General features: G+C 44.9%; 50 protein-coding genes, 1 tRNA gene and 1 other annotated feature (1 of these 52 running past the window's edge). Of the genes, 14 read left to right on the top strand and 37 right to left on the bottom strand.

The annotated features are described in order from the left end of the window. The 8 genes from AAV90_RS07085 to tyrS form a co-directional block, all read right to left on the bottom strand. Positions 1-500: the beginning of a class II glutamine amidotransferase gene (locus AAV90_RS07085; protein WP_076982620.1), read on the bottom strand. The gene continues 622 nt to the left of window position 1, outside the view; the window shows 500 of its 1,122 coding nt (coding positions 1-500); its start codon is at positions 498-500; its stop codon lies beyond the left edge, outside the window. Between the two features lie 34 nt (positions 501-534). After that, positions 535-1,875, bottom strand: coding sequence for a type I glutamate--ammonia ligase (glnA, locus tag AAV90_RS07080; protein ID WP_046497074.1), 1,341 nt, complete (start codon positions 1,873-1,875; stop codon positions 535-537). Between the two features lie 24 nt (positions 1,876-1,899). Then, entirely contained in the window at positions 1,900-2,475 is a 576-nt protein-coding gene (locus AAV90_RS07075) for an ANTAR domain-containing response regulator (RefSeq protein ID WP_052729652.1), read from the bottom strand. Positions 2,476-2,742: 267 nt separating this feature from the next. After that, positions 2,743-4,587, bottom strand: coding sequence for an asparagine synthase (glutamine-hydrolyzing) (asnB, locus tag AAV90_RS07070; RefSeq protein WP_046497069.1), 1,845 nt, complete (start codon positions 4,585-4,587; stop codon positions 2,743-2,745). Positions 4,588-4,716: 129 nt separating this feature from the next. Beyond that, on the bottom strand, positions 4,717-6,072 hold the full coding sequence (locus AAV90_RS07065) for an ammonium transporter (RefSeq protein WP_046497067.1): 1,356 nt from the start codon (positions 6,070-6,072) through the stop codon (positions 4,717-4,719). Between the two features lie 287 nt (positions 6,073-6,359). Further along, on the bottom strand, positions 6,360-6,698 hold the full coding sequence (locus AAV90_RS07060) for a P-II family nitrogen regulator (RefSeq protein WP_046497065.1): 339 nt from the start codon (positions 6,696-6,698) through the stop codon (positions 6,360-6,362). Positions 6,699-6,852: 154 nt separating this feature from the next. Beyond that, complete coding sequence (gene carA, locus AAV90_RS07055; protein WP_046497062.1) at positions 6,853-7,935, bottom strand: glutamine-hydrolyzing carbamoyl-phosphate synthase small subunit; 1,083 nt, start codon at positions 7,933-7,935, stop codon at positions 6,853-6,855. A gap of 221 nt (positions 7,936-8,156) precedes the next feature. After that, on the bottom strand, positions 8,157-9,407 hold the full coding sequence (gene tyrS / locus AAV90_RS07050; protein WP_046497060.1) for a tyrosine--tRNA ligase: 1,251 nt from the start codon (positions 9,405-9,407) through the stop codon (positions 8,157-8,159). 328 nt (positions 9,408-9,735) lie between these two features. Here tyrS and AAV90_RS07045 point away from each other — a divergent pair, with 328 nt between their 5' ends. Further along, complete coding sequence (locus AAV90_RS07045) at positions 9,736-12,153, top strand: transglycosylase domain-containing protein (protein ID WP_046497058.1); 2,418 nt, start codon at positions 9,736-9,738, stop codon at positions 12,151-12,153. Between the two features lie 272 nt (positions 12,154-12,425). Here the strand turns inward: AAV90_RS07045 and cysK are convergent, their stop codons facing one another. Then, positions 12,426-13,382, bottom strand: coding sequence for a cysteine synthase A (gene cysK, locus AAV90_RS07040; RefSeq protein WP_046497056.1), 957 nt, complete (start codon positions 13,380-13,382; stop codon positions 12,426-12,428). Between the two features lie 287 nt (positions 13,383-13,669). Here cysK and AAV90_RS07035 point away from each other — a divergent pair, with 287 nt between their 5' ends. From AAV90_RS07035 to metA, 6 genes are all read left to right on the top strand, one after another. After that, positions 13,670-14,158, top strand: a complete 489-nt coding sequence (locus AAV90_RS07035; protein WP_046497054.1) for an MOSC domain-containing protein — start codon at positions 13,670-13,672, stop codon at positions 14,156-14,158. Beyond that, complete coding sequence (gene nadA / locus AAV90_RS07030) at positions 14,134-15,054, top strand: quinolinate synthase NadA (protein WP_046497051.1); 921 nt, start codon at positions 14,134-14,136, stop codon at positions 15,052-15,054. The genes AAV90_RS07035 and nadA overlap by 25 nt, the downstream gene beginning before the upstream one ends. 86 nt (positions 15,055-15,140) lie before the next feature. Beyond that, positions 15,141-16,298, top strand: coding sequence for a cysteine desulfurase NifS (nifS, locus tag AAV90_RS07025; protein ID WP_046497049.1), 1,158 nt, complete (start codon positions 15,141-15,143; stop codon positions 16,296-16,298). Positions 16,299-16,311: 13 nt separating this feature from the next. Beyond that, positions 16,312-16,698, top strand: a complete 387-nt coding sequence (nifU, locus tag AAV90_RS07020) for a Fe-S cluster assembly scaffold protein NifU (protein WP_046497048.1) — start codon at positions 16,312-16,314, stop codon at positions 16,696-16,698. A 93-nt stretch (positions 16,699-16,791) separates the two neighbouring features. Further along, positions 16,792-18,084 (top strand): homocysteine synthase, encoded by a 1,293-nt coding sequence (locus AAV90_RS07015; RefSeq protein WP_046497045.1) that lies wholly within the window; start codon positions 16,792-16,794, stop codon positions 18,082-18,084. A gap of 141 nt (positions 18,085-18,225) precedes the next feature. Then, entirely contained in the window at positions 18,226-19,143 is a 918-nt protein-coding gene (gene metA / locus AAV90_RS07010; protein ID WP_046497043.1) for a homoserine O-acetyltransferase MetA, read from the top strand. A gap of 86 nt (positions 19,144-19,229) precedes the next feature. Here the strand turns inward: metA and AAV90_RS07005 are convergent, their stop codons facing one another. From AAV90_RS07005 to AAV90_RS06940, 13 genes are all read right to left on the bottom strand, one after another. Beyond that, positions 19,230-21,563 (bottom strand): endonuclease MutS2, encoded by a 2,334-nt coding sequence (locus AAV90_RS07005; protein ID WP_046497041.1) that lies wholly within the window; start codon positions 21,561-21,563, stop codon positions 19,230-19,232. A 2-nt stretch (positions 21,564-21,565) separates the two neighbouring features. Continuing rightward, on the bottom strand, positions 21,566-24,061 hold the full coding sequence (locus AAV90_RS07000) for a U32 family peptidase (RefSeq protein ID WP_046497038.1): 2,496 nt from the start codon (positions 24,059-24,061) through the stop codon (positions 21,566-21,568). A 172-nt stretch (positions 24,062-24,233) separates the two neighbouring features. Beyond that, positions 24,234-25,202, bottom strand: a complete 969-nt coding sequence (locus AAV90_RS06995; protein ID WP_046497035.1) for a Nif3-like dinuclear metal center hexameric protein — start codon at positions 25,200-25,202, stop codon at positions 24,234-24,236. A 46-nt stretch (positions 25,203-25,248) separates the two neighbouring features. Continuing rightward, on the bottom strand, positions 25,249-25,920 hold the full coding sequence (locus AAV90_RS06990) for a DUF421 domain-containing protein (RefSeq protein WP_046497033.1): 672 nt from the start codon (positions 25,918-25,920) through the stop codon (positions 25,249-25,251). A gap of 256 nt (positions 25,921-26,176) precedes the next feature. Further along, positions 26,177-27,826, bottom strand: a complete 1,650-nt coding sequence (gene polX / locus AAV90_RS06985; protein WP_046497030.1) for a DNA polymerase/3'-5' exonuclease PolX — start codon at positions 27,824-27,826, stop codon at positions 26,177-26,179. A gap of 12 nt (positions 27,827-27,838) precedes the next feature. After that, the gene (locus AAV90_RS06980; RefSeq protein WP_046497027.1) at positions 27,839-28,108 is read right to left on the bottom strand and encodes a cell division protein ZapA; all 270 of its coding nucleotides are present in this window, start codon (positions 28,106-28,108) and stop codon (positions 27,839-27,841) included. A 123-nt stretch (positions 28,109-28,231) separates the two neighbouring features. Continuing rightward, positions 28,232-28,903: a phosphate signaling complex protein PhoU gene (gene phoU, locus AAV90_RS06975; RefSeq protein ID WP_046497025.1), complete on the bottom strand. Its 672-nt coding sequence runs from the start codon at positions 28,901-28,903 to the stop codon at positions 28,232-28,234. Between the two features lie 17 nt (positions 28,904-28,920). Next, the gene (pstB, locus tag AAV90_RS06970) at positions 28,921-29,682 is read right to left on the bottom strand and encodes a phosphate ABC transporter ATP-binding protein PstB (protein ID WP_198142828.1); all 762 of its coding nucleotides are present in this window, start codon (positions 29,680-29,682) and stop codon (positions 28,921-28,923) included. A 142-nt stretch (positions 29,683-29,824) separates the two neighbouring features. Beyond that, entirely contained in the window at positions 29,825-30,655 is an 831-nt protein-coding gene (pstA, locus tag AAV90_RS06965; RefSeq protein WP_046497019.1) for a phosphate ABC transporter permease PstA, read from the bottom strand. Next, a complete protein-coding gene (pstC, locus tag AAV90_RS06960) occupies positions 30,639-31,580 on the bottom strand; it encodes a phosphate ABC transporter permease subunit PstC (RefSeq protein WP_084691502.1) in 942 nt (313 codons plus the stop codon). Before pstC ends, pstA begins: the two co-directional genes overlap by 17 nt. A 278-nt stretch (positions 31,581-31,858) precedes the next feature. Beyond that, on the bottom strand, positions 31,859-32,719 hold the full coding sequence (locus AAV90_RS06950; RefSeq protein ID WP_046497014.1) for a phosphate ABC transporter substrate-binding protein: 861 nt from the start codon (positions 32,717-32,719) through the stop codon (positions 31,859-31,861). A 209-nt stretch (positions 32,720-32,928) separates the two neighbouring features. Continuing rightward, positions 32,929-34,674 carry a two-component system histidine kinase PnpS gene (pnpS, locus tag AAV90_RS06945; RefSeq protein WP_046497011.1) on the bottom strand — a complete coding sequence of 582 codons (1,746 nt, stop codon included), beginning with the start codon at positions 34,672-34,674 and terminating at the stop codon, positions 32,929-32,931. Then, on the bottom strand, positions 34,667-35,371 hold the full coding sequence (locus AAV90_RS06940) for a response regulator transcription factor (RefSeq protein ID WP_046497008.1): 705 nt from the start codon (positions 35,369-35,371) through the stop codon (positions 34,667-34,669). The genes pnpS and AAV90_RS06940 overlap by 8 nt, the downstream gene beginning before the upstream one ends. Before the next feature lie 219 nt (positions 35,372-35,590). On the opposite strand from AAV90_RS06940, the gene pflB reads away from it, so the two are divergent. From pflB to cls, 3 genes are all read left to right on the top strand, one after another. Further along, positions 35,591-37,825: a formate C-acetyltransferase gene (pflB, locus tag AAV90_RS06935; RefSeq protein ID WP_046497005.1), complete on the top strand. Its 2,235-nt coding sequence runs from the start codon at positions 35,591-35,593 to the stop codon at positions 37,823-37,825. Positions 37,826-37,851: 26 nt separating this feature from the next. After that, positions 37,852-38,589, top strand: coding sequence for a pyruvate formate-lyase-activating protein (pflA, locus tag AAV90_RS06930; RefSeq protein ID WP_046497004.1), 738 nt, complete (start codon positions 37,852-37,854; stop codon positions 38,587-38,589). A 207-nt stretch (positions 38,590-38,796) separates the two neighbouring features. After that, entirely contained in the window at positions 38,797-40,341 is a 1,545-nt protein-coding gene (gene cls, locus AAV90_RS06925) for a cardiolipin synthase (RefSeq protein ID WP_046497001.1), read from the top strand. A 134-nt stretch (positions 40,342-40,475) separates the two neighbouring features. Here the strand turns inward: cls and AAV90_RS06920 are convergent, their stop codons facing one another. The 11 genes from AAV90_RS06920 to AAV90_RS06870 all read right to left on the bottom strand — a co-directional run bounded on the left by AAV90_RS06920 (position 40,476) and on the right by AAV90_RS06870 (position 52,379). Next, positions 40,476-42,149 carry a nucleoside kinase gene (locus AAV90_RS06920; protein WP_052729650.1) on the bottom strand — a complete coding sequence of 558 codons (1,674 nt, stop codon included), beginning with the start codon at positions 42,147-42,149 and terminating at the stop codon, positions 40,476-40,478. A 115-nt stretch (positions 42,150-42,264) separates the two neighbouring features. Then, positions 42,265-44,316, bottom strand: a complete 2,052-nt coding sequence (gene pheT / locus AAV90_RS06915) for a phenylalanine--tRNA ligase subunit beta (protein ID WP_046496997.1) — start codon at positions 44,314-44,316, stop codon at positions 42,265-42,267. A 14-nt stretch (positions 44,317-44,330) separates the two neighbouring features. Continuing rightward, positions 44,331-45,353, bottom strand: a complete 1,023-nt coding sequence (pheS, locus tag AAV90_RS06910) for a phenylalanine--tRNA ligase subunit alpha (protein ID WP_046497211.1) — start codon at positions 45,351-45,353, stop codon at positions 44,331-44,333. An 83-nt stretch (positions 45,354-45,436) separates the two neighbouring features. Continuing rightward, positions 45,437-45,684 (bottom strand) — a binding site (T-box leader). Between the two features lie 173 nt (positions 45,685-45,857). After that, entirely contained in the window at positions 45,858-46,625 is a 768-nt protein-coding gene (locus AAV90_RS06905) for a TrmH family RNA methyltransferase (RefSeq protein ID WP_046496994.1), read from the bottom strand. 257 nt (positions 46,626-46,882) lie between these two features. After that, entirely contained in the window at positions 46,883-47,233 is a 351-nt protein-coding gene (gene rplT, locus AAV90_RS06900) for a 50S ribosomal protein L20 (RefSeq protein ID WP_046496991.1), read from the bottom strand. Positions 47,234-47,252: 19 nt separating this feature from the next. Continuing rightward, positions 47,253-47,450 (bottom strand): 50S ribosomal protein L35, encoded by a 198-nt coding sequence (gene rpmI / locus AAV90_RS06895; RefSeq protein WP_046496989.1) that lies wholly within the window; start codon positions 47,448-47,450, stop codon positions 47,253-47,255. 16 nt (positions 47,451-47,466) lie between these two features. Continuing rightward, positions 47,467-48,033 carry a translation initiation factor IF-3 gene (infC, locus tag AAV90_RS06890; protein WP_046496986.1) on the bottom strand — a complete coding sequence of 189 codons (567 nt, stop codon included), beginning with the start codon at positions 48,031-48,033 and terminating at the stop codon, positions 47,467-47,469. A gap of 346 nt (positions 48,034-48,379) precedes the next feature. Next, a complete protein-coding gene (gene thrS, locus AAV90_RS06885; RefSeq protein ID WP_046496983.1) occupies positions 48,380-50,290 on the bottom strand; it encodes a threonine--tRNA ligase in 1,911 nt (636 codons plus the stop codon). A 24-nt stretch (positions 50,291-50,314) separates the two neighbouring features. Next, positions 50,315-50,926, bottom strand: a complete 612-nt coding sequence (locus AAV90_RS06880; protein ID WP_207642051.1) for a DUF445 domain-containing protein — start codon at positions 50,924-50,926, stop codon at positions 50,315-50,317. Between the two features lie 142 nt (positions 50,927-51,068). Beyond that, a complete protein-coding gene (gene ytxC, locus AAV90_RS06875) occupies positions 51,069-51,992 on the bottom strand; it encodes a putative sporulation protein YtxC (protein WP_046496976.1) in 924 nt (307 codons plus the stop codon). 312 nt (positions 51,993-52,304) lie between these two features. Further along, positions 52,305-52,379: transfer RNA gene (locus tag AAV90_RS06870), tRNA-Val, on the bottom strand. A 158-nt stretch (positions 52,380-52,537) separates the two neighbouring features. Here AAV90_RS06870 and AAV90_RS06865 point away from each other — a divergent pair. The 3 genes from AAV90_RS06865 (at position 52,538) to AAV90_RS06855 (ending at position 54,591) form a co-directional block, all read left to right on the top strand. After that, positions 52,538-53,278 carry a polysaccharide deacetylase family protein gene (locus tag AAV90_RS06865; RefSeq protein WP_052729649.1) on the top strand — a complete coding sequence of 247 codons (741 nt, stop codon included), beginning with the start codon at positions 52,538-52,540 and terminating at the stop codon, positions 53,276-53,278. 52 nt (positions 53,279-53,330) lie between these two features. Beyond that, the gene (gene pdaB / locus AAV90_RS06860) at positions 53,331-54,059 is read left to right on the top strand and encodes a polysaccharide deacetylase family sporulation protein PdaB (protein WP_046496973.1); all 729 of its coding nucleotides are present in this window, start codon (positions 53,331-53,333) and stop codon (positions 54,057-54,059) included. A 334-nt stretch (positions 54,060-54,393) separates the two neighbouring features. After that, the gene (locus tag AAV90_RS06855; protein WP_046496969.1) at positions 54,394-54,591 is read left to right on the top strand and encodes a YgaP-like transmembrane domain; all 198 of its coding nucleotides are present in this window, start codon (positions 54,394-54,396) and stop codon (positions 54,589-54,591) included. Between the two features lie 24 nt (positions 54,592-54,615). Here AAV90_RS06855 and AAV90_RS06850 read toward each other — a convergent pair whose 3' ends face one another. The 3 genes from AAV90_RS06850 to AAV90_RS06840 all read right to left on the bottom strand — a co-directional run bounded on the left by AAV90_RS06850 (position 54,616) and on the right by AAV90_RS06840 (position 56,462). Next, on the bottom strand, positions 54,616-55,056 hold the full coding sequence (locus AAV90_RS06850; RefSeq protein ID WP_046496964.1) for a hypothetical protein: 441 nt from the start codon (positions 55,054-55,056) through the stop codon (positions 54,616-54,618). An 18-nt stretch (positions 55,057-55,074) separates the two neighbouring features. Next, the gene (locus tag AAV90_RS06845) at positions 55,075-55,992 is read right to left on the bottom strand and encodes an MBL fold metallo-hydrolase (protein WP_046496961.1); all 918 of its coding nucleotides are present in this window, start codon (positions 55,990-55,992) and stop codon (positions 55,075-55,077) included. 68 nt (positions 55,993-56,060) lie between these two features. Continuing rightward, positions 56,061-56,462 carry a hypothetical protein gene (locus tag AAV90_RS06840; protein WP_046496955.1) on the bottom strand — a complete coding sequence of 134 codons (402 nt, stop codon included), beginning with the start codon at positions 56,460-56,462 and terminating at the stop codon, positions 56,061-56,063. Between the two features lie 523 nt (positions 56,463-56,985). Between AAV90_RS06840 and AAV90_RS06830 the strand changes: the two genes are divergently transcribed. Beyond that, entirely contained in the window at positions 56,986-57,180 is a 195-nt protein-coding gene (locus tag AAV90_RS06830) for a hypothetical protein (RefSeq protein WP_046496950.1), read from the top strand. Positions 57,181-57,231: 51 nt separating this feature from the next. Here the strand turns inward: AAV90_RS06830 and AAV90_RS06825 are convergent, their stop codons facing one another. Further along, entirely contained in the window at positions 57,232-57,549 is a 318-nt protein-coding gene (locus AAV90_RS06825; protein WP_046496947.1) for a hypothetical protein, read from the bottom strand. Positions 57,550-57,671 lie beyond the last annotated feature (122 nt).

Raw genomic sequence — 57,671 nt, 5'->3', positions numbered from 1 at the left:
CCGATATCTTCGGGATAACCAACCCCTTTAAAGGCACCCATATTATGTCCGCTGGAAGCCACAAAGGCTCCGGGGATGGCAGCATTGATATGCATTACGGCCCGGGCTGTGAATTCATGTTCATCCAATTGAGTGTATGCCAGGCATTCTTCTTTAGGCTGTGCGAAATACCGCCATATAATAGGTGCGTTGTTCACCCGGGCCTGTTTCCTGACCGGAACCGGCTCCTGCAGGCGAATATTAAAATTTTTGGTTAAATATCTTTCACAATCATTGCGCGATTCTTTGCAGTCAAAATAGATATGCAGGGCATAGTATTCTGCAAATCCAGGGTATATTCCATATGCCGCGAACCCGCCTCCCAGACCGTTGGAACGTTGGTGCATATTCGCAATGCAATCAATTATTTTTCCGCCTCCGAAACCCTGTCCTTGCCGGTTAATAATACCGGCTATAGCGCAACCGCTAGGTATTCTTACCTGCCCCTCATTGAGCAACATCCGCACTTCCCTCCTTCTGTAAATTTATCCCAGGCTAGAATAACCGTAAGTATTCATTGATTTCCCAGGGGTGCACTTCCAGCCGGTAGCGTTCCCATTCAGCTTTCTTGGTGGCTAAAAAGTGACTGAGGATGTGTTCGCCCAGGGCATCCTTAATAACCTCATCTTTTTCCAGCTCAGCCAGGGCTTCCAGAAGGGAGCCAGGTAGGCTGGCAATACCTGCCCGGTCGCGTTCCTGCTGGGTCATGTGATATATATTGGCATCTACCGGAGCCGGTGGCTCAATCTGGTTTTTTACCCCGTCAAGTCCGGCGGCAAGCATAACGGCCATCGCCAGGTAAGGATTGCAGGTGGGGTCGGGATGACGAACCTCTATACGGGTGGATAAGCCGCGTTTGGCCGGAACCCGGATCAAACAGCTGCGATTTTTTTCCGACCAGGCAATGTATACCGGTGCCTCATAACCGGGCACCAGACGTTTGTAAGAATTGATGGTCGGATTAGTGATGGCCGTTAACGCCCGGGCATGCTTCATGATTCCGCCCATATACCAGCGGGCTAAATCGCTAAGTTGGTATGGTTTATCGGGTGCATAGAAAACATTTTCCCCCTGCAGGTTAAAAAGGGACTGATGGGTATGCATCCCGGAACCGTTAATACCGGCAATTGGTTTAGCCATAAAGGTAGCATGCAGCCCGTGACGCTCGGCTATGGAACGTACAACCAGTTTGTAGGTCTGGATATCATCGGCAATCTTGTCCACCGGCCCGTATTTGAAATCGATTTCATGCTGTCCGGGTGCTACTTCATGATGAGAGGCTTCAATCTCAAAGCCCATGTCTTCAAGTGTACATACCATATCCCGACGAGCGTCTTCACCTAAATCAACCGGGGCCAGATCAAAATAACCGGCCATATCCTGGGTATTTAAAGCTGGATGCCCTTGTTCATCGACCAGGAAGAGAAAAAACTCACCCTCAGGCCCGGCATTCATAACAAATCCCATATCGGCTGCTTCCTTGATAATCCTCTTAAGATTAGTGCGTGGATCACCAATAAAAGGGGCATGGTTGGGATGCGGGGTATAGACATCGCATATCAGGCGAGCTACGGCACCATTGCTGGGACGCCATGGGAAAATCGTGAATGTATCGGGATCAGGAACCAGGTACATATCGGACTCTTCAATCTCGGTAAATCCGGATATGGAAGATCCGTCAAACATCAATTCTCCGTCCAGGGCCTTATCCAATTGGCTTACCGGAATAGCTACATTTTTCAAAATCCCGCCTATATCTGTAAATTGAAGTCTAATAAAGCGAACCCCATTGTCTCTAACCTTTTCCATAACTTCAAGTTTTTTGTCTTTAATCATATGATATTCTCCTCCCCAAATTTATTAATTAGAATCGATTGGCTTTATTTTCTGCTCCTGGTTAATAATCTCGGTCGCAATCTGTCTTAGGGTAGAGCCTGAGTTCATGGCTTCCCTTTGGATAAAATGATGGGCTTCGTTTTCACTGAGTTTTAGCTTGTCGATTAAGATTCCTTTGGCTCTATCCAAGAGTTTGCGAGTTTTGAGCTTTTCTTCCAGGGTTCTAATCTGCTCCTGCATCGCCAGTTCTCTTTGCCAGTGCCAGAGAGCAGCTTCAACCGCAGGTATCAAGGTATTGTAATATATAGGCCGTATAAGATAATGGAAGCTTTTGGTTGCGGGAAACATCTCACCGTCAACCAATAATAATACCGCGGCTAAATGATCCTCACTGATAATAGATGCTGTTTTTAAGCCCTTGCCGCCGTCCAGATTGTTATCCACAATAACCAGGTCGCAGTCAAGTGAGCGGGTTCGCCTGAACGCATGACTCATGTTGTTGCTTTCGGCTATTACGTGGTGACCGGCCCGAACTAAAGAATCGTTGAGAAATTTTTTTTCCGGAACCGAAGCACTGGCTATAATAATCTTCCCACCCAAAAGCATCACCTCCTTGTTGCTATACTGCCCGCCAATAACAGTCCGTGTTTCGGCTCCTGGTTTTAGGCACAAAAAAGCGCCTTAAGATAAAGTTCATCCGGATCAGTGCCGCAACTTCAACCTAAGGACGCCTATGTCCCGTTTCCCAATATCGAATTTTAAAACACAGCTTACGTTGGCTACGAGTTCATTCTACCGCCCTTCTTTTCGCTTAACAAGTAGTTGCGCTCAGGAATATTGTATACCTGAAAAAATACTAAGATTACCTCACTTAATCTGCACCCGATATTTATCCAGCCAGCTGTTTAACAGGATCAAATAAGCTAAATACTGGGCTTCGCCCATTAATTGCCCAAACCAGGGCTGGGGCATGATTGGTCGTGAAGAGGTTAATCTCTCCTTTACTGCGGCAGGATGAATAAGGTTTAAGAGCGGAGCGGAGGGTTTATTTAATATATCGTTAACGAATTCCCGCATAAGCATCAGATAATCGGGATTATGGGTTTTGGGATAAGGGCTTTTCGGACGTGCCAGAACTTTTTCAGGCAGCAAACCTATCACGGCTTGCCGAAACAAGCCCTTGGGCATATTGTTGCAGGTTTTTATTTCCCAGGGAACATTCCACACATACTCCAAAAGCCGATGATCACTAAAGGGTACCCTTACTTCAAGTCCGCAGGCCATACTCATACGATCCTTGCGCTCCAGCAGGGTAGGCATGAAGCGAGTAATATTAAGATAAAACATCCGCCGTATTCGTGCGGCTGCTTTATCTTCTCCAACCAGACCAGGCATTTCCGCAACCGCTTCCCGATAGCGATCAGCCAGGTACTCACGCGGCTTAATCAAAGCTATAATCTCTGGAGACAGCATTTGGATTCTCTCCTCCATCATCCGTATCCAAGGAAAGCTGTCCTGGGACAACGTCTGCTGATTAAAAAACCAGGGGTAACCGCCGAAGATTTCATCAGCACATTCCCCTGATAGAGCAACTGTAACTTGTTTTTTTATCTGGACACAAAACAGGTAGAGAGAAGCATCAATATCTGCCATACCCGGCAGATCATTGGCATACAGGGCATTTTCCAATGCCCTGGCAAGTTCAAGGTTGTCAATTTTAATATTATTATGTTTAGTTTGAAGATAGTCGGCAACGGTTCCTACCCAGGCGGCGTCAGCATCGGGTTGAAACGCATTAGGGCGAAAGTGATCCTCATTACCCAGATAATCAACCGAAAAAGTATTAAGAACCCGGCCGGTCTGCCGAAATTCCTGGGCGGCCACCGCTGTAATCGCGCTGGAGTCCAGCCCCCCGGATAAGAGCGTACCAACCGGAACGTCGGCAACCAATTGCCGCCTAACGCTGTCTATAAATAATTCTCGGACGGTGGCAACCGTTTTAGCCAAATCGTCTTCATGGGGGTGACTGTCTAATTCCCAATAGCGTTGTATCCGCAAACCAGAGCGGTTAAAAAACAGGCAATGACCCGGTTTTAACTCCTTAATACCGCAAAATATTCCTTGACCGGGTGTCCGGGAAGGCCCCATAACCAGCAGTTCAGCCAACCCTTCACTATCAATATAAGGATGAACCGCTGGATGAACCAGCAAAGCTTTTAATTCGGAAGCAAAAAGCAGGCCCTGACCGGACTGGGTATAAAACAGAGGTTTTACCCCCAAGCGGTCACGTGCCATAAACAGACTTTGCGACTCTTCATCCCAGATAGCAAAGGCAAAAATTCCATTTAATTTATCCACACATGCCGGGCCCCAATACATGTATGCCAGTAACAAAATTTCCGTATCAGAATTATTACTTTGAAAGGTACATCCATAGGCATTTAGTTCCCGGCGCAGGTCGGCTGTGTTGTATAACTCTCCGTTATAGACGATTGTATATACGTTTCCGGCTCGCTCCCGGCTCATGGGCTGCCGTCCGCCTGCCGGGTCTACAACGATCAGGCGACGATGCCCTAAAGCGGCATGAGGGAAGATCTTTAATTCTTCTGCATCTGGCCCCCGATGTGCCAGGCTGCGGGTCATGGCCTGCACTATTTGTACCTCTCCGGTCAAATTCTTTTCCCAGTCTATCCAGCCGCTGATTCCGCACATATATTACCACTCTCCTCAAAAAATAAGCACCGGGGGACTTAAGCCCCGGCGCCATTGCCTACCAAATAATATGATAAAATAATATAATTGTTACTGGTAATTTTATGTCTGAATCAGTGCCGAAACTGTTTACACAGCCCCTAGACTTAATGTATTCTGCCCTTCCTCGGAATAACCATAGGCGCTTTCGCCATGTAATGAAACATCCAAACCGGTTTCTTCTTCTTCGGCAGTAACCCGCAGATCTGTAAACAGACCGATAGCCTTAAGGATGAGGTAGGTCATTAAACCGGCAAAGACATACGTAGCCAGGACTGCCACCGCTTGAACCTGGATCAGATGTGTATTGCCATAAATCAAGCCGTTTACACCGGCCGGATTTAAGGCCTGACTGGCAAAAACACCTGTAGCCAGGGCGCCAAAAGTGCCGCCCACGCCATGAATACCAAAGACATCTAAAGAATCATCATAGCCCAGCTTTTCTTTTACCCGACTGACGGCCAGATAGCATAAAGGTCCTACCAAAAGGCCCATAATAACTGATGAGAGCGGGCTGACAAAACCGGCCGCCGGAGTTATGGCGACCAATCCCGCCACCGCACCACTGACAGCACCAAAGACTGTAGGCTTGCCGTGGTCAATCCACTCGGCAGCTACCCAGGAAAGCGCGCCTGCAGCCGCACAGGTGTTGGTGACTAAGAAAGCCAAGCCGGCCAAACCGTTGGCTCCTAAAGCACTGCCGGCATTGAATCCGAACCAGCCGAACCAGAGTAATGCTGCTCCCAGTACGGTCAGAGGGAGGCTATGCGGCAATATGGCTTCGCGTTCCCTACCATGTCGCCTGCCTAGAACCAGAGCCGCTACCAGCCCCGACACACCGGAACTAATATGCACTACCGTACCACCTGCAAAGTCCAAAGCTCCCAGTTTGGTCAGCCAGCCGCCTCCCCATACCCAGTGGGCCAGGGGATCGTAAACCAATGTCGTCCATAACAGGACAAATACTACAAAAACTGAAAATTTCATGCGTTCGGCAAAGGCACCGCTGATTAAGCTGGCCGTAATAATAGCAAACATTAACTGAAAGGCCACAAAAACTTGATGGGGTATGGTAGTACCAAAATCAGCGCTGGGGGTTAATCCGATGCCTTGCAATCCCAAAAATTCCAGCCCTCCTATCAAACTGGCCTGGTCAGAACCAAATGACAGGGTATACCCCAGCAAGACCCATTGGACTGACACCAGAGCCATTACAGCGATGCACTGCATCATTATGCTTAAAACATTCTTTTTTCTGACCATACCGCCATAAAAAAGGGCCAGGCCAGGAGTCATTAACAGAACCAGAGCAGCACATATTATAATAAAAGCGGTATCGCCCGTGTCGGCCGCAGCTTTTTCGGCTGCTTGCACCGGTATCCCCGGCATGGTTATAATTGCCCAGGTAAGTCCACTCAGCACCAGGCTTTTTAATGCGGTTTTCATAATAATTCCTCCTCACAGATTATCAAGCTACCGATTATCGCATAAAATTACTGTCTTTAGTTAGTTGGAAAAGCAAAAAAGGCGTCACGGAAATCCCAGATTCTCCGTGAGCGCCTTTGCTCTTTAATTATGGGGCTTGGTACTGTTGATTTAACTTCCCTTGAAAGGGTCAGGATAATAGTATAAACCTTGCGCCCTGATTCTTAAACCTTTACAAACGCCCCGCCATTATTTATAAAGCAGATTATAAAAACCCCTCTACCTACTTCACCTCGCTTAGATCATCTTTACAGAGCATCATCGCCTCGTTCGCCGCTGCTGATACGAATAATATCTTCCAGCGGATAGATAAAGATCTTTCCATCACCAATCTGTCCGCTGGAACAAACCTTAAGGATAACTTCAATAATCCTTTCCACCCAGTGGTCGCGGCAAATAATCTCGACCTTGACTTTCGGAAACAGATCCAAAGACACCTCCTGGCCACGATAGTATTGCTTGATGTCTTTCTGCAAGCCCCGGCCCATAACGTTATAGACAGTCATTCCCCGCACTTCCAGATCACTTAGTTCCTTTTTCAATTCCTCCAGCTTGGCAGGACGGATAATGGCTTCTATTTTCTTCATTACCAACACCTCCTTACTCGCTAAATAACACCCCATATATAAAACAAAAGGCACTTTATCTTCCGGCAGCGGCGGAATATAAAGCACCTTTGCTCTATCAATAAATATTGGATTATATTTTTTTTATACCATTGATGTTTCGGCCTACCTTATTTTAGGCGATCATAGCCATAAAATCGTCAAAAAGATAAGCGGTATCTTCCGGGCCGGGCGCTGCTTCAGGATGGAACTGCACCGACATCAAAGCCAGTTCTTTATGAATAATTCCCTCTACACTACGGTCGTTCAGATTGATAAAACTTAGCTTAAGGCCCGGAATACACAGGGATTTTTCATCAACTGCATAGCCATGGTTTTGCGAGGTAATAAAAACACGCCCGGTTTGCATATCTTTGACGGGATGATTGCCTCCCCGGTGACCAAAAGGCATCTTATAGGTTTTTCCCCCTAAAGCCAACGTCAGCAGCTGATGTCCCAGGCATATTCCAAAAATCGGCATACGACCGATCAATTCAGCAATAGTCTGAATGGCGTAAGGACAATCAAGCGGGTCACCGGGCCCGTTGGAAAGCACTACCCCATCCGGATTAAAAGCCAGGATCTCCCGGGCACTCACAGATGCCGGAACGATGAATATCTCACAACCTTGTTTAAGCAAGGCTGTAACAATACTCTTTTTAACTCCGAAGTCGATCAGGACAAGGCGTTTGCCTCCAGCTCCTAACCGCGTTACAGCTTTGCGGCTCACCTGCATGACGTATCCCTGTGGTGGAGGCTGCAGGGCTAAACGTGCCGCCTGCAAAAGTTCTTCTTTATTATCAAGGGAATCAACTAAGATCCCCCCCATAGTACCGCGGGTTCTTATCATTTTGGTCAAAGCCCGGGTATCAACCCCGGTCAAGCAAGGGATATGATGATAATGCAGATATTCTTCCAGGGTGATCTCCTGCTGATAATGACCGTAGTCGGCACCCGGGCAAATTTCCCGGGTAATCAGGGCTCTTAAGCAAGGGTGGTCTGATTCTAGATTATTGGCGTTAATTCCATAATTTCCTATAAGCGGAAAGGTCATCACCACAATCTGACCCGCATAGGACGGATCACTAATAACCTGGTCATACCCTACCATACTGGTATTAAAAACAACCTCTCCTCGAGTTTGATAAGTATTGTCCAGCAAAATCCCGCCAAACACTGCTTCGTTCTCCAAAACCAGGTATCCCCTCTGCTTTGCCATCCTTATACCTCCCCTAAGTCGTCTACTGCATAAAAAAACGTTCTCGCCCGCATATGAATCAATATGCGCCGAGAACGCCTTTGTCCTCAAATAATATCATCATTAAATCTTTAATGATTATAGCATGACAGAACCAAAATACAATAGGCTGCCTAAGTTTATACAGTATACCTGTTCCAGGGGACATTTAATATGTACACCGTTTGTTTATCCTGATAAAGTTACAGCAAGACTTTAATAAACCTGCGTTTACCCACCTGCAGAACCATACCATCTTCCAGTACGATGTTTTCAGCGCTGACTTTTTCGCCGTTTATTTTAACTCCGCCCTGCTTGATCATACGTTTGCCATCACTGGTGGAATCAACCAACCTGTTTTCGCTTAAGAATTTGGGCAACCATACTTCCCTTTCATTTACCTTTAATTCGGGGATATCATCCGGGATATCACGGTTGGAAAAGACCAGTTGAAATTTATCCCGGGCGGCGACTGCTTCTGCCTCACTATGGTACATAGTGATTAATTCCATAGCTAATCTGATCTTCGCATCACGGGGATTTAAGCTGCCACCTTCCATTTCGGTTTGCATGGTCTTGATTTCATCCATAGACACGCGGGTAAGCAGTTCGAAATAACGCACGATCATTTCATCAGGAATGGACATGGTCTTGCCAAACATTTCATAGGGTTCGTCACTAACCCCGATATAATTACCCAGACTCTTGCTCATTTTCTGAACACCGTCAGTGCCTTCCAGGATAGGCATCGTCAAGGCAATCTGCGGCTCCTGTCCGTATTCTTTTAAGAGTTGGCGTCCTACCAGAAGGTTAAACTTCTGATCAGTTCCTCCCATTTCCACATCAGCTTCTAATACTACCGAATCATATCCCTGCATTAATGGGTACATAAACTCATGTATTCCAATCGGCAGCCCTTCCTTGTAACGTTTTTCGAAATCATCGCGTTCCATCATCCGAGCAACCGTATGTTTAGCCGCCAGGGTCAAAACATCGGCAAGCTGCATGGGCATAAGCCATTTACTGTTAAAATGAATGACGGTCTTTTCCCGATCGAGAACCTTATAGATCTGTTCCTGATATGTGCGGGCGTTAAACATAACTTCTTCTTCAGTAAGCTGTTTGCGGGTTTCAGATTTTCCGCTGGGGTCACCGATTCTGCCGGTAAAATCACCGATTATCAGGTGTACCTCATGGCCCAGATCCTGAAACTGGCGCAATTTATTCAAAACAACGGTATGCCCCAGATGAATATCAGGTGCGGTTGGGTCTAGTCCCAGCTTTATACGTAAAGGCTTGTCCGTTGATATTGATTTGCCTAACTTTTGTATCAGTTCTTCGCGAGGAATAATTTCCGCCACACCCCGCTCAATTAATTCCATTTGTCTCATGACCTGTGTTTTAATACTATTATCCAAAACGATAACCTCCTTACCATTACAGCATAATAGCATATTCAGTCATTCTATTGCAATCTTATCCAAGTCTTAAGACCTGACAATAATTACTGGATAGACGTATTAATTTTTACCGGCAGCAAAATTGTCATTTTTTTGGTTTTTTGTAATAGAATATCAATAGCGGTACTGGTTGATTTTAAAAAAGACTAAAAAACCAGGTTTTTCTGTTCGCGGGCAATTTTAGATTATATTTATATTTATTGAAATACTAAACTATGTAATAATTAGGGTTAGCAAACTGTGTAAACCTGCGCATATAGCAATTATTGAACCAATATTTATTGTACAAGTACAATTAATTATTTACGGAAGGATTATTATTATGGAGAGAGAACAAAAACCGGATAGTAAACCCGCCCAAATCAAAAAGGAACGCAAAGGGTGGCAAATTCTAATTTCGGTAATTGCCCTGGTGGTTCTGGGCTCATTAGTTGGCACTCTGGCCTTCGTGGCCGCGGATTTGCCAGCCTGGAGTGAAGAGCAGTTAACCGGAGCTAATGCGACCCTGCTTTTTGATGACGAGGGACAGGTTTTTTACCGCCTGCATGCCGAAGAGGATAGAACCGCAATTACCTTGGACAAGGTTCCTGATGATCTTATCCAAGCTTTTATTGCTACTGAAGATCAGGCTTTTTATGAACACCACGGAATAAACTTCAAAGGCATTGCCCGGGCAGTAATATCCAATATCCAAACCCGGGATCTGACTGGTCAGGGCGCCAGTACCATCACCCAACAACTGGCCCGCAATGCTTTCCTTAGTTCTGATAAAACCTGGTATAGAAAAGCCCGGGAAGCCCTGCTGGCTTTTAGACTTGAAGCAAACTACTCCAAAGACGAAATTTTAGGACTATATCTTAACAAGATCTATTTCGGAGCAGGCGCCTATGGCGTCCAGGCTGCCGCCAATACGTATTTTGGCAAGGATATCAGTGGTTTGACCCTGCCCGAATCAGCCCTGTTGGCAGGACTCGTACAAAGCCCAAGTACCTACGACCCCTTTTTGAATTTTGACGCTGCCAAAGCGCGGCAGAAGATTGTTTTAAACAGCATGGTCAAATGTAATTTTATCAGCCAGGCCCAGGCTGACGAGGCCTGGGCTGAGCAGATTCATCTGGTCAAGGGACAAAACAGTATTGAACGCTACGGTTTTTTTGTTGATGCCGTGATTGAGGAAGCCTTGCAAAAACTCAAACAAAATGGTATCGAAAACCCTGATTATGCCATTTACCGCAACGGTCTTAAGATCTATACAACGATGGATGCTGATCTGCAGCTCCACGGGGAAGAATACTTCAAAGATCCAGCCAAATTCCCCAGTGAAACTAAGGAGGGGCAACCCATACAGGTAGGCATGGCGGTTATCGATCACAGCAGCGGTGAAGTAAAAGCTATTATGGGTGGAAGGGAATATAAGCAGCAGCGTGGATTTAACCGGGCTACTCAAGCCTACCGGCAACCCGGTTCCACCATAAAGCCTCTTACGGTTTATGTGCCGGCTTTGGAAAAAGGCATTATGCCTTACACGGTTTTAGATGATTCCCCGATTTCATATAAAGTCGGCAACGAGGTATGGTCACCCCAGAACTACGATTATACCTTCCGGGGTTTGATTCCCATGCGTACGGCAGTACAGTGGTCGGTTAACACCTATGCGGTGCAATTGCTGGACAAAATCGGCGTACGCAGCGGCTTTGACTGCGGAAAATCATTAGGTTTGCCTTTAATTGATACACCTGGTAAAAATGATTTAGGACTGGCACCTTTGTCTCTCGGAGGTTTGACTAAAGGAGTAACCCCCCTACAGATGGCATCTGCCTATGGCAGTATAGGCAATGGCGGTATATATATCAAAGGTCATTTTATAACGAAGATCGTAGACAACAAAGGTCTGACGGTTTATGAGTACAAACCGGCTTTCAGCAGGGCAATGAGCAAGGAAACAGCCTGGTTGATGACCAATATGCTGCAAACCGTAGTAAGCTCCGGAACCGGAACAAACGCCCGTGTACCAGGTGTGCCTACGGCAGGTAAAACAGGAACTTCAGAAGAAAACCGGGACTGTTGGTTCTGTGGTTTTACACCCACCTATTGCGGTGCGGTCTGGATGGGTTATGATGCTCACTATACTATGAATAATCAATACGGGGGAAACTACCCGGCCAAACTGCTAAGATCTATGCTGGAAAAAGCGCATACCGGGAAAAAAACAGCAAGCTGGTCAAAACCTGCCAACATTATAAGCGTTAGTGTCTGTTCGAAATCCGGCCTGCTTCCTTCAGGAAGCTGCCCGGAGGATCAGATTATAACGGAATATTGCGTAAAACAGCATACACCCAAAAACACCTGCCCTTCACACAGGACTATCGTAATCTGTAAGGAATCCGGCAAGCTGGCCGGGAAATTCTGTCCGCATACAGAGGTATTATCAGTGGTGCAGGTGGGATCCAACAGTGCTGAACAATCCAAAATACCAACTGAAAAATGTGATATTCACACTGACTTTAATGTACCGGGCCTGTTTAAAAATACGGTAAAGGTGTGCCGGGATCCGATTCACAAAGGCAAGCTATATCGGGCCAATATTCCCAATGCCAGCCAAACAGGCGGCTGCCCCGCCGACCATATTGAAGAAATAATAGTTCCACCCGGTGAAAGACTGCCCTTCTGCCCGTTGGAAGAACATCAGGTTAAGAAGCAAAAACCCGGTGACATCGTGGAGCAGATTTTAAACAATTAGCGGGAATATAGAAGCTGATAACCGGATTTAATGAATTTACGCGGTTATTAAGGACACTGCCGGACACTGTAATTTTATTAATTTTATTATTTGCCAGAAAAACCTGAGCTTCCCAACGTGTTGGGGCGCAAAACACTCAACCCGCCACTTGATTTGACGCCCCGCAAGAGACAGCTTCTTGCGGGGCACATATTTCATTCTTTAGTATTTACCTTTTCCGTTATGGAGTGCCGGGCCAAATCAGTATATCTCGCGCTATTTTCAAACAGATACTAACAAATAGATTCAAATAAGCCTGAATCTTGGAATAGCTGGGTCGATAAATATCTTTCTCCGCTATCGGGTAACAAGACAACGATATTTTTACCTCTGTTCTCTCTCCGCCGGGCTAACCGAGAGGCCGCAAAAGCTGCGGCTCCTGAAGATATACCCACCAGCAATCCTTCGGTCGCAGCTAGCTGACGAGCCGTTGTAAAAGCCTCTTCATTCTTAACCTGGAAGATTTCATCTATAATCGAAGTGTTTAATATTTCCGGTATGAATCCGGCTCCAATTCCCTGTATTTTATGAGACCCGGGGTTACCACCGGAAATGACCGGTGAATCAAAGGGCTCGACCGCGACAATCTGTATGTTGGGGTTTCTTGTTTTTAATACTTCGCCTACGCCGGTTATGGTGCCGCCTGTACCTACTCCTCCTACAAAGATATCCACCTTACCATCGGTATCCCTCCAGATTTCCTTGGCTGTAGTTTGCCGGTGAATTTCAGGGTTAGCCGGATTCACAAACTGCTGCGGAATATACGAATTTTCTATCTGCGCAGCCAGTTCTTCGGCCTTTTTAATAGCCCCTTTCATCCCTTCAACACCTGGAGTCAATACCAGTTCAGCTCCCAGAGCACCGAGCAGGCTTCTTCTTTCCACACTCATGGTGTCCGGCATAGTCAGTATTAAACGATACCTTTTGGCAGCCGCCACGAAAGCCAGACCAATACCAGTATTTCCGCTGGTGGGTTCAATGATCACGGTATCCGGTTTGATAAATCCCTGTTTTTCCCCGTCTACGATCATTGCCAGGCTGATCCTATCCTTGACACTACCAGCCGGGTTAAAATACTCCAATTTCGCAATCAATGTCGCTTCCAATTCATTAATTCGATTGTAGTTACTCAGTTCAAGCAAAGGGGTGTTCCCAACTAAATCCGTTAAATACTTAGCAACCTTAGACATACTATCGCCTCCATCACCTTAATTCTGCCAGCTATCTCCTAGTAATTCTATATGTTTTATTGGTTATTTTAATCCCGTGTTTTTTATTTGTCAAAGTTTTCTAGCTTTTGATTTGAAAACGATGATCAATTACTCTGCGTTAGTCTTAAAAAATTTGAGCATAAATTAATAATTAATCTTGCTACTTTGAATAAATTGTTTTATAATCCCTATAAAATTACTGTAGTATTGTTAACGCTTTGAAATTGATGGGACGGCTAATATTGATTAAGCAGGAGGTCGGCATAATGAACCAGGAAAACGGCTATGTATTATCTGTTAATATATCCAAGAAACGTGCTGAAAAGAAACATAATGTTCAAGAAGCCTATCTTAAGGCTGATTATGGTATAGAAACAGATGCTCATAGCGGCAGTTGGCATCGTCAGGTAAGTCTTCTGTCACTGTCCAGTTTTAAAAAAATGCAGGCTCTGGGAGCTGCTGTAGAATACGGTGATTTTGCTGAAAATATTACCATAGCAGGCATTGATGTCTCTTCTCTCCCTTTGGGAACCCGCATAAGGATTGGGGAAGCGCTGCTGGAAGTAACTCAAATAGGCAAGGAATGTCACAATAAAGGTTGTCCAATTAAACAACAAGTCGGCACATGTGTTATGCCGCTGGAAGGTATTTTCACCCGAGTATTGGAATCTGGACGGGTACAATCCGGGGATAAGGTTATTGTACTTGAGGGGAAAGGGGAAAATTATAAATGGGAAAAGACGATCGGCAATTAATCCAGACAATTTTGGATCTGAAAAAGGAAAAAAACGTATACATAATTGCTCACTATTATCAGCGCGAATCTATTCAGGATATTGCCGATTTTGTAGGTGATTCATATTCTATGGCGGTAGCCGCCCAAAAATCACCCAGTAACACCATTTTAGTCGCCGGGGTCGATTTTATGGCCGAGTCGGCAGCCATTCTCTGTCCTGATAAAACGGTTCTGTCCCCTGAACCACTGGCCACCTGCCCGATGGCCAACAGTATTTCGGCTGCTGATGTTTTAGACTATAAAGAACAACATCCTGACAGCATCATTGTCAGCTATGTTAATACTCCGGCTGAGATTAAGGCGGTAAGCGATATCTGCTGCACTTCTTCCAATGCCGAGAGAATAATAAAGCGGTTTCCACCGGAAGCTAACATTTGTTTTCTACCCGACCAGAACCTGGCTGTTAACGTAGCCAATAGAATAGGGCGCCGGCTTGATTATTTTACTTCCGCCTGCCCTATCCACGCACAGGTAACGGAAGAAGATTTAGATGCAAAGTTACAAGCACATCCAGAAGCTATGGTGGCGGTTCATCCTGAATGTATACCTGAAGTCGTTTCTAAAGCTGATTATTGCGGCAGCACAGCTGGCATTATTAATTTTGTGCTCAATTCATCGGCAAAGAAGTTCATAATCGCTACTGAGTGTGGGGTTATGCATGCCATTAATAAAGCAAATGCCGATAAAAAGCTGTATTTAGCTGCGGAAGAATTAATCTGCCCTAATATGAAAAGCATTACCCTGGAAAAAATCCTTTACTCGATCGAACAGATGCAAACCGTAATTACGGTTCCGGAAAACATCAGGGTTGGGGCGGCTATGGCCCTGGAAAAGATGATTATCTACAGCTCTTAGCTTTAGACCTGGAGATTTTGGTAAGGTTTTATATCGGTCTTATTCAAGCAGGAATAATTAAGTACAAATTTTAGGAGGTGGCTTACGTGAGAGAGATCTACATGGATCACAGCGCTACTACTCCGGTCGACCCGGAGGTTTTTAATGCCATGATACCCTACTATACCGATAGATTTGGTAATGCGTCCAGTATCCATACAAAGGGGCAAAGGGCGCGTCAAGCAGTAGATCAGGCGCGCAGCCAAGCTGCAGAACTTCTAGGTGCATCGGAACGAGAAATTGTTTTTACCAGCGGAGGTACTGAGGCTAATAACCAGGCTATCATTTCCTATTTAAGCAACAACCCGGATAAAGGCAGACACCTTATTACCTCGGCCATTGAGCACCATGCCGTATTAGATGCCTTTCTCCACCTGGCTAAACGAGGATATGAACTCACCGTACTACCGGTAACTGCTGATGGACTGGTTGAGCCGGACATACTTAAGGCAGCCATGAAGCCGACTACTGCCTTGGTCAGTATCATGCATGCCAATAATGAAGTTGGTACTATACAACCTATTAAGGAATTGGCGGCTGTTGCTCATGCAGGCGGAGCAGTTTTTCATACCGATGCGGTGCAAACGGTTGGTAAACTGCCGATAGATGTAGAAGAAATGGATGTGGATATGTTAGCGGCTTCCAGTCATAAGCTGTATGGCCCAAAGGGAGTAGGTTGCCTGTATGTCAAGCGGGGGATTCGGGTAGGTAATTATTTTCACGGCGGAGGGCAGGAGCGAGGACTGCGTCCCGGGACAGAGAATGTGCCGGGAATAGTCGGTTTTGGCACAGCCTGTAAACTGGCACATATTAATTTGCCGGAAAGACAGACCCGCTTGAACAAAATGGGTCAACGTCTTAAGGAAGGCATTTTAAATAGTATTCCTCATAGCCGTTTGACCGGCCACCCGGTCAAACGTTTGCCCGGCAGTGTCAGTGTATGCTTTGAGTTTGTGGAAGGAGAATCCATCTTGCTAATGCTGGACAGCTACGGAATAATGGCTTCCAGCGGGTCGGCCTGCACTTCCGGCTCGCTCGATCCTTCTCATGTTTTACTGGCTCTGGGTCTGCCCCATGAAATAGCCCACGGCTCACTGCGCTTAACCTTGGGCAAAGATAATACAGAGGAAGACGTTGATAAGGTTTTGGAAGTGCTTCCCAATATCATCCAAAACCTGCGTGGCATGTCTCCCCTGTGTAATTAAAGGAGGGAAAGAAATGTATTCACAGAAGGTAATGAATCACTTTATGAACCCCCGCAATGTAGGCAGGATAGACCTGCCCAGCGGCAGCGGGGAAGTTGGCAATGCCGTTTGCGGTGATATCATGCATATCGATATAAAGGTAGCAGACAATATCATTACTGATGTTAAATTCAAAACCTTTGGATGTGCTGCCGCTATCGCTACCAGCAGTATGGTTACGGAAATGGTAAAAGGCAAATCTTTGCAGGAAGCAGAACAGATTACCAACCAAACGGTGGCAGAGGCTCTGGACGGCCTTCCCCCGGTTAAGATGCATTGCTCCAATCTGGCTGCCGATGCACTGCATGCCGCTATCGCTGATTATATGCGCAAGGAAGCTAATAAATTAGGGGTTAGTTAGAAATTAGAATTTTAGCAGACGCGGATTTACTCGGTTTTAATATCAAGTTTTATTATCAAATTTTTAAATAAAAAATATAAGGGGGAAATGTGGATGACTAAGAGAAAAATGAAATTTGATACTTTGCAGGTTCATGCAGGTCAACAGGCTGACCCGACTACTGGTTCCAGAGCGGTGCCGATTTATCAGACTACATCGTATGTTTTCAATGATGCGCAGCATGCGGCTGATTTGTTTTCTTTAAAAGAGCCCGGCAATATTTATACCCGTATAATGAATCCCACCAATGATGTTTTTGAACAGAGAATGGCTGCTCTGGAAGGCGGTTCGGCAGCACTGTCCACTGCCTCCGGCTCGGCGGCTATTACCTATGCCATTCTGAACATTGCCGGGGCGGGAGACGAGATAGTAGCGGCCAGTACTTTATACGGAGGTACCTTTAATCTTTTGGCGGTTACTTTGCCTAGATTGGGAATTAAGACTGTTTTTATAGACCCTGATGACCCTGATGGTTTTAACTGGGCAATTAATTCGCGAACCAAGGCTCTATATATGGAAACTATTGGTAACCCGCAAACCAATGTTATTGATATCGAAGCGGTCGCCCGCACAGCTCACGAAAATGGTATTCCTTTGATTGTTGATAATACCTTTGCCACCCCGTATCTTTGCCGTCCTATAGAATTTGGAGCCGATATTGTAGTTCACTCCGCTACCAAGTTTATCGGCGGACACGGTACCTCGATTGGAGGAGTAATAGTGGAAGGGGGTAATTTTGATTGGGCCGCCAGTGGTAAATTCCCCGTTTTTACCGAAGCAGACCCGAGCTATCATGGAATCAAATATTACGAAGCTTTAGGTCCGGTGGCTTTCATAACGAAAGCCCGGGTTCAGTTGTTAAGAGATACCGGGGCCGCACTCAGTCCCTTTAACGCTTTTCTTTTTTTGCAGGGTCTGGAAACCCTTTCTTTGCGGATGCAGCGCCATGTAGCTAATACCCGGAAAATTGTGGAATACCTTAATAATCACCCTCAGGTTTCCTGGGTGAATTACCCAGAATTGCCGGTCAATAAGTACTATGCCCTGTCTAAAAAGTATCTGCCCCGGGGGGCAGGGTCAATATTCACTTTCGGGATTAAAGGTGGCCTGGAAGCCGGCCGCAATTTCATTAACAATCTGGAATTATTCTCGCTGTTGGCTAATGTGGGTGATGCCAAATCACTCGTGATACATCCTGCCAGCACTACCCATTCCCAGTTGTCCGCGGATGAACTGCGCTCGGTTGGGATTACCGGGGAAACGATCAGGCTTTCCATCGGACTGGAAGATGTTGATGATCTTATTTACGATCTCGACCAGGCCTTTGCCAAGACCAAATCAGTTTAGATTTAAAGTACCCCGAGCCACTGTTGATTGGGAAATTTAATGCATTGTCACCATAGTTAATAAAAAGTAATAAAGAATTTAGATAATGAAATATACCGAATCAGAACTAAGCAAAGTATTAAACCAGGATGTGATTTGAAAATGCCCATTAATATACCAAATGATTTGCCGGCGGCCGATATATTAAGCAAGGAAAATATCTTTATAATGCACGAAAAACGCGCCTTACATCAGGACATACGGCCATTGCGTATCGTGATTTTAAATTTAATGCCACTAAAAATTGCTACCGAAACGCAGCTCCTGCGTTTACTGGGCAACTCCCCCCTGCAGGTTGACATTGTCTTATTGCATCCGCAGAGCCATGCTGCCCGCAATACACCAGAAGATCACCTAGCCAGATTTTACACCACTTTTAGCGCTATAAAAGGGCAGAATTTTGACGGTATGATCATAACCGGTGCGCCGATTGAACATTTGGAGTTTGACAAGTGGTCTTACTGGGAGGAATTAAAAGCCATAATGGATTGGAGCCTGCATCATGTATATTCCACTTTTCATATTTGTGTGGGAGCACAAGCCGGACTGTATCACCATTACGGAGTTAAAAAGTATATTTTGGAGCGGAAAATGTTTGGGGTTTACCCGCACACGGTTAACAAATCCCACGTTAAACTATTACGTGGCTTTGATGATGTATTTTATGCTCCCCATTCTCGTCATGCCGAAATACGTAAGGCTGATATAGAACGGATTCCTGACCTGGAAATACTATCGGAATCAGCAGAAGCCGGGGTCTATATCGTTATCCGTAAGGATGGACGCCAGATTTTTGTAACCGGGCACTCCGAATATGACCCCCTGACTCTTAAAAACGAGTATGACCGGGATATAAGCAGGGGCTTAAACACAGCTGTCCCGTGCGGCTATTTTCCCCATGACAATCCGGCCCTGCCGCCAGTGGTTAAGTGGAGAAGCCATGCTAACCTCCTGTTCTCCAATTGGCTAAATTACTATGTATACCAGGAAACCCCCTATGACCTGGATGAATTGACTTAATCGCGTCTTGAAGGATTAAGATACGGAAATGGGTTATTCCCCGCTTTTTCCTCACTTTTCAAAGCTGTCGGGGTTTGGTGTCCATATTATCTCAAGGTTATTACGGTAACTCCGAAACCGCCTTCTTCGCGTGCACCGTCCCGATACTCTTTTACATAGGGGTGGTTTTTCAGGTGAGTTTGCACCGCATGGCGCAGTGCTCCAGTGCCTTTGCCGTGAATGATTCTTACCCGTTCGATACCTACCAGTACTGCGTCATCTAAATATTTTTCCAAATCCTTAAGGGCATCTTCTGCGTATTTACCGCGCAGATCCAGCTCCGGGGAAATAGTATTGGCCTTGTCGGCAAAAGTCTGATTACGCTGGCGGGTAGGTTTTTCTTCCTTTGCCTTGGCTAAGGCAAGCTGGTCACGTTTGACTGTAAGACGTATACTTCCCAGTTGTACAACTACCTCATCCTGATCATCGGGATTTTCTAAAACGTAACCTAGCTGATTGATGTTTTTAACCTTAACATAATCTCCCGCCTTTATCGTCTGTCCGTCAGGAACCGTTTCCTGACTGGGCAATTCTACCACCAGTTCACGAATCTTTTTGCGTTTTTGTTCTATCTCATGCCATTTGGGCGGCTGTTCTTTATCTTTTAGCATCTCTTTTAATTCGTCAACGGCTTCATTGGCTTCTCGCTTGATGACCCGGACATATGTATCAGCTTCCTGACGGGCCTTTCTGATGATTTCGTTTTTTTCCGCATATAATTTTTCTCTTTCCAGCTCCAATGCGGCTCGTTGTTCAGACAAATCCCTTTGAGCCTGCTCCAGTTCGCGGTTGTTAGCTTCAAAATGATATTGACTTTCTTTCAGCTGACGAATCATAGCTGAAATTTCCCTTTCCCGCTGGGGTACCAGATGGCGGGCCCGCTGCACCAGTTCAGCATCCAATCCCAGCCGAGAGGCAATAGCAAAAGCATTGCTCTGACCAGGTGTGCCAATGGTCAACTCATAGGTAGGCATCAGGGTTACCGGGTCAAATTCCACACAGGCATTTTCAACCCGCTCATTCTGATAGGCAAATGTTTTTAATTCACTTTGATGGGTGGTTACAATAACCCGGGCATTCAGGATTTTCATCCTTTCCAGTATGGCGCTGGCTAAAGCGGCACCCTCATGCGGGTCAGTACCGGCCCCCAATTCATCCAGCAACACCAGGGAGCCGTCCCCAACCTGTTTGAGAATACTTATGATATTATGCATATGGGAGGAAAAGGTGCTAAGCGATTGCTCAATGCTCTGTTCATCTCCGATATCAACATGGATATTTTTAAAAACAGATATCTCGCTGTTTTCCCGGGCCGGAATAAACAGGCCGCACATGGCCATAGCACTCAGCAGTCCAGTCGTCTTTAATACCACCGTTTTACCTCCGGTGTTGGGGCCGGTTATAACCAGAATATCAAAATATTTGCCCAAAGTGATGTTTACCGGTATCGCCTGCTTGCCCAGCAAAGGGTGGCGGGCTTTCTGCAAATCAATAATTCCCCGGTTATTGACCTGGGGACGGAAGGCGCTCATATTATAAGCCAGGTTGCCCCGTGCAAAAATAAGATCGAGTTCCTCCAGCAATTCAAGATTGACCAGCAGTTCATCGGCAAAAACAGCCACCGCCGCGCTGAGCTCTCTTAATATGCGCTCCACTTCTCTTTGTTCTTCAATCTGCAGGCTTTTGATTTTATTATTATGTTCAACGACCGGCAACGGTTCAATAAAAACTGTGGCTCCGCTGGCAGATTCATCATGGACAATTCCTTTTACCTCATGGCGGTATTCTTGTTTAACCGGTACTACGTAACGCCCGGCTCTCTCGGTAACGAGGGCATCCTGCAGCAGGGTCTGATTGTTGCCAGAACGGATAAAGTTCTGTAAATAATCCTTTATCCGCTGACGGCTCGTTTCTATCTGTTTCCTAATGCTCTTTAAAGCCAATGATGCATCATCACGGACTACCCCGTCCTCATTGATCATATCGTTGAGCTTCTTTTCCAGTTCTTTGTTTTCCATAATACCGGAGCTGATATTTTTTAATATCCTGACTGAATCTTCATCGGTATATTTTATGGCCAGTCGGGATGCCCGCAGCAGATGGTAAATGTCCAATAACTCATGGGGATTAAGTATACCGGCCACGCGGGCCTTTTTTAAATGCCTGTCGGCAGGACTAAGGGAACTTAAAAAGCTGGGCTCGCCAAAGCGCAGCAGTTCCATGGCTTCTTCCGTTTCATCCAGACGCATTTGCACCAGTTCAAGATCGGCTGAGGGCAGCATGGCCATGATTTTTTGGCGGCCGCCTTCCGAATAGGCCAAATCGGCCAGCATCGACTGTATTTTATCAAACTCCAGCTTGTTTAAAGTTTCTTTGTTCATAATTAAATGACCCCTCGATAATAATGACACTTGGTAAATGGCTGACCCAAGGCAGCCAGTTCATTTTTGTACCTGTTTAAATCAGGCTCACCTTCAGCCAGCAATATATTTATGGCCTGCCGATAGGTTTTAACCGTTTGAGACAGTTGGTCATCTTGCATCAGCCGAGCCTCAATACGAAGGCTGTGCGGCCGCAGAGATATAATCCGGGCTAAATCCTCGATCATACAAAGGGTGCGGGAATTAAACACATGAAATCGGCAATCAGCATCGACTACTGCCGGAAACTGATATGATTTGGCATCCTGCAGGTAAAAGGTATCCTTGGAGCAAGGGGCCGTGCATTTTTCTCTATCTCCCCCCAGGGTGGCTCCCAAAACGCAATACTGTGCTTCCATTAACTGCAATTCCCCATGTATGATCATTTCTACTCCTGTAATGCCTTTAAAGCTATGCAACTGCTTAAAATTAAGTTCCGGAGACAGGCATACTGAACTAATCCCCAGTCCGCTTAAAAACTTCAGGCTGTATATATTAAATACATTTAAACTGTAATCAGTCAATATTTTAAACCCCTGCTCCAATCCCCAGTGCAGATCTCCCCAATTGCCCACCATGAGGGCAGAAAAATCTTCATCCACCATGCGGTGATACGAATATCGATCCTGGGGCAAGCTGATGCGGGGCAATACGGGTATCACCTGCGGTATGTTTTTACCTTGATTTAAAGCTAGCATCTCCTTAAGCTCGGATCTGGACGGCCGTTTGCGGCTGCCCATTCCCTCCAAACCCAGCAATACCTGGTCTGCACCGTTCTTTAGCGCCAGCCGGGCCTGTTCAACACTGCTTACTGCTACTGTAAGCAGGGGGGAGGTCTTGTTGTAGTCAGGGCGCGGATCATCGAGCAGGGCCTGCTTTTCCTGATTAAAATAATTGATACTGGTAACGGGCTTGGCATGCTTTAAAAGCCTTTTTTCAATCAAGCGCTCAAGTGCCAGACGGCGTACCTCGTTTAAATCACTGAACGGAAGCATCAGGCCGCCCTCGCCCTGTATCGTTATATTGCGCAAAACGAAGTCAGTATTGCCCATTCTCCCCAGTTTGTCGCGCAAAACTTCTTCATCCAGCGCGTATTTTTCTGCCATCTGCGCTGCCGTTTTAGTCTGGGCTTCCCCTCTATTGCCCTCGTCATCACATAAAATTAGGCGCAAAGGCTCCCCTAAGCCTACACTAACCGCGGCATCCACATATATTTTATGAGCCTTTTCATCCCGGATACTATGTTGCGCTTCGCTCAGGAGTTCTTCATCATGGGTTTTAAATACCCGATCCCCAGGAAAAACGCGCTCCTCCAACTGCAGACTGACAATATCGCCTGCGGTTGCTTCATTAACACGTTGTCCGTCAATTTGCATCTCTTCAACGATTACGACCGGGTTTTTTCCCTTGCCTACCCATACCACCAGTCCATCGCCAGAGCCGATCGCATCAGTCAGCTTGATCTTAACCATCAGGTCAGGTTTTTGCTCCACGACCCGGCCGACAAAAACGCCCCGGTTATTGGGCCGCCGAGTACTTAAAAAATCAGCACCGGCACCGAAAAAATAACCGCTGGAAAAATTGCGGTTAAAGACCTTCAATAAATTTTCCTTTATTTCCGGTTCCGGCCGTTGACCCGAATCTTCCAGCAAATCCAGAGCTTCTCGATAGGCACGGCTTACCACTGCCACATATTCCGGTCTTTTCATGCGGCCTTCGATTTTCAGGGAGCATACCCCAGCTTCTTTAAGCTCGGGCAGGTATTCTATCAGGCAAAGATCAGCCGGACTCAGCAAATATCTGCCATGGCGGGCGGGATCAAGGTTATTTTTGCCTGACCGGCTTTTGAGCTGGTAAGCCAGGCGGCAAGGCTGCGCACATCTGCCCCGGTTTCCGCTCCGGCCTCCTACCATGCTGCTGAACAAACATTGCCCCGAATAGGAAAAACATAAGGCACCATGGACGAAGACCTCCAGTTCCACATCCGGGTATTGTTCATGAACCGTTTTAATATCGGTATTCGCAAGTTCCCGCGCTAAAACAATACGCTTAAAACCCTGTTTTTTTATAAAAGCAGCCCCGCCCTCATTGTGGACTGTCATCTGGGTACTGGCATGCAAACGCAACTTAGGCAACACCCGATGGCAGGCTGCAGCTAACCCAATATCCTGGATTATTATCGCATCTACCTGACGCTGCTCCAGTGCATACAAATAGTCAAGCGCAGCAGCAAATTCATCGTTATCGATAAGGGTATTGACCGTAACATAGACTTTTTTATTATGCAGGTGGGCATAGTCTACGGCAGATTCGATCTGGGGCAGATCAAAATTTTCGGCCGACTGACGAGCACTATAACTTTTGCCACCTATATACACAGCATCTGCCCCATTTTTAAGTGCTGCCATAAAAGCGTCCCAATTCCCGGCCGGAGCCAATAGTTCCATACTTGTTTGCATAACCTCCAATTTTAAAAAATAGAAGCGGATAACGCAAGTTGCGCGGGTTTACGCGGTTTTATAGATATTATTCATCCACCCGGTACTCAATGTGCAAAACAGAAAAGATGCCCCCTTGCAGACAGCCCCGGTTTCGCTTGCCTAGTATCTTCTTCCGTCATTGCGTGCCGGTTTAATGCACCTCACTGCCACTAAAACGTTTTACGCGGATTAAGCCGGAGCAGGGAATAACGTCTGTTCCCCTTTTTTCTAATTCATCCAGAAATAGATTCATGCCTAAAGAATCACTGGCCATATGTCCGGCTACAATTACATTTATATTATTTTCGCGCGCCGCCTGACGATGTTTTTCGGTTAGGTGCATACAAATCATGGTTCCCACCCCGGCCTGGGCCAGTTTCTCGTAAGCTTTGTCTGCAGTAGCAGTTCCTCCGGAGAACTTCACAAACACTTTACCGGCGCGTCTTTTCATGTCTCCCAGAATAATGGCCGGGCCTGCTTTTAACTTACGTGCCTCAGCATATTCAGGGATGGTAAATAACAGATTTAAAATATCGTCCAGAGTCGAAATATTTGATTTATCCATCAATCTTTGCATAAAGTGAGCAGCCAGATTATCCGCTGCGGTATGTACACACATGAAGGGGAAATTAAGCAAGCGGGCAGCGTCTACAGCCCGCTGGTGATTAAACGGCATTCTGCCCCGGCGGACTTCGTTTATTCTGGCAGCCATAAGGCCTTCCCCAATATTAATAGGAACCCCCATTTTTTCCAGCATGTCCGCTTGCATCTGCATAACTTCATGCAACTGCGCATCGGCGATACCTTCCGGGTGGTGAGCCAGAACCAAATCAACCTTAATCCCCCTTTGGCAGAGACGGTCAGCGAGCAGTATCTCCGGTGTTTCCATATCGATACCACATAAAATGCTTTTTATCTCTTCTTCGCCCGACCCCACCAGAATTCGGGTATCATTATACGGATTAAAAAGGCATTCCTGATCAAAGTAGTCTTTTTCGTCTGCGGTCAAGGCCTGGTAAGCCTTTTGATTCTGCTCTAAAATTTTTTCCAGGTAGTTTCCCCGGATATCATAAGTCGTGCCCATTTGTACGGCCAGGTTGTAGATTTCTGATAGTTTCATAAGCTGCCCCCTATTATTATTGGTTTTTTTCAAATTATATCATATACTATGACCTGATTTGTTCCTCCAATAATGCCAGCTGCTTACTTAATTGTTCCAACCTGTTTTCGATATTGGTCAGACTATCCATCAGCTTGGGGCTGGCTTCTTCCTGTATCACCTGTTCCAATTTTTTAAACAACTCCCCGCGCGGCAGTTGGTCAATCGTTAGGACAGAATTGCTTTCTTGCGCCTTAATTCCCAGATCTTTGCGTTTAACGGGTTCTTCATCCTCTTTTAGAACAACACTAAAACCGCCACAGGATTCTAAAATAGCCCGTTCCACTTCATTTACATCCCGGATACCTTTTTTCCTAAGTTCCTGCATAAGATCATCGACATTAAATTTCTCCCGCAACAGATTTTTTTTTAATACCTTGCCGTTGTCGATTAACACAACCGGCGTACCTGTTAAAAGATTTGATAGCTTACCATTTTTTATGCTCACATAATTAATAGTGTATTCTAAAAAGGCCAGGGTAGCCAGCACGATAATCCCATCATAAAAAGGCATGCTTCTGTCCAGGGCCACAGAAATGACCGTATCACCTACCCCGGTCATAATCACAAAATCAAAAGGCCCTAGTTCCCCCAGAGCCCTTTTACCTAGCAAGCGTACCATAATCAGTGCCAAAAAGTACATACCGGCAATTCTTAAAGCAAAGCTTAGTATTTCCAAAAAAAAGCTCGCCCCCTTAAACATCCCCTGACTTAGTATTTCGCCTTCGCATACAAGGTATACAGCCACCGGACACCGAAGCTTTTTACTTATTTAGTTATATACTTTTCACGGGAATGGTTTACAGGGGGTCAATAAACCAAAATCCTCAGGCATACCCTGGGACAACAGCCGGCAAAAACGACCATCTTTTGATGCCAGGTTGGAGTTACGAAAGTATGATAGAAACATTAAGAATAAATATTATGTTTCATAGTTATTTGAGATATGTGGAGGTATTAATAATATCTTCTTTTTCCAGCCAGCCCCGGCGGGCGGTGATGATTCCGAATTGAATGATAGAGAGTTCGTTTTTATGGTGGGCATCGCTGTTAATGGCTATCTTAATACCCATATCTTTGGCGCGGCGGGCAATATCCTCATCAACATCCAGGCGATCGGGATGGGAGTTGATTTCCAGAATCTTGTGGTTGCGGGCGCTTTCTTCCAATATTTTATCCAGGTCAAATTCGTATCCGGGACGACGTTTCAGCAAACGACCGGTTAAGTGACCGATAATATCAACATGTTCGTTATTTATGGCCTTAACAAGTCTCTGGGTCTGGGCTTTTTTATCAAGGTTAAATGCTGAATGAATGGAGGCTACAACGATATCAAGCCCTGCCAGCACGTCATCCGGCAGATCTAAGCTGCCATCTTTTAATATATCTACTTCGATTCCTTTTAATAGGCGAAAATCATCCCATTTTCGGTTTAACCGGTCTATCTGCTCCCCTTGCAGGAGCAGTTTCTCTGGAGACAGACCTGAACTTACCGTCAGGGAACGGGAATGGTCGGTTATCGCCAGGTATTCATAATTGAGGGCTCGGGCGGCCTCAGCCATTTCTTCCAGACTGTTCTTGCCATCACTCCAATCCGTGTGGACATGCAGATCTCCCTTTATATGATGTAATTCAAGCCTGGCGGGGAGGCTGCTTGTTTGAGCCGCTTCCACTTCGCCGCGGTTCTCCCTGAGTTCCGGCGGGATATAATCCATATTAAAGCGTTTATAGAGTTCCTCTTCACTGGCGACTCCCCGCAATAGATCAGGCTTAACATTATCCAGCAAGACCCGGCAATGTTCTTTGGAACCGGTTGTCCAAAACAAAGCCTGAACATACTCTTGCGGCTCAACGATTATCACTTCAAAGGGCAGACCGGTTTTTAGTATTCCAGTTACATGGCCGGATTCATCCAGTTTTATAACTTTAATCCAAGGGTAATCGCGCAGGTATTTTCTAACCGCTGCTTCATCCCGGCTGGCAACCAGTATATCCAGATCGCCTACCAGGGATTTGCCCCTGCGCACACTTCCTACCGGGCTAAGTTTTTCAATATTAGCAAAGGCCTGAAGATAATTATACAGATCCCGGGCAACCGGCAATGCCTCGCCCAGGGTCGTTTTATCTTTCACGCCTTTTAAATACTCTATTCCTTTGATAATCTTCTCTTCACTCTTAGCACCCATTCCGGGAAGGTTTTGTATAGTTTGCGCAACTGCAGCTTGGTATAGTTCATCTAGGGTGGATATGCCTAGTTTTTTATAAATCTGCCGGGCAGTTTTATGGGCAATCCCGGGTATAGCCAGCCATTCTAAAAGAGACGCAGGTATTTCTTTTTTTAGTTCGTTATAATATTGGCAGGAGCCGGTCTCCAAAATTTCTACGATTTTTCCCTGGATCGCCTTGCCTACCCCGGGGATTTGGTCAAGCCTTCCTTGTTGGTAGATGGTTTTTAAATCCTCATCCAGATGGTATATGGAAGAAACTGCGTTGCGGTACGCCCTGACCTTAAATGAATTATCTTCCTTTATTTGCAGTAAATCAGCTATTTTCTCCAATATTTCAGCCGTTTCTTGATTGTTCATAATTTAACCTGCCTACTTTTTTTTCTCCTCCTCCAATTTCTTTATCAGTTGGTCATAATCTTCCTGGAGTTTGTTTAATTCATCAGCCAGGTTAAGAGCCGTTAAAACGGCCACCTTATTGGTGGACAGGTTATGATTGCGCTGAGCAATCATACGCATCCGCCGATCCACATAAGCTCCCAGCATTTGCATATATTCAGGATTCTCATTTCCCCTTACCACATATTCTTCGTTGTAAATGTTAACTGTAACCTTGTTCACAGTGTTATTATTTGTCTCCATCACTTTTCCTCCTCTTCGGGAATTAAATAGTTATTTCTGCACATATAATTACTTTTCCTTCAAGGTGTTATTTTATGGAGGACAGTCCCCGGAGAACGTATAATTTTGAGTGTATCGGTTTGATTATCCATCTCTGGCCAGGACGTTTATATCTACCCGCCGTCCTTCCACCGTATAGATGACCATCTCGCCCAAGTTGGTGGCGTGGTCGGCGATGCGTTCCAGATGACCGGCCACTAATAATAAATCGGTAGCCTGGGGGATGTTCTGGGTATCTTGCATCATGTAGGTGAGCAGATCACGGAAAACCTGTTCATATAGTTCATCAGATTGTCTTTCTAAATCAACTAGGCGCATTGCCAAATTAACATCCGCGTCTATAAAGGCTTTTAATGCAATCCTAACCATTTCCTCAGCGATTTTAGCCATTCGGGGTATGTCAATAAGCGGTTTGATATAGGTTTGCTCATATAGCCGAATGGTTATCTCTGATATATCCTCCGCGTGATCGGCCATTCTCTCCATATCGACTATTATTCTAAGGGCCGTTCCAATAAAACGCAAGTCGCCTGCCATCGGTTGTTTCATGGCTATCAACTGCAGGCATTTCTTTTCTATTTCCAATTCCATGCGATCTATGATGTCATCACGACTGATTACTTCCTGTGCCATTTTCTGGTCTTTATCCACCAGAGATTTGACGGCTTTAAATATCTGTTCCTCCAGCAAATAGCCCATTTTCATAATTTCTTCTTTTAGTTTTACCAGTTCATTTTCCAGGGTATCAATAACCATCCCTATTCCCCCTCCTCTTAACCGAATCTGCCCGTAATATAGTCTTCGGTTCTCTTGTCACGCGGATTAACAAATATATCTGCGGTGTTATTAAATTCCACTAAATCGCCGTTAAGAAAAAAACCGGTATAGTCTGATATCCGGGCAGCTTGCTGCATATTATGGGTTACGATTACTATCGAATAATTACTTTTTAGCTCGGCGATCAGTTCTTCCAAACGGGCGGTGGAGATTGGATCCAGGGCGGAAGCAGGTTCATCCATCAGGATAACCTCTGGATCTACCGCCAGTACCCGGGCGATTACCAGACGTTGCTGCTGGCCTCCGGACAGTCGGGCCGCGGGACTGTTAAGACGGTTGCTGACTTCCTTCCAGAGATTTGCGGACTTAAGGCTTTTCTCAACGATATCATCCAGACGGTTTTTTTTGGTTATGCCGTGAATCCGTGGCCCATAAGCAACGTTTTCATAAATGGACATAGGGAAAACGGATGGTTTTTGAAATACCATACCGACAGACTTGCGCAATTCTACTACATTAACCTCATTGGTATAAACAGCCTGGCGGTCAAGATAGACCTGGCCTTTAGTGGTCGTACCCTCGATCAATTCGTTTAAACGGTTAAGACTGCGTAAAAAAGTGGACTTACCACACCCCGATGGGCCAATAAGAGCAGTGACTTTATTTTCTTCTATATCCATGTTGATCCCCTGCAAAGCTTGGAAGTTCTGATAAAAAACCTGCAAATTCCGGCTTTGCATTTTATATACCTTTTCCATGACATCACTCCCCAACTGTAATTTAAGGTAAATTGAATTAAGTAATTAATCCGCGTAAATCACCATTCGGGTTACAAATAATATGAACTTCGTTCATAATTAAGGTGGCTGTGTTAACGGTGTCTTTTTCTCCCCCGGCCTGCTAACGGGAAAGCCTGCGCAGGCTTAGGTTGGCTAGATAGTTAATAATCAGAATCAGTACTACCACCACAAAGGCTGTGCCGAAGGCTCTTTCCAGGGAAATTCCTTCCATGGCCAGCATATATAGATGTACCGACATGGTACGAGCCGGATCAAAGAGGGACTGCGGCATTCCCAGAGAACTGCCGGCTGTTAAGATTAAAGCCGCTGTTTCTCCCACTGCCCGGCCTATGGACAGTATTACCCCGGTTACTATACCCGGAAGGGCAAAGGGCAGGATCACCTTGCGGATGGTCTGCCATTTGCTCGCTCCCAAGGCCAGGCTGTTTTCCCGGTACTCGGGAGGCAGGGTCAGTATGGCTTCCTGGGCGGTGCGGGTAATGGTTGGCAGGATCATAATGGCCAGGGTTATCCCTCCCGAGAGTATAGACCAGCCCATACCCAGGAAAATAACCAGGAATACGAATCCAAAAAGGCCGAATATAATCGAGGGTATCCCGGCCAGGGTTTCGGCAGTCAGATTCACCAGCCAGGCAAATTTGCTGCTGCTTAAGGCATATTCCTCCAGGTAGACCGCTGCCCCTACCCCTATAGGTACGGCTATAACCAGGGCCAACAAAGTCAAGTACAAGGTGCTGATGATAGTGGGAAAAATTCCTCCTGCGCTGCCTGCATGTCTGGGTGATTCCAGGATAAATTCAAGGTTAAGAACTAAAACCCCCCTGGCTATCACATAACCAATAATACTGACCAGGATACCTACAATGATCAGTCCGGATAAATAAAACAATCCATAAATAAATCTGTCTTTTATACTAACCGCGCCCATCATCTGTTCCCGCCTTTGCTAAACGATTGATAATCAGGTTAAGCCCCACGATAAGTAAAAATAGTACCATCCCTGTAGCAAACAGGGCGGTCTGATGATCGCCGCTGGCATAGCCCATTTCCAGCACGATATTGCTGGTCATGGTTCTGATTGGCGCCAATATGCTGGTGGGTATCATGGCCGAATTGCCGGTTACCATTACTACCGCCATGGTTTCCCCAATGGCCCTGCCCATACCCAGCACCACCGATGTTATAATACCGGAACGGGCCGCTGGAACAATCACATATCGTATAGTCTGGAAATGAGTGGCCCCCAGGGCCAGCGAAGATGATTTATAATCATTGGGAACGGCCAGCAAAGAATCCCGGGAAATATTTATTATTGTTGGCAAGATCATTATTCCCAGGATAATAGCCCCGGCCAGTAAACTCATACCATTGCCTCCAAAAGATTCACGGATGAAAGGTACTATCACAATTAAGCCCACAAAACCGTACACGACCGAAGGTATGCCGGCCAGCAGGTTGACCAGTTGACCCAGCGTTTTTCCTATGCGCGGGGGAGCAATTTCGGCCATGAATATTGCGCTGCTCAACCCTATTGGAACCGACCACAGCATAGCTCCCATGGTTACCAGCAGGGTACCGATAAACATGGTGCCAATGCCGAAAAATCCTTTAGTGGGATTCCATTGATTACTAAAAAGGAAGTCGCCCAATCCGATTTTGGAAAACAACGGCAGCCCTTTGGCAAAAATAAAGATTGTAATCAAGGCGATGATCAGCACGAATACCGCCGCAGAGAGCAACAGGGTTTTTTCTATCAGCTTTTCCACATCTACGCGCCTGTGTCTGTTTTCAGCCACAATCAAAGAACGGTTTTTCTTTTCGCAGTTTGACAGACCCGGCTTGGTGATTAGTTCCATGATGTTGCCAGCTCACTTTCATTATTGCTAAGATTGTTATCTATATTAAAGATAACAAGGCAGTGTTAAGAGCAAACCTGGTATTTTTAAAGGTTTGGTTATCTTTATGTAAAAATAATGTAAACCCGCCTTTAAAGGCGAAAAAAATCCCGTACCATTTTCGGCACGGGAAGTACGGACGAACAGCTTAACAGATGTTTCCATGGACTGACTGCCTTTTTCCAGTTGGGCAGTTTTCAAATATTGTTTTCTGCGGCTCGGCCGGATTGGGGAAAAGATTATTTTATTTTGAAGGCACCTTCTTCAACAATGATATTTTGGCCTTCGGGGCTCAGCACAAAATCAATAAAGGCTTTAGCCAGACCCTGCGGGTTATCTTTGGTAATATAAATAAAAGGTCTTTGCAGTTTATAGGTTCCAGATTTAACGTTGGCTTCAATGGCCTGGTTTCCGTCAATATCCAAGGCTTTAATATCCTTGCCTACCTTGGACATGGAAACATAACCGATAGCGTTTTTGTCCCCGGCAACAGTCGTTTTCACTGCCCCGGTAGAGTTTTGGATAATGGCGCTTTTAACGATATCTTCCTTATTCATAACTATGTTGGTAAAGGCATCCCTGGTTCCAGACCCATCTTCCCTTGATACAACCGTTATAGGGGCATCAATACCGCCGATTTCTTTCCAATTCTTAATGTTTCCCAGGTATATATTCTTAACATCTTCCGTTTTCAGGCCGCTCACCTGGTTGGCCGGGTTAACGACTATTGCGACTCCATCAATGGCTATAGGTGTTACCGTTAATTTGGCACGGTTTTTTTCCTCGTCACTCAAATCGCGTGATACAGCTCCGATATCGGCCGCACCTGAGATGGTTGCTTCCACACCCTGACTGGAGCCACCTCCCTGAACATTTACCTTTACACCCGGATTTTTTTCCTGGAATTTCTCGGCCAGAACTTCGCTGAACGGCTGCACAGAAGTTGAACCGGCAATCGTCAATGTTCCTTCCAGTTTGGCTGTACCTTGGCCATCATCCCCGCTTTTGCTTCCTTCCTTTTGGCTGCATCCGGCTACAGCCAAAAGTAAAATCAGTATCATACCCACCATCACAATTGCAACATTACGTTTTCTCCTCATCATTAAACCTCCTTTTGATATTTCTATCAAAAGTCTACCACCCGTATGTAAAACCATTATTCCTCGTTTCTTAAGACTATCTGCCGGCTGTGTAAATAAAATGTAAATCAACCGGAAGTATGGCGGGCTTCTCCCGGAAGCTGAACTACGCTGCTTAAACAGCATCTCCTGTTATATGATTCTATTCTCCAAGCGGCATCTAATACGAATTATTTAAAAAGAGTGCAGGTGAATTTTGAGCCTTGGGCAACGGTACTCTGGACTGATATTTGTCCGCCCAGGTTTTCAAGCAGGTGTTTGGCTATTGCCAAACCTAAGCCAGTTCCGCCCGTCTTTCTGGTGCGGGCTTTATCAACTCGGTAAAAACGTTCAAATATTCGGGGAATCTCCTGAGAGGGGATCCCTATCCCCTGATCGACCACGTTAATTTCTACGCGATCGGCATAGTCTAAAACCTCTACCTGTATCCGCCCTCCCTTAGGGCTGTATTTGATGGCGTTATCCAGCAAATTACTCAAAACCTGGGAAATTAGTACAGGGTCACTGTCTATTACAATCCCCGCAGGAGGCGGAATATAATCAAAGCAGATATTGACAGATTGATGCTGCTGCTGCACAGCATTAAGCGTATTTTGCACCACTTCTCCAATATCAACAGGCAGTACATTTAACTCCATTTTTTCTGATTCCATCCGGGACAATTCCAGTAAGCCATTAACCAAACGATTCAAGCGCTGGGTTTCATCAAAGATAATCCGGCTGAATTCGCTGACATGATTGGATTTTTCACCTTCTTCATCCAGCAATGTCTCAGCAAAACCGCTGATCGCAGCCAGCGGGGTTTTTAATTCATGGGAGACATTGGCCACAAAATCCTTACGTACCTGCTCCAGCCTTTTTAATTCGCTTATGTCGTTTAATATAACCAGAATCCCCTGAAAAGCTTCATCCTCGGACAAAATAGGGACAATATTCATTTCCACGGTTTTCCCGCCCAGAATGTGCAGAACCTTTTCTTGACGAACCGGCTGCAGATCTTTTCTGGCCCGGTCAATGGCCGCTATTATTTCGTAATCATTTATGACTTCATTCTTGTTACGGCCAATTACGTTCTCCTGCAGTCCCAACAGAGATATCGCAACCGGGTTGATATAACTTATCCGGCCATCGCCGCCAACCATCAATATTCCATTTACCGAATTCTCCAGCAGAGCCTCCAAACGATTTTTAACCTCGGATATCTCATTAATGCCCTGCTCGATGGAATCTGCCATACGATTGTAAGACTCAGCCAGGATACTTAATTCGTCAATGCCCTGATAACTGACACGTCGGGTCAGGTTTCCATCGGCCATTTCCTTTATCACATCCGTAATATCATCCAGAGGCCCAGAAAACTTTTTAGCCATCAGCGAACTCAAAATAGCTGCCAGCACAGCAGATATGAGAAGAACCAGGAACAAATTGAATAAGATGTGTTTATTGATAGCGGTCAGTTCAGCCAAAGGCATGGCTATTCTGACAACACCGCCGGATGCTTGGGGAACAGCCACATACAGCAGTTTAACCTTTTCCGTAGTGCTATAGCGCATGGCTACGCCGACTTCTCCGCGCAGAGCCTGATAGACCTCCGGCCGGGACTTGTGAATCTCCATCTGAGTGGAGTCGAACTGGGAATCACCCAGGACTACACCATCCCGATCTATAATGCTCACCCGGGTTGCGTTGTCCCGGCTGGCCGTGTCGGCCAATTCCTGCATGCGCTGGTTATGGTTTGACTCTGCATATGCGACCATATCGGCAATCAGATAGGCTTCCCGGGTAAGCCGGGTTTCCAGATTATGCAGATAGTATTGTCTGAAACTCGTAAAAACCAGCCCACCGGCTATAATCAGCAACAGAATTATAAGAGCCAGATAACTGACGGTCAGCTTACGGCGAAAACTATTAAACATCTGAATTGTCCTCAAATCTATAGCCAAGTCCCCGTACCGTTTTAATATAGCGCGGATTTTTCGAATCAATCTCAATTTTATCTCTTATTTTGCTGATGTGAACATCCAGTACCCGGGTGTTAACCCCATCGGCATAATCCCACAAGATCTGCAAGAGGTATTCGCGTTTTAAGACCCGGCCTTTGTTTTTCAGTAAAACCTCTAACAATTCATATTCTTTTAAAGTTAAGTCCAGTAATTCACCGTTAAAGTAAATTTCATACCTTTCCGGTTTAATAATAAAGCTGCCGATTATCAATTCCGTATCTGCCGACTCACTAGTCATAATTGCCTGTTTTCTTCTTAATACGGCCTTTACCCGGGCACTTAATTCCCGCACGCTGAATGGTTTGGTCATGTAATCATCCGCACCCAGTTCCAGGCCCAGAACTTTATCGATTTCTTCGTCTCGGGCAGTCAGCATAATGATGGGTATATCAATATTTTCTTTGCGCAAATCCCGGCATATCTCCAGGCCGTCTTTGCCCGGCAGCATCAGATCCAGTACTATAAGATCCGGTTTTTCCTGAATAATCATCTGCCAGGCTTCATTTCCGTCCCCGGCCGTCAATATATTAAATCCTTCTTTGGCCAGATTATAGCTGATTAGTCTGACCAGGGCTTCTTCGTCATCAACTACCATGATTTTGCCATTCATTTAATCACTTCCCTGCTTGAAAATAATCTTATGGTATAAATTTTAAATGTCTTTTTCTAATCCTATACTTAAACAGCCAAAATATAAATAGTCGGTTGCTGGCAAGGAAAGATTTTACAATCTACATATGCGGAATTTACAATTCAATTCGGGTCAAACTAATAAAACTTAACAAGCATCCCGGCTAAGCGGGGACAATGTGAAGAAAGGGGCGCTTTTATGCAAAATACTGCTTGGGAAGGATTTGTGGCCGGACACTGGGTAGATGAAATAGATGTGCGGGATTTTATTCAACTCAACTATATGCCTTATACCGGGGATGGTACATTTTTGAAACCTCCTACTGCCAAATCCCTAGATCTATGGGATAAGGTCAAAAAATTACTTTGGGAAGAACATCAGAAAAACGGTGTTTTAAACATTGACACCCATACAGTATCATCCATTACATCCCATAAACCTTGCTATATTGATCGTGATCTGGAAGTAATTGTAGGCCTGCAGACCGATGAACCTTTAAAAAGGGCCATCATGCCGATGGGGGGCATCAGAATGGTACGTGCCGCTACGGACTCTTACGGGTATGAATTAGATCCAGAGATCGACTTGATTTTTACCCATTATCGCAAAACCCATAATCAGGGGGTATTTGATGTCTATACTCCGGAAATACGTAAAGCCCGTAAAGCTGGCATTATAACCGGTTTGCCGGATGCCTACGGCCGGGGACGGATCATCGGTGACTATCGGCGCATTGCCCTGTATGGAACCGATTTTTTAATAAAAAATAAAATAGCGTGCCTGAAGCAAATTGAATATGATGTGTTCACCGATGATTTGATTCGGCTGAGGGAAGAAGTCAGTGAGCAGATTACCGCGCTCAAGGAGCTAAATGAAATGGCGGAAATGTATGGGTATGACATCTCCCAACCTGCCCGTAATGCCAGGGAGGCTGTGCAATTTGTCTATTTTGGATATTTAGGCTCTATCAAGGAACAAAACGGAGCTGCCATGAGTTTGGGCCGGGTATCTACATTTCTGGATATATATCTAAATCGGGATCTTAAACGCGGAGATATCGATGAGGAGGCAGCCCAGGAATTGATAGATCAATTTTGCATCAAACTGCGCATGGTACGCTTCCTGCGCACCGTTGATTATAATGAACTCTTTTCCGGTGATCCGGTTTGGGTCACAGAATCTATTGGCGGCATGGGTATCGATGGCCGCACCCTGGTTACCCGTACCTCGTTTCGTTTTTTGCATACCCTTAATAACCTGGGATCCGCCCCGGAACCAAATTTGACTGTATTATGGTCGCAAAATCTGCCCCAACCCTTTAAAGAGTTCTGTGCCCAGACCTCCATCGACACCAGTTCGATTCAATACGAAAATGATGACCTGATGCGTCCCTACTGGGGAGATGACTATGCCATTGCCTGTTGTGTGTCTGCCATGCGGATCGGAAAACAGATGCAGTATTTCGGTGCCCGGGCAAATCTGGCCAAAGCTTTGCTTTATGCCATAAACGGCGGCATTGATGAAATGCTGGGGCTGCAGGTTGCGCCTGAGTTTAAACCTATTTCCGGTGATATACTGGATTACGATGAATTATGGGATCGCTACGACAAAGTCCTGGAATGGCTGGCCAAGACGTATGTTAACACTATGAATATCATCCACTATATGCATGATAAATACGCTTATGAGCGTTTGGAATTTGCCCTGCATGACTTGAATATTTACCGCACCATGGCCTTTGGGATGGCCGGTCTGTCTGTAGTCGCAGATTCTCTTTCCGCCGTTAAGCACGCCCGGGTTAAGATTATCCGCAACAGTCAAGGATTAGCTACTGATTTTGAAGTCTGCGGAGAATACCCGTCTTTCGGTAATAATGATCCGCGGGTAGATGAAATCGCCATACTGGTGCAAAAGACTTTTATGGAAAAATTAGCGAAACATCCTACTTATCGTGATTCAAAACACACCCTGTCGATTCTGACTATTACGTCCAACGTTGTGTATGGAAAAAAAACCGGCAGTACCCCGGATGGACGCAAAGCAGGAGAACCATTTGCTCCTGGAGCCAATCCCATGCATGGTCGTGACCAGAGAGGGGCACTGGCTTCCATGAACTCGGTTGCCAAGCTGCCCTACCGTTATGCCTTGGACGGCATCTCCTATACTTTTTCCATTATTCCTAAGGCCCTAGGCCGGGAAATCAAGGAACGTCCCCGCAACTTAAGGTCTTTGCTGGATGGTTATTTTGCCAGCGGAGGCCACCATATTAATGTCAATGTTTTAGAACGGGAAATATTGGAAGATGCCATTGAACATCCGGAGAAATATCCGCAGCTAACTATCCGGGTATCAGGTTACGCAGTAAACTTTATAAAACTCACCCGTGAACAGCAATTGGATGTAATCAACCGAACCTTCCATACTATTGTGTAAGATATAAATCGTTTTAGGGGGAAGATATGGCGCTGGAAGGTTATATTCATTCTATTGAAACTTTTGGAACCCTGGATGGGCCAGGCATAAGATATGTCATTTTTATGCAGGGCTGTCCCCTGCGCTGCGCATTCTGTCATAATCCGGATACCTGGAGGATGGTGCATGGCCAGAAAAAAACCGTGGCTTGGTTTGTGGAGGATATAAAAAACTACCTGCCCTATTTCCGTTCTTCCGGAGGAGGACTTACGGTTTCCGGAGGCGAGCCGTTGCTGCAGGCCTCATTTTTAACCCTGCTTTTCTCGCGTTTAAGAAAACTTAATATTCATAAGGCAGTGGATACAAGCGGATTTGCCGAAGTTGAAAAGATAAAGGAATTAATGTCTTTAACTGACCTGGTCATGTTATCCATCAAACATCCTGATCCTGACCGTCACCGGGAGATATGCGGACAATCCAATGATCGCCCCCTGGCGTTGAGTCGCTATTTAAGCCGGATTATGATGCCGGTGTGGATTCGCTACGTATTGATTCCGCAAGTAAGCAGCGATCGCCGGGATCTTGAAATGCTGGCCCAAATGATTTATAAAATGCCCAATGTTGAGAGACTTGAATTGCTGCCCTACCATACTATGGGCACTCCCAAGTGGAGAGCCTTAGGTTTAAAATCCCCCCTGCTTGATTCCCGGCCCCCAACCGAGCAAGAAATTCAGTCAGCCCGGCAGTATATGCAGAGCCTGCTGCCTGATTTAAAAATAATCTAGGATATACAGCCTCCAAATCGACTGATATTGATCTCAAACCTAAAAAAATCATATATTCGCAAATTAGATGGGTTTTTTTTGCCTGTTTATCTATTTTGCGATACAATTATTATGTCAAAAAATGAATTAATATAAGGTGGTCAAAAAAAATCAGGCAGTCCCAACGGCTAAAACCGTGTCTCTGCCTGTTTTAAATGGTGAACGGATATGACTTTTATTTACCGAGTACTGAAAAATTTGTTCAGTCGGGTCGTCTTATTCAGCGTGGCCATCCTGCTGCAACTGGTAGTTTTAGTAGTTGTCGTATGGAAATTCAGTAATTACTTTCCCCTTTTTTACGGCTTGTGCGCCTTATTAAGCTTAGTGGCAGTTCTGCTTATAATTAACGCCAAAAGCAACCCGGCCTATAAGATTGCCTGGATAGTACCCATCATGCTTTTCCCAATATTTGGCGGCTTGTTTTATCTGATGTTTGGGGCCAACAAGTCCAGCCAGAAAAACAAGCGCAAAATGGAAATCATAGGCCAAAAAACCAATACTGCCCTCGAGCAGGATCCCCGGGTGGCAGCCGATCTTAAGCAGGAGAATCTGGTTGCAGCCAATCAGGCTCGGTACATCAGGGAGTATTCCTTTTGCCCGGTTTACGACCGCACCACCAGCGAGTACCTTACCCCCGGAGAAGTAAAATTCAAGCGTATGCTGGAGGAATTAAATAAGGCAGAGCGCTATATTTTTTTGGAGTATTTTATTATCGAGGAAGGCATCATGTGGGATGCGATTCTCGCTATTTTGCAGCAAAAGGTTCAGCAAGGGGTGGATGTGCGGGTCATTTATGACGATATGGGCTGTTTGTTAAAACTGCCTCCCGGTTATGACCGTAAATTGGAGAGCATGGGGATTAAATGCCAGGTCTTTAACCGCTTTCGCCCTGTTTTATCGTTACGCCACAACAACCGGGATCACCGCAAGATCGTGGTAATCGATGGTCATACTGCCATTACCGGCGGCATTAACCTGGCCGATGAGTATATCAATGCTATAAACCTGCACGGCCATTGGAAAGATGCGTCTTTACTTATTCATGGCGATGCGGTTTGGAATCTGACGGTTATGTTCTTGTCCTTATGGGAATGGATGAGCGGTAAGAATGAGGATTATGAGCATTTCAAAGCTTTGCCGGAGCAAGCCGCTCAATTCACGGCGGATGGATATGTGCAGCCATTTACCGACAGTCCCTTTGATGATGAGGCGGTGGGCGTTTCTGTCTACCTGAATATGATTGCCCAAGCGCAGCATTACATCTATATAAACACACCCTATCTAATCCTGGATAATGAATTAACCACGGCACTTTGCCTGGCTGCCAAGCGCGGTATTGATGTGCGCATCGTTACACCGCAGACAGGCGATAAATGGTTTGTACATTCCGTTACCCGCTCGAACTACGAAGTGCTAACTGAAGCCGGGGTCTTGATTTACGAATATTCACCGGGGTTTATACATTCTAAAACCGTGGTGGTGGATGATAAGTTTGCGGTAGTGGGAACCATTAATTTGGACTACCGCAGCCTGTACCTGCACTTTGAGTGCGGAGTTTGGCTTTTTAAAACCCAAAGTGTCGCAGAAGTCAAGCAGGATTTTCTGCAGACTCTGACCATTTGCCGCCCCATAACCTGGCAAGACTGCCGGGAGGTTAAATGGTACCGCAGGATAACCCGGGCCTTACTGCGTATGTTTGCTCCCCTGATGTAGTTAACAATTATCACAATTAACAAAGGGCAGTCCAGGAAAACGCCTCCTGGCCTGCCCTAGATCTATTCTGGTTTACACTTGCCCATAAACCCGACAACTGTTTTTTAAAACTTGGTTGTCCCGACCCCCATCGTTTATACCTTAAACCAACTACCGCCAACGAATTCCCGCAGAATGGAATTGGGCGGAATATTGGTGGAAGGGATGGGACGAAAATAGCTTAAAAATTTTAATAACCGCCGGGCTTCCGCATGTTCCGGGTTTTCCGGGCCAATTTCCCTCAGCAGCGGTTCAGCAAAAGGTTTTAAGGCTGACATTTCAAAGAGCAGCGAAGTATTAAACATGATATCCGCATTTTCCTGGAAAGGGAAAATGTTTCTTTCTTCCCCGCGCCGTACCGAAGGCCAGCGTTTAATGGTTTCCAAAGCCGAATAACCCCGGGTGCGTCTGTCCCGCACGATTCTGCGAATCAGACGGCAGTCTGTAGTGGGAATACGGTTGGTATAATCGATATTTAACATGGTCAGGGCACTTACATAGATCTTAAACTTCTGTTCCGCAGGTATACTCCAAGTCAACTGGTCATTAAGTCCATGAATTCCTTCAATTATAATAGGCTCACCCGCAGGAACCGTAATGGGCACACCTTTACTCAAACACCTGCCCTGTCTGAAATCGTAGATGGGAATCTCTACTTCTTCCCCTCTGATTAAACGGGTTAAATGATCGTTAAACAAATCCAGCTTCAACGCTTCCAGCGCTTCAAAATCATAATCCCCGTCCTCATCCCGGGGGGTCTTTATTTTATCTACGAAATAATTATCCAGGGAAATGGAAACCGGATGTCGTCCGTTGACCCTTAACTGGATTAATAGCCGCTGGGCAAAGCTGGTTTTGCCGGAAGATGATGGCCCGGCGATCAACACCAAGCGGGTCTTGGGATCGTTACAGATCATGTCCGCAATTTGGGCTATCTTTTTTTCCTGCAGGGCTTCATTAACCCTGATCAAATCATCGATTTCCCCGGCGGCAATAATTTTATTCATCGCTGCCAGGTGAGACGTATTCAGCATATTTGCCCAGGCCTTAGCCTCCTGGTATACCTTAAATAACTGCGGCAATTCACGGAAAGGCTGTTCTAATTTAAGATCATTTATTTCTGGAGTTTGGAGTATCATACCGGGAGCATAGTTTAAAAGCTTAAATTTCTTAAGCAAACCGGTACTGCTTACCATGTAAGCATAAAAGTATTCATAAAAGCCATCCAATTCATATACATGCACTTTCGACTTGTTACGATATTCCAGAATTTCCACCGTATCATCCTGATCCTGATCGGTAAACAGTTGGCGGGCAACTTCTCTGTCCACCAGAATTCTGTTAATGGGAAGATCCTGAGCCACCAATTCTTCCATGCGTCTGCTGATCATTTCAATCTCCTGGGCGGTGCTGGCTCTATCCAGGAACTCACAATAAAGTCCGTTGGAAAGAGAGTGTTTTATCATTAATTTTCGGCCCGGAAACAGATCCCAACTGGCTTTAATCATTAAAAATACCACACTGCGGCGGTAGGTTTTTAAGCCCATGTCTGAGGACAGATCCACCAATTCTATTTCGCAATCCTGATCCAGTGGAAAATAAACGTCTCTTAAATGATTATCGATAATCCCGGCTACTGCCGGATATTCAAGTTCGTCCCTTAATTGGTCGTAAAACGCCCCCAGGGTTATTCCAGAAACGGTCTGGTAGGAACCTTTTCCTTTTACGACAACTTCTATCGTATTTAATTCTCGATTGGATATTGCCATTAAAATGCCTCCTCCCCATATCGCTATTATATACTATATAAGCAAAATGGGGGACATGATTACGAGGCACACCTCCCCGGGCAGCCGCCTATTAAGGTTTTTCGCCACAACTAAATCAGCGCAGACTGGCCTGTAGTTGGTTTTGCAGTTTGACCAGCATTTGTTCGGTGATGGTGTTCACTTCAGTTTCGGTCAAGGTGCGCTCTTTAGATTGGAAAGTCATCCTAAAGGCCATACTCTTAAACCCATCAGCCACCTGATCACCCTCATATATATCAAAAATTACGATGTTTTGCAGCAATTCGCTGCCGCAATCCCTTAAGATCTTAAGAACCGCTGCGGCCGGAACATCATTTTTAATCAGAATAGCCAAGTCGCGTTCAACCGCTGGATAGCGAGCAATACTATCCAACATAACCCGGTGGCTGGATAGTTCATAAAGTGTATTAACATCCAGTTCCATTGCGCAGGCGCGTGGTTTTATGTCAAAGTTCTGTCTTACCAGCGGATGTATTTCCCCTATTATCCCCAGTTCTATACCCTGACTTTTAACGATCGCGGTACGACCGGGATGATAGGATGGATTGACACCTTCCTCAAAACTCAGGTTTTCTATCCCTAATTGTAAAAGGATATTCTCCAAAATCCCTTTCAAATAGAAAAAATCCATAACTACATTGTTTTTCTGCCAGTTAAGCTTGGATTTGCCGGCTACGACTGCTGATACTTTCAGTACTTCCTGGGGTTGGCCGCCATGAGGATAAAAAACCGAGCCCATCTCAAAAAACGCCAGGTTTTCATTCTTTCTAGCCAGGTTGCGACTGACCGTCTCCAACATTCCGGGCAGAAGTATGGTACGCATTACGCTTTGTTCTTCGGACAAAGGGTTGGCAATCTCAATAAATTCCCGCAACTTACTGTCATCCGGCAGCAGGAGCATATCAAAATAACGGGGATTTATAAAGCTATAATTAATTACCTCATTAAAGGTGCGGGCCAGCAGATCCTCCAAATAATCCCTGAACTTCTGATAGGTGGTTAGCCCACCTTGGGTGGTGTTGCCCCTCGGCAGCGTAGCCTTGATTTTATCGTAGCCGTAAAGTCTGGCTACCTCTTCAATCAGATCGGCTTCCATTTCAATATCCGGGCGATATGTTGGAATATAAACGAGTAAATCCTGTCCTTCCTCGCTAATTTTAAAAGCCAGTTTTTCAATATAACCTTTAACTTCTGGGACACTGATGTCGGTACCTAATAGATAGTTGACCCGTTGCGGCCTTAACACAATCTGGCGTGGTATTTGAGGTTCCGGGTACTGGTCGCAAATACCGGCTACTACTTCACCTGCGCCTAATTCCTGCATTAAGTAGGCGGCCCGGTTAACTGCGTAGATAACCCCGTTAATATCCGTTCCTTTTTCAAAGCGCACGGAAGAATCGCTCCTTAAGGCCAGCTTGCGGGAAGTTTTTCTGATACCGGTGCGCTTAAAGCAAGCTGATTCCAACAAGACATTGACGGTATTCTCATTTATTTCGGTATTCTGGCCTCCCATAATACCGGCTAAGGCAACCGGCCGGTCATTGTCAGTAATCAAGAGCATTTCCTCATCCAATTTACGCTCCACATCGTCCAGGGTAACAATCGTTTCATCCGGCCCGGCCCTTCTTATTAAAATCTTTTTAGCCGGGCTGAACAGATCATAGTCAAATGCATGCAGGGGTTGATTGCTCTCCAGCATAACGTAATTAGTAATGTCCACGATATTGTTGATGGGACGTATCCCGCTGTTTATTAATCTTATTTGCATCCATTCCGGTGAGGGCATGATTTTAACATTCTTTATCAGCCGGGCGGTATAGCGCGGGCATAAATCTGCATCCGCTATTTCCACCTTGATATAATTGTGGATGCTCTCCCCGTTTTCTTGTGGGTTATGCTCCGGGATCTTTATCTGACTGTCATTTAGGGCTGCTATTTCCCTGGCCAAATTTATCATTCCCAAACAGTCACCCCGGTTAGGGGTAAGATCCAATTCCAGTAAATAATCACCGTCTTTTTCATCCACCCCTTCAATGGCTATTCCAGCCATCGTTAGCTCATGGGCTAATTCGTGGGGATCTAAGGCAAAATCAACGTAGTCTTTCATCCAATTTATTGAAACAGCCATGAATTATTACCTCCTTAAAATTGGGTAAGAAACCGCTTGTCATTATCGAAGAAAAGACGTAAATCATTAATCCCGTATTTTAGCATGGCAATTCTTTCAATACCCATACCGAAGGCAAAGCCGGTTACCTTTTCCGGATCATAGCCGCCGTACTGCAATACCCGGGGATTGACCATTCCTGCTCCGAGTATCTCCAGCCATCCCGTATGGGAGCAAACCCTGCAGCCTTCACCCTGACAATTCACACAGGAAATATCCATTTCCGCACTCGGTTCGGTAAATGGGAAAAAACTGGGGCGATAGCGCACCCGCACATCCGCATGGAAAATCTTCTGCGCAAACTGCATCAGGGTGCCTTTAAGGTCGCCAAAGGTAATCCTCTCGTCAATGACCAGCCCTTCTATCTGATGAAACATAGGTGAATGAGTGGCATCATCATCTTTGCGATATACTTTGCCCGGCACTATGATTTTGACCGGAATCTGCGGGGCCATTTTCTCCATGGTTCGTACCTGTACCGGTGAGGTATGGGTTCTTAAAAGGATTTCCTCATCTATGTAGAAGGTATCCTGCATATCTCGGGCAGGATGATCTTTAGGCACATTCAAGGCTTCAAAATTATAATAGTCGGTCTCAACCTGCGGCCCTTCGGCAACAGTAAAACCCATCCCCATGAAAATCTCCTTTATCTCCCGGGTAACCTGAGTAATGGGGTGCAATCCACCGCTTTCCAGGGGCAGCCCCGGCAGAGTGACGTCGATTTTCTCGCTTTTAAGCCGCTGTTCCAATTCCTTTTTCTTAATCTGTTCTGTTTTTTCCTCAATCAATTTTTCCAGGCTGTTTTTTACTTCATTAGCCGTCCTGCCGGCCTCGATCTTCTCGTCCCCTCCCAGATCTTTAAGCCCCCGCAGGAGCATGGTTATTTCGCCTTTTCTTCCTAAGGTTTTGACCTTGACTTCGTTTAAAGTTTGCATATCATTAATACCTTGAATAGTTTCTTCCGTCATCTGTTTGAGTTTTAACAGCCGCTCAATCATAATTAGCCCTCCTTTATGCATATTTTTACCTGGACAACCCTTATATGTCATAATATTTTTTCCCATAAAAATAGCTTTCATCCCCAAGGGACGAAAGCTTGCTTCCGCGGTACCACCCCGATTAACCGATGTCAAACGCAACCGGTTCACTTGATGTCTTTAACGCCGACCTGCGGTTAAACCTACTGAATAGACGGTAAAAAGATATCTATGTTTCAGTTTACTGTTCCCAGGTGAATTCAACTGCTTTCCCCTGGCCATACTTTCAGTCCATGATACGGCCTCCCTGCAAGGTTACCGGCAGGTTACTTGTCCTGTTCATCACATTTTAACTATTGGGTAATAAACATTTTATACAAAAGGTAGTATATGATGCAACCTGAAGTTTCAAAAAGATTCCATAAGCTGTCGGTCTGATCGTACATAAATGATCCATCCTCCGATTCTTCCAAGGTAGAATTAAAATTCACACCATCATGCTCAGAGTATAATATCCTCCATGATCTACCGTCGCTGTCTCCATGCTTCTGCGACTATTATAGCACAGGCAGCAGCTACATTCAAAGAATCAATCTTGGGATTCGTTGGTATTTTTATGAGTCGGCTGCATCTTTTTTTCAAATTTGGACTTATTCCTGTAGCTTCACTTCCAAATACCAGAATTTTGGCCTTACTCAGATCAGTATCATAATAATTGCAGGCATTTTCCAAGGCCGTCCCAATAAGTTCATACCCGCGCTCAGAAAAGATACTTAGCTCCGCCGCGGATTTTATTTCCAGAAGAGGGAGGTTGAGAACACCTCCCATACTGGATCTGACCACCTTGGGACTAAATGGATCCACACAGCCTGGTGTCAATATAATCCCGGCTGATTCCAGACCCCAGCAGGTTCTGATAATACTGCCCATATTGCCGGGGTCAGCAATTTGATCCAGTAAAACGATTAAAGCGTCTTCAGATAAAAAATCCTCCAGTGACCACTCCGGTTTTTTTACGATAGCAGCGATTCCTTGTGGGTTTTCCGTTGTACAGATATGTTTTAACAGCTTGTTGTCCACTATATAACTATCCAACCCGTCTAAATCAGAGAAGTCTGCCGCTAGACTTTCTTCTATAAAGATAGCCCGCAGCAGTTCCGGCCGTGCCAAGGCCTCCTGGACCGATCTTCTCCCCTCCATTAAAAACAGACCTGCTTGGTCACGATACTTTTTTTGATGCAGTTTTCGCGCCTGCCTAACCGTTTGATTATCCAAAGATTTAATAATCTTCATACTTCACCTGCTATACTTAAGTGTTTAATAGACACTGATAACCCAGATTGTTTAGATTTACACAGATTATCCTTTTAAGTTATTGGCAAGATTGGTAAAAATTAATAAAAAGGACAACACTTCAGATCAAGGTTAGAAAGTTTCAAAGGGCGCATTTATCTGCCCCTGCAAAATCACATAATAAATCTGTGTTATCTGGGTCTGTTTATAAAAAAAGTATGGCTTTAAGGGCCATACTTTTTGCTGATATCGTAAACTTAAGCTTTCTTGGACAGTTCAGCCAGTTCCGAAAAGCCTTGGGGATCGGAGATGGCTAAGTCAGCCAGAACCTTGCGATTTATATCGACCCCGGCTACTTTTAAGCCATGCACCATCCGGCTGTAGGTGGTGCCATTATCACGGGCGGCGGCATTGATGCGGGCAATCCACAATTGGCGAAACTCTCTTTTTTTGAGTTTTCTATGGGCATAGGCATAATTGCCGGACTTCATAACCTGCTGGTTGGCTACCCGGTAGAGCTTGGATTTGCTCCCCCGGTAACCTTTGGCTAATTTTAAGACTTTTTTATGTTTTCTGTGAGAAGTAACCCCACGTTTTACTCTTGGCATGACTAAGCTCCTCCTTTATCTATTTATAAGGAATCAGTTTAGCGATTCTCTTTTGTTCCACATCACTTACCAATCCAGGCTTGCGTAGATTCCTCTTTCTTTTCGGCGTTTTGGAACTGAACATATGATTGGCATAAGCCTTGGATCTTTTTATTTTTCCACTGCCGGTCTTTTTAAATCTCTTAGCGGCAGCTCTATGAGTCTTCATTTTAGGCATAGGGGTTTCCTCCTTACTAATCATTATTGTTTTCTATTTTGGGTACCAGGATCATTACCATGTTTTTACCTTCCACTTTAGGGATCTTCTCAACCGCAGAGATATCTGCGAGCTCAGCAGCGAATTTTTGGCACAGTTTTTGCCCCAATTCCGGGTGGGTTATCTCCCGGCCTCTGAACATAATGGTAAACTTGACTTTATCACCGGCAGTCAAAAACTTACGGGCATTTTTCGTTTTAACATCGAAATCATGTTCTTCGATGTTAGGACGCATTTTCACTTCTTTAATAGAAATAACCTTTTGTTTCTTCCGCGCCTCTTTGTCCCTTTTGCCTTGTTCAAACTTAAATTTCCCATAATCCATCAAGCGACATACCGGCGGTTTGGCTGACGGAGCAACTTCCACCAGATCCACACCTTTTTCCTGGGCTATCTGCAGGGCTTCGCGGATCGGGACAATACCTAATTGTTCACCATCTTCACTGACCAGCCTAACCTCTTTAACCCGAATCTCCTCGTTAACTCTCCAATCCTTGCTGATAAGGAATTCACCTCCATAATTAAATAAAAAAGCGGGTTGCAAAAACCCGCTTCTAAAATGCCATACACAAGTCGTATTCCATCTGCCATGAAAAATTACAGATAAAAATCGTCTTACTTGATTCTGGTAACCTTACGAACAGTCGTTGTAAGGTGAGAAGCACGGCTCCTGCTTAAAACATCTTTTTGAGTATACCACAATCGTCCGGCCCTGCGCAAGCAAATCATCACCCGGCAAAAAAATATAGGTTTTTTTGTTAAGTTCCCTGGTCGGCATGCAGTCATCCGGTTTCTAAGCCCATACAATATCATGAATACCGGCTACCAGCTAAACGCTAATTATTTATGATTTACGCAGCTCCTCATTGTTAATCAGCATCCTCGCGCATCTATTTAACCAAACGCTGCCTTATTTCGGTACTGATTAGACCGATAAATTCATCGAGCGGTTGAGTGCCCAGATCACCTTTTTGGCGATGGCGAACTGCTACAGCTCCGCTCTCCACTTCCTTATCGCCTACTACCAGCAGGTAAGGAATTTTTTGCAGCTGACCTTCTCGAATCTTATAGCCGATTTTTTCACTGCGGGTGTCTATCTCTACCCTGATCCCCTGTTTTTTTAACTCACTGACTACCTGCGCAGCGTAATCATGCTGACGGTCGGTAATAGGCAGAACCCGTACCTGTACCGGTGCCAGCCAGGCTGGGAAGGCACCGGCAAAATGTTCGGTCAGGATACCGATAAACCGCTCAATACTGCCGAAAATAACCCGGTGAATCATAACTGGCCGATGTTTCTCGCCGTCTTCAGCAATATACGTCAAATCAAATCTCTCCGGCATTTGAAAATCCAACTGGATAGTTCCGCATTGCCAGGTACGATCCAGGGAGTCCTGCAGGTGAAAATCTATTTTAGGGCCGTAAAAAGCCCCATCTCCCTCATTAATCTTATATTCCATCTTTTTTTCCTGTAATGCCTGTTGCAGGGCATCAGTAGCCATATCCCAAATTTCCTGGGAACCCATGGCTTTTTCCGGTTTGGTGGATAGTTCCACATGGTAGCTGAAGCCAAAAAGGCTGTAAAAGGTATCAATCAGATCAATAACACCCTTTATTTCATCAATAATCTGCTCCGGCAGCATAAAAATGTGGGCATCATCCTGAGTAAAAGCCCGCACCCGCATCAACCCATGCAAAACACCCGACATTTCGTGGCGATGCACCAGACCCATTTCTCCTATGCGCAGCGGCAGATCCCGGTAGGAATGAAGATTTTGCTTGTAGACCAAAATGCCTCCGGGACAGTTCATGGGTTTGACGGCAAAATCCTGCTCATCTATTCGCGTAAAATACATGTTATCCTTGTAGTGATCCCAGTGCCCGGAGCGTTCCCACAATTCCCGGTTAAGGATAAGGGGGGATTTTATTTCCTGGTAGCCGGCTTTCTGATGCTCTTCCCGCCAGAAGTTCTCCAGCTCATTTCTGAGTATCATCCCTTTGGGCAGGAAGAAGGGAAAACCAGGGCCTTCATCCAGCAAAACAAAAAGCCCTAGTTCTTTGCCTAATTTACGGTGATCCCGTCTTTTCGCTTCCTCCAGTTTAGTCAAGTAATCATCCATTTGAGACTGCTTGGGAAAAGAAGTAGCGTATATGCGCTGCAGCATTTTGTTTTTTTCATTGCCGCGCCAATATGCTCCGGCCAGGCTCATTATTTTAACAGCTTTTAATCTGCCCGTGGAAGGTACATGCGGACCCGCGCAGAGATCTATGAATTCCCCCTGCTCATAGACAGTTATAACCGCATCTTCAGGCAAATCCCTGATTAGTTCAACCTTATAGTTCTCTCCCCGTTCAGCAAAAAAATCCAAGGCCTCATCGCGGGGCATTTCTTTTCTAACGATAGGATAGTTGGCCTTGATGATAGCTGCCATTTCCTTTTCAATAACCTGGAAATCATCCGGGGTAAAGGTATGGGTGGAATCAAAATCATAGTAAAAACCTTTATCAATAGCCGGGCCAATTGCCAAGCTGGTATCCGGCCACAAACGTTTCACGGCCTGAGCCAGAACATGCGATGAAGAATGGCGGTAAACCTCACGCGCCCGTTCATCCTCAAAATCAATAAATTCCAAATCACCGCTTTCAACTAACGCAGCGGTCAGATCAGATACCTTATTGTTAAAAACAGCGGCTACCGCATTTTTAGCCAGCTTGGGACTGATTTTTTCGGCTACTTCCAGCAGGCTTATGCCTTCTGGAAACTCCCGCTTACTTCCGTCTTTTAAAGATATTGATACCATTGTTGAAACCTCCCGCATTTAAGCCTAACTGCCCGGCAAAAACAATAAAATAGCGATCTGTACCAGACCGATCATAAAGCCCATTACGCCGCCTAATACTTCAATAAATGTCAGTTCCGGGGCGGAGACACCCTTGATCATATCTTCCAGTTGCTTAAGATCAAAAGCATTTACCTTATCTTCAACTATCTTGCTGATATGAATCTCCTCGGTTAGAAATTCCTGTCCGGAACGAAACAGCTGATCTATTAATTTGCCCGATTCCTGGAGCAGAACCCTGTCCAAAGTCTCAATAATCACCTGAATCAAACGGGCCGGTATGATGCGGGGCAGCAGTTCACTCAGCCTGTCCCTCATCAGTTCGGAAATCTTGGCAACCAGTTTCTCTTGTACTTCAGGGGTATTGACGCGTTCCAGGACATCATCCATTGATAAAAGCTCTTTATCTACCAGTTCACCTAGACTGGTTGCAATTTGCGCTTGTCTTTTAGGGAGTATCCCCTGCATTGTGTAAAAACCCAGGTTAATCGGCCGGCGCGGCCAGAACAGCATTTTCACTGCTACAACGTTAGTAGTATAACCGATCAATGTACTGATAAACAAAATGCCAATTATTTTAATAATCAATTTTATCACCTAATAATCCGTATTACTTTCAAAGAATAGCACTTTTTCATGCCCTAAGCAATCATTTGATCGTTATGCCATTTAGTCTGCAAAAAAAAAAGACCAAGCACCCGGCTTAGTCTAAATATAGTTATTATTTTTTTTCTGGCCTTTAATGGTGTCTTTTGTCGCTCTCCCATCCGTTATTGAAGCAGCGTTCACAACCGCTGCAATCCTTGATTCGCTCACCGAATACCTTCCTTATCATTTTTACCGGTTCAGTATTTAATTGTTCCACATTATGCAAAATAATGCGCCGGGGGGAAACTGTAACCAGAATGCTGACCAACAGATCATCCAGGCCTAATTCATCAATGAACAGGCCATAACAGTCGAGGAGTTTTTCTTCAATGTTGATTCCCTGCCCATCCCACAGCCAAAAAAGGCCGTCTGCATCCATGCGCAGATTGACCTCCTGGATACATGAAGGCTGAGTGTCCACAAAATATCTAAGTAATTTAACGAAATCATTATACTCTTTTTCATTGCGCAACTCCTCGCAGGCCAGATCTACTGCAAATCTTAGGTCGGTTAAATAATCCGGCAAACAAAAGTTAATAAGCCCTTCAATAACCAATTTTTTATGTGAGTACAGATACTCCATAATTTTATGGGCTATTTTATTTTTACGTCCATAGTTTAATAACAGATTAAGACTTTCATTTTCGTTAAAGCTTTGCAAAAAACCTGCCGCCTTGTTCACAATAATTTCCTGATCCTGCGGCGGTATATGCCGGTTTTTTTTGCCAACCTCCTTTATAAGCATTTTGTCTTCCCAATCCCGTAAAATATGCTCAGCCAGAAATTCAGAAATCTGGTGTTTGAAAATATATATGATATCTTCCTCACTCAAAAATAAATCATCGTTATTACCCCGCAGACTTAAAGTAAGAAACAGGCAGTCGTTTTTCTCATAAGCAACCCGGGTTACTCCCAGCAAATATCCCCGCTCCCTAAGCCAGCAAAATCTCTGGGAAAAATCCTCCCATAACATATTTTTCCCAGCCGTTGTGGTTATCTGTAATTCATAAATCATTTTGGGCCTCCTATACCATGCTTACGTTATTATATGTGAGGCCATTTTTCATTATTCAATTCTGACCGCAGCAAAATAATACTATAATTGAAATTATTCTTGCTTACACTTATTGTTTTTACATTGCCCCGGTTTATCAGGCAGACACGACCATAGCCTTTTAGTATGGGCCCACAACCTCGTCCTGACACTCATGCGCTTTCCTAACGGGGTGCGGACTTTACTCTCAGGCTGGTCAGTCCGGCACCAAGCAATTTTCGAGGCAGAAAAACAAAAAAAGCGGGCTACATTCCCCGCTATATCTTGTATATATGGTGGGCCGTATAAGATTCGAACTTATGACTTCTTCCGCGTCAAGGAAGCACTCTCCCACTGAGTTAACGGCCCTGGTCGGTAATAATGATTATATATTTATCCGCCGGCAAAATCAAGGCCTGTATAGATATTTACCGGCAGATTAATGGACAGATAGGCTTACATGCAATTCTATCCAGCATACTTTTTTCCTTCCCTTAATAGATTGTATTTGACGGGAGGCGTTTATTATGGGCAAGTGGAAAAAGACCGCGGCCGGGTTTATGTTCAGCGGCTTCCTTTTTGTGGGTATGTTTATCGGTTTTTATAACTACGCCCTGCATGAAAACATGGATTACTGGGTTAAAAACAAGATAGTCATTACCCGGGTCAATACCAGCGAAAAAGTAGCGGCCTTAACCCTTGACGATGGGCCAGATCCTGGTGTAACCGACAAGATTTTAAAATACCTTAAAAAACATAATGCCCGGGCTACTTTTTTTGTCATGGGCAACAAAGCCGAAGCCCACCCACAATTACTGCAGCAGATGGTTGAGGGCGGCCATGAAGTAGGAAACCACAGCTATAGCCATAAAGCATTTAACAATATGAGCACAGATGCGATCCGCCACGAAATCAGGCAAACGAATAATATCATCCATAAGATCACGGGGCAAAAACCAATCCTGTTCCGTCCCCCCGGCGGCTATCTGTCTTATGAGCTTGTTAAAATCTGCGATCAGGAAAAGGTTAAAATCGCTTACTGGAGTTGGGAAACAGATAGTAAAGATTGGAAAGGCAGCAGTTCCCGTTCGATCACAGATCACATCGTAAAGCATATTGCCCCTGGCCAGATTATCATTCTGCACGATGGCGGCTCAAATGGTTTAGCTACCGCCCAAGCTGTTGATCTTCTGCTTACAGACTTAACCAAACAGGGGTATCGTTTTGTTACGATGAGCGAATTAATGAAATTAGAAAAAAAAGAATAAAGGACATTTCTTCTAAATAAAATGTAAAAAAGTTTCAGAAGGGATGGTTGATATGCCCAGAATATTTGGTTTTTATCAGTTAAATCGGCGAACCAAGCTGGCTATCGTTGCTGTTTTGGCTGCCTTGCTGGTAACCAGTAGTGTGGTATATGTGCAAGCTTACCATAAGTTAAAACCAATCTATCAGATCGAAACTGACAAAAAAGCAGTGGCTCTAACCTTTGATATTAGTTGGGGGAATAATACCCCCGCACCGGTAATCGATATTTTAAAGGAGAATAATATTAAGTGCACCTTTTTCCTATCCGGACCTTGGGTAAAACAGTACCCGGAAATTCCCAAAAGGATAAAAGCCGAAGGTCATGAAATAGCCAGCCACGGTTATCGGCATATTAATCTAAGCAAACTCAGCAAATCAGAAATCAAGGATGAAATCATGAAAGCCCATAACAATATAAAAGAAGTAACCGGGGTGAATGCCAAACTGATTCGTACCCCCAACGGTGATTACAACGATCAGGTCATTGCCGCAGCCCATGAAATAAATTATGAAGTCATTCAATGGAGCGTGGATTCTCTGGACTGGATGAATCCAGGGGTGGCAACGATTACGGAAAGAGTCAGCAAAAAGGTACATCCGGGTGCTATTATTCTGATGCACGCTAGTGATACCTGCAAACAGACGGTTGAGGCCTTGCCAGGGGTAATAAAGGAGCTTAAGGATCAGGGCTATGAGTTTAAAACTGTTAGTGAATTAAGCAAATTAAACGCCAAAAAATAAAAAGTCAACCAGAAAAAACTTGGAGCCATTTAAGAGTCTTTGCTTAAATGGCTCCAAGTTATTGCTGATCGGTTTCGTCTTCATCGATATGCTCTAAACCGATTTCCCTTAGGATTTCATCAATTAAGGCTTTATCCACTTATATCCCTCCTATCGTATCGTATTACTGCCTCTTATAAAAAGATGACGCCAGTTTAATATATTATAATCACATTCGCAAGGTTTGGCAAGCATTTTTGCCAACTTTTTTTTGGAATGTTATGGCTTATTTCATACATATTTAGGTTTAATATTCAAAATACTATAGATTAAAGCATTTAGCACGGAGGTTCTTATGCTCGGGAGTGACGGGGTATGGGCCCGTATTATTTTTGCATTCTGTTTTTTCCTGCTTTCAGGCAGCCAGATGGTTACCGGCTGGCCGGCAACCGTCTGCGGCATCTTGGGTACTATGGAGCTGGCTACCGGACTTTTAAGATATTCTCCCCTGGTGGAATTTTGGGAGTATCTAAAAACCAGCCGATCTGACTGATTAGAGTTGCAGCAGTTAAAAAAACTAATCTTCGGTCACCTCAACTTTTATCCATTTCTTTCCATCATATTTATGGCTTTCATATTTACCGGCCGGGGGTTTGAAATCTTCCCAGCTGTCTTTTAGTTTATACTGTAAACTCTCGCTTTGGTCTGTCTGGGCAGTGGTTTTGTAAATCACATATTTTTGGGTAAGTATAGAATGTCCATCTTCCATGGCTACATAAAATTCATTGCCCAGATCACCCGTATAATCGTCAGGAAAAAACACTTCGGTGGTGTAATATGTTCCGCCCAGCGTGCCGGAAGGAATGCCCGGATTATCCTGCAAATCAGCAAAGTCCTCTAATACATCTTGTTTGCTGATACTTGCCAAAGGGGGGGTATCCTCGCCACCTCCGTATTTAAAAATTAAAAAAGCTATTATGGCAAATGTAATCAAATAAATTACGTTGCGTGTTTTCATGGCGGCCAACTCCTTTTTTTAATCAGTTCGCACATAACGATAATTCCCCAGATGTTTTACCTGTCTCATTTTAATTAGGCGTTGCAAGTGTTTAAGAATCATCATTTTCGCCCAGAAGATATTATGGGATGTTTTCGGCAGTGATTCAAAAGCCATATCCCGTTCGGCCAGATCATCGAGACTGCAGGGTAGATCCAAGCAGTCCAGAATTCTGTTTTCCCTGTCCAAGGCAACCTTGAGATAATCATGCAATAATTGCTCCACCTGTCCGTAAAAAACCCTGCGATGAGAGCTCACTAATGTTTCTGCCTTTAGAGCCGTCATTTTATTTATCGATTGGACAATATCATCAAAATCAGAAAATTCCCCCCCATACCAAGGGCCGCGCGGGGAGATATCCAGATCGGCAGAAAAGAGAATCTTCTGGTCAGGAAAAAAGAAGGCATAGTGCCCCGGGGAATGACCCGGAGTATGGATAGCATTAAAACGGGTTTCCCCCACTATAAACTCTTGACCATCCTTGAAAACTTCCATTTCCCAATGCTGAAATCCAGGTCGGGACGGAACATCGTCTGGAAGGTGGATTGATTTTGACCAGCTTTCCTCTTTGGGACTGCCTATTAATTCTTCCCAGCGAAAATAACCGGAAGAGCGCAGAAATTGGTTTTCATCAGTAAAGGCCCACAGTTCTTCCTCGCCAACCATTTTACGGGCATTTTCAAAAAAGCTTATCCCATTGGTATGATCAAAATGATAATGACTCAGCAAAAGCAGCTCGATTTTTTCAGGCGCGATATCAGTGTATGCTTTTCCTCCGGAACCGGCATCTATCAAAGTTTTAACCTTATCGTCAATAAAGATTGAATTGCTGTACGGGAATACGGCTTGACCCTCGGGCCGTACAACTTTGATATTGGGGTTAAGGTCAATTAGCATAAATTCCTCCATAGCAGACTATCAGCCTAAAAATAAACCCGGGTCTCCCCGGGTTAGAAAATAATCGTTTAACCATCCAGTCGGTCAAGCATTTCTACGATCATATCAAAAAAGTAATTCATGTCCTCTTTATCATTGATACCGGCTTTAAAACCAATTTCCGGGAATCTGCCGGTTCCGTTTATCTTAACATTTACCAGGTAAGCAGACTGATCCAGTTCTTCCTCCAGGGCCTCCAAATCCGACTCATCCCACTCATCATCCAGAGACACAATATCATCAGCTAATTGAAAAACCGATGAGTTTTCCAGTTCTTCGCTATTCTCCAGTATTTGAGCCACAATCCACATTACATCAGTAACGGTCATGTTCAGTTCATCACTTAAGTGGAGAATTTCGTTGGCTACTGGTGTAATCCTCAGCAAATCAGATAGATTGACAGGATCGCCTTTTCCCCATTTATTTCTCATAAGATCACCTCCGAATCTATTTGCCATAAAAATAAAGAGTAATTTTTCCGGGTGATTGCTGACAGATACTGTGTTTTTAAAATTTCACAATTCATTGTACTCATCATATCTAAATTATATGTGAATCCCGCTTGAAAAAACAGTGATTTTTCATAAATGGATGAATTAAACATCTGCTTTAAAGATCCATTATGTTTACAGACATCAAACTATATCATGAAATGAAACCCAATGCAAGGATTGGGCGGCATATAAAAAAGTGCTAAAATATGTCTGACAAGCTTTTTGCAGATTAAATAAACAAAATACGTTTATTAAGGTGCGGTTATGGAAATATTATTAAAGTTAACAGCCTGTGTTTTGACAACCGTTATTGTCCTGTCAATCTACCCGGCACTGGCCCGAGGCTGGTTTTTTAACCCTTTTTTTTGGGTTTTATATTTTGTTGGTATTATTGCGGATCTATGGTGTATCAATCAGTTGAAGAAAATACAGGCGGGTGCAAAAAAAGCGAGGGATTAGCATGCAGTTATTTCCGCAGCAAAACAACGAGGATAAAATTTATGTAGATAAAAATCATAAGATACAATGGATTTGGACAAATGTCAAAGGAACTATGGTCAAGTCTATACTTCAAGAAAAAAAGCTTCCGTTAAAGCCGTTGTTTATAGCATTTCTAGCCGGGCTGACGGCAGGAGCATTGCTGGCCTTAATATAACCTGACCGAGCCAGTCAACCCGGTTAATAGCATGGTTTTGCCGCAACACATTTACCCGGCATTGACTACCGGCCAATTAATATCGTCCTTATCAGCCAACAGTTTCTGCCTGTATTCACGTCTTAATTCTGGTATCTGAGTGCTGATTTTCTGTCGCAGTTCCATTTTATGAGATAACAAATAATCATTAAGTTCGCTGGTATCTATACCCCTATCATGCCTTCCTAAACAGATCCCCAGGCAATCATTCTTCTGCAGATAGAGTCTTAACTCGGCCTGATATTGCCTGTCCCCGCTAGCAAATACAGCCCGGCTAACCGCCAGGTTATCTGCAACAATGTGCGTATCCTCAATTGCTATCATTTGCATAAACATTTCCCCCTTGCCATAAATTCGTTGTTTTAATTCCATAATTTCTTTTTACTAAATATTTCTTATATTAATAGCTTTATCTAAAGTTTATACACTCATGTTAATTATTACAAGTGATT

The organism is Syntrophomonas zehnderi OL-4 (genome assembly GCF_000983115.1).
GTDB lineage: Bacteria > Bacillota > Syntrophomonadia > Syntrophomonadales > Syntrophomonadaceae > Syntrophomonas_B > Syntrophomonas_B zehnderi.
This window is presented reverse-complemented; position numbering and strand designations above follow the sequence as displayed.

Coding starts and splice junctions, on each gene's coding strand:
- glnA (WP_046497074.1), bottom strand. CDS start 1,875: ATGATTAAAGACAAAAAACTTGAAGTTATGGAAAAGGTTAGAGACAAT.
- asnB (WP_046497069.1), bottom strand. CDS start 4,587: ATGTGCGGAATCAGCGGCTGGATAGACTGGGAAAAGAATTTGACCGGA.
- AAV90_RS07065 (WP_046497067.1), bottom strand. CDS start 6,072: ATGAAAACCGCATTAAAAAGCCTGGTGCTGAGTGGACTTACCTGGGCA.
- AAV90_RS07060 (WP_046497065.1), bottom strand. CDS start 6,698: ATGAAGAAAATAGAAGCCATTATCCGTCCTGCCAAGCTGGAGGAATTG.
- carA (WP_046497062.1), bottom strand. CDS start 7,935: ATGGCAAAGCAGAGGGGATACCTGGTTTTGGAGAACGAAGCAGTGTTT.
- tyrS (WP_046497060.1), bottom strand. CDS start 9,407: ATGCTATTATGCTGTAATGGTAAGGAGGTTATCGTTTTGGATAATAGT.
- AAV90_RS07045 (WP_046497058.1), top strand. CDS start 9,736: ATGGAGAGAGAACAAAAACCGGATAGTAAACCCGCCCAAATCAAAAAG.
- cysK (WP_046497056.1), bottom strand. CDS start 13,382: ATGTCTAAGGTTGCTAAGTATTTAACGGATTTAGTTGGGAACACCCCT.
- AAV90_RS07035 (WP_046497054.1), top strand. CDS start 13,670: ATGAACCAGGAAAACGGCTATGTATTATCTGTTAATATATCCAAGAAA.
- nadA (WP_046497051.1), top strand. CDS start 14,134: ATGGGAAAAGACGATCGGCAATTAATCCAGACAATTTTGGATCTGAAA.
- nifU (WP_046497048.1), top strand. CDS start 16,312: ATGTATTCACAGAAGGTAATGAATCACTTTATGAACCCCCGCAATGTA.
- AAV90_RS07015 (WP_046497045.1), top strand. CDS start 16,792: ATGACTAAGAGAAAAATGAAATTTGATACTTTGCAGGTTCATGCAGGT.
- metA (WP_046497043.1), top strand. CDS start 18,226: ATGCCCATTAATATACCAAATGATTTGCCGGCGGCCGATATATTAAGC.
- AAV90_RS07005 (WP_046497041.1), bottom strand. CDS start 21,563: ATGAACAAAGAAACTTTAAACAAGCTGGAGTTTGATAAAATACAGTCG.
- AAV90_RS07000 (WP_046497038.1), bottom strand. CDS start 24,061: ATGCAAACAAGTATGGAACTATTGGCTCCGGCCGGGAATTGGGACGCT.
- AAV90_RS06995 (WP_046497035.1), bottom strand. CDS start 25,202: ATGAAACTATCAGAAATCTACAACCTGGCCGTACAAATGGGCACGACT.
- polX (WP_046497030.1), bottom strand. CDS start 27,826: ATGAACAATCAAGAAACGGCTGAAATATTGGAGAAAATAGCTGATTTA.
- AAV90_RS06980 (WP_046497027.1), bottom strand. CDS start 28,108: ATGGAGACAAATAATAACACTGTGAACAAGGTTACAGTTAACATTTAC.
- phoU (WP_046497025.1), bottom strand. CDS start 28,903: ATGGTTATTGATACCCTGGAAAATGAACTGGTAAAACTAAAAGAAGAA.
- pstB (WP_198142828.1), bottom strand. CDS start 29,682: ATGGAAAAGGTATATAAAATGCAAAGCCGGAATTTGCAGGTTTTTTAT.
- pstA (WP_046497019.1), bottom strand. CDS start 30,655: ATGATGGGCGCGGTTAGTATAAAAGACAGATTTATTTATGGATTGTTT.
- pstC (WP_084691502.1), bottom strand. CDS start 31,580: ATGGAACTAATCACCAAGCCGGGTCTGTCAAACTGCGAAAAGAAAAAC.
- AAV90_RS06950 (WP_046497014.1), bottom strand. CDS start 32,719: ATGAGGAGAAAACGTAATGTTGCAATTGTGATGGTGGGTATGATACTG.
- pnpS (WP_046497011.1), bottom strand. CDS start 34,674: ATGTTTAATAGTTTTCGCCGTAAGCTGACCGTCAGTTATCTGGCTCTT.
- AAV90_RS06940 (WP_046497008.1), bottom strand. CDS start 35,371: ATGAATGGCAAAATCATGGTAGTTGATGACGAAGAAGCCCTGGTCAGA.
- pflB (WP_046497005.1), top strand. CDS start 35,591: ATGCAAAATACTGCTTGGGAAGGATTTGTGGCCGGACACTGGGTAGAT.
- pflA (WP_046497004.1), top strand. CDS start 37,852: ATGGCGCTGGAAGGTTATATTCATTCTATTGAAACTTTTGGAACCCTG.
- cls (WP_046497001.1), top strand. CDS start 38,797: ATGACTTTTATTTACCGAGTACTGAAAAATTTGTTCAGTCGGGTCGTC.
- AAV90_RS06920 (WP_052729650.1), bottom strand. CDS start 42,149: ATGGCAATATCCAATCGAGAATTAAATACGATAGAAGTTGTCGTAAAA.
- pheT (WP_046496997.1), bottom strand. CDS start 44,316: ATGGCTGTTTCAATAAATTGGATGAAAGACTACGTTGATTTTGCCTTA.
- pheS (WP_046497211.1), bottom strand. CDS start 45,353: ATGATTGAGCGGCTGTTAAAACTCAAACAGATGACGGAAGAAACTATT.
- AAV90_RS06905 (WP_046496994.1), bottom strand. CDS start 46,625: ATGAAGATTATTAAATCTTTGGATAATCAAACGGTTAGGCAGGCGCGA.
- rplT (WP_046496991.1), bottom strand. CDS start 47,233: ATGCCAAGAGTAAAACGTGGGGTTACTTCTCACAGAAAACATAAAAAA.
- rpmI (WP_046496989.1), bottom strand. CDS start 47,450: ATGCCTAAAATGAAGACTCATAGAGCTGCCGCTAAGAGATTTAAAAAG.
- thrS (WP_046496983.1), bottom strand. CDS start 50,290: ATGGTATCAATATCTTTAAAAGACGGAAGTAAGCGGGAGTTTCCAGAA.
- ytxC (WP_046496976.1), bottom strand. CDS start 51,992: ATGATTTATGAATTACAGATAACCACAACGGCTGGGAAAAATATGTTA.
- AAV90_RS06865 (WP_052729649.1), top strand. CDS start 52,538: ATGGGCAAGTGGAAAAAGACCGCGGCCGGGTTTATGTTCAGCGGCTTC.
- pdaB (WP_046496973.1), top strand. CDS start 53,331: ATGCCCAGAATATTTGGTTTTTATCAGTTAAATCGGCGAACCAAGCTG.
- AAV90_RS06855 (WP_046496969.1), top strand. CDS start 54,394: ATGCTCGGGAGTGACGGGGTATGGGCCCGTATTATTTTTGCATTCTGT.
- AAV90_RS06850 (WP_046496964.1), bottom strand. CDS start 55,056: ATGAAAACACGCAACGTAATTTATTTGATTACATTTGCCATAATAGCT.
- AAV90_RS06845 (WP_046496961.1), bottom strand. CDS start 55,992: ATGCTAATTGACCTTAACCCCAATATCAAAGTTGTACGGCCCGAGGGT.
- AAV90_RS06840 (WP_046496955.1), bottom strand. CDS start 56,462: ATGAGAAATAAATGGGGAAAAGGCGATCCTGTCAATCTATCTGATTTG.
- AAV90_RS06830 (WP_046496950.1), top strand. CDS start 56,986: ATGCAGTTATTTCCGCAGCAAAACAACGAGGATAAAATTTATGTAGAT.
- AAV90_RS06825 (WP_046496947.1), bottom strand. CDS start 57,549: ATGCAAATGATAGCAATTGAGGATACGCACATTGTTGCAGATAACCTG.